The sequence below is a fragment of the Streptomyces erythrochromogenes genome (assembly GCF_036170895.1).
Lineage (GTDB): Bacteria > Actinomycetota > Actinomycetes > Streptomycetales > Streptomycetaceae > Streptomyces > Streptomyces erythrochromogenes.
This window is the reverse complement of record NZ_CP108036.1, coordinates 7,879,956-7,935,776: the sequence shown is the minus strand read 5'-3', so window position 1 is coordinate 7,935,776 and position 55,821 is coordinate 7,879,956. Positions and strand designations below refer to the sequence as shown.

The window sequence follows — 55,821 nt, the reverse complement described above, 5'->3', positions numbered from 1 at the left end:
CGCGGCGGCACGCTCCGGGAGGTCACGGCACGCTGCGGGCTGGTGGCGCGCGGGGTGCTGTACGGGCTGATCGGGATCCTGGCCGTCCGCGTCGCCTTCGGTGGCGGCGGCCGGGAGGCCGACCGGCAGGGCGCCCTCCAGGAGCTCGCGGACAAGCCCTTCGGCTCCGTCCTCATCTGGGCCGTCGGCATCGGTCTCGTGTGCATGATGCTGTGGCGGCTGTCGGAGGCGGTGTTCGGCGCGGCCGGGCCGGACGGCGACAAGGCCACCAAACGGCTGGCCTCGGCGGGCCGGTGCGTGTTCTACGCGGTGGCGGCCTTCTCCGTCCTCGTGTTCGCATCGGGCGGCGGCGGGCGCTCCGGGGACGAGCAGTCGCGTGACATGACCGCCAAGACGCTCGGCCTGCCCGCCGGCCAGTGGCTGGTGGGTGCCGCAGGGCTCGGGATCGCCATCGCGGGCGTGGTCATCGCGGTACAGGCGGCGCGACGCCGCTTCCGCAAGCACCTCGCCATGGGCGGGGCCTCTGAGGGCTCGCGCAAGGCGGTCGACTTCCTCGGGGTGAGCGGCGGGCTGGCCCGCGGGGCCGTGTTCGCGGCGGCCGGCGGCTTCGTCGTGTACGCGGCGCTGCGCTACGACCCGGGGCAGGCGAAGGGGCTCGACGACACCCTGAGGTCGTTCGCCGAGACTCCGGTGGGACCGTGGCTGCTCGTCGCGGTGGCCGTCGGACTGGTGCTCTTCGGGGCCTTCTCCTGGGCCATGGCGCGGTGGCGCGAGGTATGAGGGAACAACGTGTGAGTTCAAGGGGGTAACCCGCCGAAGCGAAGCCGGATCCCCCGGCATCTCGGCCAAGTTGTCCGTACACCCCTGCACGCCCCCCGCAGTGACGTTCCATCTCCCCTGTCCGGGGGCAGCCGCGTGGTGCTGTTGGTTCGTTCACCGAGGAGAGCTCACGATGACGAAGGTCCTGGTCCTGCACAGCGTCAGCCTGGTCCGGTCGGCACTGGCCGCCCTGCTGAGATCGGAAGGGCCTTTCGAGGTCACGTCCGCGGGCTGGCCGAGCGCGGCCCGCCGCGCGGAGTCCTTATGCCCGGACGTGACGGTCGTCGACCTCGACTGTCCGGGGACGACGGCCGTGCTGGCCGACCACGGGCGCGGAGCGGACCGCCAGGTCCTCGCGTCCCCCTCCCCCGTACTGGTGCTCGCCTCGACCGGCGCGCCCGGTTCGCTGCACCGGGCCTTCCGCGCCGAGGCCCGCGGCTACGTCGACAAGGACGGCTCGCCGGGACGCCTGGTACGGGCGGTACGGCGGGTCGCCGCGGGAGAACGGTTCATAGACGCCTCCCTGGCCTCCGCCTTCATGGAGGCGGACCCCGTACCGCTGAGCCCGCGCGAGCTCAGCGTGCTGGCCCGGGCCGCCGAGGGCGATTCCATCGCCGAGATCGCCCGCACACTGCACCTGGCGAGCGGGACGGTACGCAACTACATGGCCGCGGCGACCCGCAAGACCGGCGCGCGCAACCTCATCGACGCGATCCGGATATCCCGGCGGGAGGGCTGGGTCTGATCCACGGCCGTCGCGGGCGGGGGCGGGACGGCCGGGTCAGCCGTCCGCGGTGCCGTTCCACTTCCCCACCAGATCGCGGTACAGGGTCGATCTGGCCGGGAGTTCTGCATGGGTGCCGCATACGGCTCGGGTCCCGTCCAGGACGAGGACCCGGTCGGCGCGGGCCGCGGACGAAACGCGGTGGGCCACGACGACGAGGGTGCCGGGCCGGGCCGCGAGGGCCCGTTCGGCACGCTCCTCCGTACGCGGGTCCAGGTGGCAGGTGGCTTCGTCGAGGAGCAGGAGCGGCGCCGGCGAGAGGTAGGCGGCGGCGAGCGCGAGGTGCTGGCTCTCGCCGCGGGACAGCAGCCGGGGCCGCACCTCGGCGTCGAGCCCGCCCAGCCGCTCCACCAGGCCGTCCAGCCCCAGGGCGGCGACGGCGCACCACACCCGGGCGTCCCCGGACCGGGGGTCGCCCGGGTCCGCGGAGAGGGGGGAGAGATGGGAGAGGTGGGTGAGGTTCTCCCGTACGGTGCCGGTGAACACGTAGGCCTGCTGCGGCAGGAGGGTCCGCCGCGGGTCCGGCCCCCTCGCGTCCGGTGTCCGGCGGGCGGCCGAGCCGGCGACGAGCACGGTGCCCGCGTCGGGTGGGAGCATGCCCGCGAGCAGGGCGGTGAGCGTGGACTTGCCGATGCCGCTCGGACCGACGACGGCGAGGTGTTCCCCCGGCCGCACGACCAGGTCGAGGGCGTCGAGGACGGGCGCCGCGCCGCGGCCGTAGGCGAAGGTGACACCGCGGAGCTCCGCCGCCGCGGCGGCGGCCGGGGGGACGGCGCGGCCGGCCGGCTGCGGCTTCGCCTCCCCGGCGGCCGTGTCCGAAACGCCCGGGGTCGGCGGCGGCGCGGGGTCGCAGAAGCGCTCCAGGACCACCAGCAGGCGGGTGCCGGCCGAACCGAGCGCCGTCATGGCTGAGTTGAGGGCCGGCAGCAGGGCCTGCACCAGGTACGTGAGGCCGCCGGCCAGCGCTCCGGCGGTGATGCCGTGCGCGAGCAGCCAGGGCGCCGCGACGAGCAGTGCGATCACCGGCAGCCGGCCCGCCGTACCCAGCGCCAGGGTCCGCAGGGCCGCCCAGCGCGCGAGCCTGCGGGCCAGGCGTTCCTGGGCCGCGATCAGCGGCTCGACCCGTGCCCGCGCCGCCGTCTGACCGCCGCAGGCGACGACGTCGCGGAGTCCCTCCCCCAGCTCCCCCAACCGGTCCGCGAGCGCCTCGTCGGTGTCGAGGGACCGGCGTTGCACGGCCGCCATGGGGCGCAGCGTGGCCAGGAAGGCCGCGACGCCGAGCAGCAGGGGCGGCAGCACGACCAGCAGCAGCACCGGGGCCAGGGCCGCCATGCCCGCGAAGGCGCCCACGGCGGTGAACACGAACGAACGCACGGTCAGGACCAGCCCGGCGAAGGAGTCCCGGGCCATTTCCGTCTGCTGGGTCAGGCGGGACACGGCGCCCGCGTCGGGCGCCCGTACCGGGTCGGCGACGGCGCGGTCCAGCGCCTGCCGCACCGCCCGCCGGACCAGGCCGTCCCGCAGTGGCTCGACGAGGTCGGCGAGGCCGGCGAACACGCCCCGCAGCGCGAAGCCGCCGACGAGCGCCCCGGCCGCCGCAGCGGCCAGCCACGCCAGACCGGTTCCGGTGCGGCCGGCGAGGAAGCCGTCGTCCAGGGCGCGAGCCACTCCGTAGCCGCCGAGGAAGGTGTGGGCGGATTCCACGAGCGACCATGCCGCCAGGCGCGCCAGGGCGCTCTTGTGGCCCCGCAGGAACCGCCGGCCTTCGGGGGCCACCCGTCGCCAGGCCTCCGTCTCGGTGCCGGTCCCCGTTCCGGTCATCGTCCCGCCCCCTGCTTCCGCAGGGGCACCGGGCGCTCGTCCGTCCCGGCCTCCGCATCCGCATCCGCATCCTTCGTCGCGTCGGCGGCGGCGAACACCGCCCGGTAGGCGGGGTCGCGCCGCCACAGCTCGGCATGGGTGCCGGCGGCCCGCATCCGCCCGCCCTCCAGCCATACGACGAGGTCGGCGCGGACCGCGGACGAGAGGCGGTGCGCGACGACGATCCGGGTCCCGGGCCGGATCTCGCGGGCCAGCGCCCGCTCGACCTCGCGGGCGGTGACGGTGTCGAGGCTGGAGGTGGCGTCGTCCAGTACGAGGAGCCGACCCGCGCGGCAGAACGCCCGTGCCAGCCCCAGGCGTTGAACCTCCCCGCCGGACAGCGGCGCGTCGGCGAGGCGCGTTCCGTACCCGTCGGGCAGGCGCCGTACGAACGGGTCGGCGCCCGCGGCGCGGGCCGCGGCCCGGACCTCCTGCGGCCCGGGGGCGGGCCCCGCGCCGAACCCGATCGCGCCGCCGACCGTGTCGCCCAGCAGTACGGGCCTGTCGAAGGCGTAGCCGACCTCGCGGCGCAGGGCCTCGCCGGTCAGCTCCCGCAGCGGCACGCCGTCGAGCAGCACCTCGCCGGCGTCCGGGTCGGCGAGCCGGCCGGCCACGGCGGCGAACAGCGTCTTGCCGGCGCCGGAGCGGCCCACCACCGCCACGGTGCTGCCGCCGGGGACCACCAGTCTGATGTCGTGCAGGACGGCCGATCCGCCGCGCACGACCCGGACGTCGCGCAGCTCCAGCGTGCCCGGGCCGCCTTCCGGGAGTTCGGCCCGGCCGTGGCCGAGCGGGGGCAGGGCCACGAGGGCCGCGGTCCGCCGGGCGGCGGCCCGGCCGCGGGCCACGGCCGCCAGGGCGCCGGTCACCGCGCCGACCCCCGCCGCGAGGCCCGCGTACCGCAGGGCGGCGAGGAGTTCGCCGACGCCGATGGCCCCGGCCGCCAGTCGGATGCCGCCGACGGCGAGGACCGCGTACAGGAGCATCGGCATGAGGGCCGTGGACCGGGCCGTCGTGCCGCCGTATACCTGCCACATGCGCCTGCCCTCGGTGCCGAGTTCGGGCAACCGCGCGAGGATCCGGGCGCGTTCGCGGTCGGCGGTCCCGGCAGCGGCGATCGTGCGAGCCCCCGCCAGGGCCTCGACGAGGCGTCCGGCGGTGGCGAGCTGCACCTGCTGGTAGCGGGCGACGCTGGTGAGGGTGTCGCGGGTGAAGGCCCGCAGCAGGAGCACCAGCACCGGCAGGCCCAGCAGGAAGGTGAGCGCCGTCCACAGGTCGATGAGGAAGAGCGCCGCCACCGCACCGAGCGGCGGCAGCAGTGCGGCGAGGGCGTGCGCGACGGCCGCCGGGACCTTCCCCGCCTCGGTGGCGTGTGCGGTCAGCCGGGCGGCGGTCTCGCCGGGCGCGTGGCGGGCCGCGTGGTGGGGGGCGGTGCCCAGCAGCCCGGCGAGGCCGAGCCTGCGCAGCCGGGCGGTGGAGCGGCCGTCGACCTCGCCGGTCAGCCGTGCCGCGGCGGCGTCCAGGGCCACTTCGGCCGCGATGACGGCGGCGCACAGGAGGGTCCAGGCGGGGCCGGACGGGTCCCGGCGCAGCAGCAGGTCCAGGGTGTGCCCGAGGACGGCGGGTTCGGCGAGGGCCGCCGCGGCTGCCGCCACGGCGCATCCGAGGACCGCGGCGGTGCGCCCGCCGCTGTGCCGGGCCGCCGCGACGAGCGCCCGGTCCGCGCCGCGCGCCAGGTCGGGCTCCGGCTCCTGCGCCGTGCCGGCGGCCGCGTCGGGGGGGCTCATCGGCGGATGCCTCCAGTGATGGGGTGCGGGCCCGGGCGGTGAACCGCCCGGGCCCGAGGTGACCTGGGTCAGTTACAGGTCGTGATGCTCAGGCTGCTGTCGCCGCAGAGGAGCAGGCTGGCGCGGCTGCCGCCGCCGGTCATCGCGACCTCGGCGGTCTCTTCCTTCGGGGTCTCCATCGACTGCAGGTCAAGAAGCGTCATGTCAGGTTCCTCTTCTCTCGGGTGGTGCGATGGGTCACGGCCCCGGGCGGGACCGGCTGGTGGGCCGCGGCGCCTCGGCGCAGCGGCGGGAGGAACGGCAGGTGCGCGCGCCCGCCGGGCGCCGCGCTGCCGAGGGCGAGGAGAGCGCCGGCCGTACCCGTGGTGAGGTCCATGGACAGCCGCATCATCTGCTCGCCGGGGAAGGCCAGATGCCCCTGGTACGGCACGGCGTGCCGGGCCAGTGCGTCGATCTGGCGGGCGATGGCTCCGGGCCCGGTGCCGGGTCCTGGCGTGGTGGTCCGGGCCAGGTGCAGGATCATTCCTGCGGCGCCGCGCATCAGCCCGGGCTGGGCGTAGAAGGTGGCCTGCGCCGCCCGTACGATCTCGGTCCGGGCCTGTTCGAAGCGCTCGTCGGGACCGTGCTCCAGCCAGTCGTCGAGGACCATTCCGATGCCGACGCTGCCCTCGCCGAGGTACGGCATGGTGCGCCAGCCCTCGTTCACCTGGAGGGTGCCGTAGGCGCTGGTGACGCAGCGGTCGAGGTCGCGGTGGAGCGCGTGGGCGGCCTGGATCAGCAGTTCCTTGTCGCCGGTGCGCTCGTAGAGGCGTACGAGGAGCAGGGCGGGTCCGGAGTTGCCGTACAGGAGGCCCGCGCGGCCGGGCCGTCGGTCCGGGTGGGCGACCAGCTCGGCGCAGCGCAGGGCCGCGGTGTGCAGTTCGCTCTCGCCGCTCGCGGTCCCGAGTGCGTCCAGGGCGAGGCCGATGCCGGCGAGGCCGCCGTACAGGTCGGGTCCCGCGCTCTGCCAGGGCTGGTGCAGCAGCCGGTCGGCGAGGGCGAGGGCGCGTTCGCGGTGTCCGAGCCGGTCCAGCGTCCAGGCCGTGCCGGCGAGGCCGTCGTAGAAGCCGAGCGGGGTGCCGGAGGCCGGTTCCGCCGTGCGGTCGACCAGCCACTCCTCGGCCTCCGGCCAGGGTCCGGCGCCGGTTTCGGCGAGGGCGTGGAGCACCCCGGCGATCCCGTGGCCGAAGCCGATGCCTCCGTGGGCGGTCGCGAACTGGGCGATGTCCCCGGGGACGAAGCGGTCCTCGCGGTGCGGGGTGGCGCTCGCCCGCAGCGCTGCGGCCATCGACGTACGGGCGGCCGGCCATTCGCCGGGCTCGACGGGCAGGTACGGTCCGGCCGGTGCGGGCAGGCGGTCGCCCGGCAAGCCCTCCGGTACGCCGGACAGGATCTCCTCGACGGCTTCGTCGAGGAACCGGCGCGGTACGGGGAACTGCTCGGCGGCGACGGCGGCCAGGTGTGCGGCCTTGGTGCGGTCCAGGACGAGCAGGCTGGTCAGCGGGAGGAACAGGGCGAGCCGCAGGCAGGCGAGGGCGTAGCGGTCGACGGCGAATCCGCGCCGCTCGGCCGGGGCGACGAAGGCCGGGTTGGCCACGGTCTGCCGCAGGCCCTCGTCGATGTGCGCGGCGGCCTCGAAGTCCAGGAGTGCGACGGAGGGTTCGCCGGTGTCGTCCTCGGCGACCATGATGTTGAAGAGGTGGAGGTCGTTGAAGACGACCCCGCGGGCGTGGACGGCGTCGACGGCTTCGGTCACCTGCTGGTGGATCTTCAGCGCCCATGCGGTGTAGGAGGCGAGCTCCGCCGGGGCGGGGTCCGCCTCGATCAGGGGGTGGCGGCGGGCGAAGTAGGTGTTGAGCGGTTTGCCGTCGAGGTGCTGCAGTACCAGGAAGTGGTGGTCGCCGACCGTGAAGGTGCCGCGGACGGCCGGTACGCAGTCCAGGCCCGCCAGCCGTTCCAGCGCGGTCCGTTCGCGGTGCAGCCGGGTGACGGCGTCGGCGCCGTCGGCGGCGAGTCCGGCGTACGGCCGGGCCTCCTTGAGGACCACGGTCTCGCCGCTGCGGCTGTCCTTGCCGAGGTAGACGCCGCCGCCGTTGGAGAAGTGCAGCGCCCGTTCCACCGTGAAGGGGACACCGGCGAGGGTGACGGCGGAGCGCGCCTGGAGGTGGGGGTCGAGGAAGGCGGGCAGTTCGAGCCACTCGGGCGGCTGGAACGCGGGTCCGCGCCGGTCCGGTACGAGCCGGCCGTCGGGGGTCTCGACGGCCGGGACCAGTTCGCCGTGTTCGCCGTAGCAGTGCCGCAGGGTGAAGCTGCCGTAGCGCAGGTGGACCGGTCCGGCGCCCCAGCGCAGATCGCTGAGGATGTACGGGCCGGCCGCGCCGCCGAGCGCCGCGTCGAGGTCCTCCGCGATCCGTCGGCACTGCCCCTCGTCGGCGGGGTACACGGTGATGAACTTCCCGCTCGCCGCGCGGTCGGCGTACTTGGCGTTGCGCAGGTGGAGCAGGTAGCGGCTCGGGACGAACTTGAAGGCGATGTTCCGCTCGGTGCAGTAGGCGTACACCGTGGTGAGTACCGACTCGGCGTTGTCGAGCGTGGCCGAGACGTGGATCTTCCAGCCCTGCGCAGGCAGTTCGGCGCCGGCGGGCCGCAGTGCGAGCCAGTCGCCGCTGCGGTGCGAGCGCCAGCCCGACGGGACGGGGGCGAGGGCGGGCGGGTAGCTCTCGCCGACCCGCCGGTACGGCGCGTCGTAGAACCAGCGGTCGGCGTCGCAGTAGGCGGCGTACCCCTTGTTCACACCTGCTCCCTCGGTCGGTGGCAGACCCGACCGTGTCACGCCGGGCCGAGGGGCCGACAGTCACCGCTGTCACCGATGGGGTGTGCAGTACTCACGAGTCACGAAGGACGGCGGTGCCACCAGTGCCTGCGGCGCGGGTGCACGGCGCGGCCCAGCCGCAGGCCGATGAAGAGGTAACCGAGGAGCGCGCCGGCCGTGTTGAGGATGACGTCGTCGATGTCGAAGACGCGTCCGGTGACGAGGGCGCCCTGGATCAGCTCCACCAGCGTCATCAGGCAGATGGTCACCGCGGCGACGCGCAGCAGTCCGCGGGCGGGCGGCAGCAGGACGGGCAGGAGCACGCCGAACGGCACACCGAGCAGCAGGTTGCCGCCCAGTTGGCGGGCCGCTTCGAGCGTCGACGCGTTTTCCAGGTAGGCCTCGATCGAGCGGCCCGGCTGAAGATTGCTGTGCACGAGGGCCGCCGAGGCGGCGGAGGGCTCCAGCGTCAGCCGGGCCAGGACCACGCTGAACAGGACGGTCCCGGCGAAGGCCGCCAGCATGGCCAGCGCCCGCACGGCCGGGTGGGTCGGGCGGGTCTGGTGGGTCGGGGACGTCGGGTGGTTCTTCGTCGCGGACACTGTGACGGGCCGCACCGCTTCCTGCGGCTCTGCGTCGCGCCTTCGCGCGTGGCTCCATGTCATGGCGCCCGTGTACCCGGCGGACGGGCCTGTACGCAGATGCCCCGCGGGCGCATGGGCGCGGGCTCGGGAGGGCACGCGCACGGGGTGACCGACATCCCCCGCACCACTTCGCGCCGAGGCGGTCCGCCCGCCATCGCCGGCACCGCGACCGCCGACACCGGCACCGCCGTCAGCGCCCTCGCGGCGCGCACCCGCGCCGAGTTGCGGCGTACGGCCGTCCGCGTCTGGACGGACAACCTGGCCGACCACGCGGCCGCCCTCACCTACTACGCCCTGCTCGCGCTGCTGCCCGCGCTCGTCATCGCCGTGTCCGTCGTGGGGCTGCTGGGCGGGGCGCGGCGCGAAGGACTCATCGCCGACCTGACCGCGTACGCACCCCCGCAGTCGGCGCAGGTGCTCCGTGAGGCGCTGGGCAGCGTTCCGGAGGGGCATTCGTCGATGTGGGCCCTGCTGCTCGGCGGGGTGGTGAGCGCGCTGTGGTCGGCGTGCAGCTACCTGGCGGTGTTCCGCCGCGCCCTGCACACCATGCACCGGGTGCCGGACACGCGGCGTCCGCTGCGTGCCGCGCACATGCTGGTCGTCCACGCGGGGCTGCTGCTGGTGCTGCTCGTCGTCGGCGCGGTGGGGCTGGTCGTGTCCGGACCGCCGGCCCGATGGGCCGCCCGGGCCGTCGGATGGAGCGGCCCGGAAGCCGTCGCGCTGCTGCGCTGGCCCGTGCTCCTGGTCGTCGTGACCCTCCTGGTGCTGGTCCTGTTCCGGACCGGCCCGGTCCAGAGCCGGGGCACCCGGCGGGGCCTGCCGGGCGGGGTACTGGCGGCCCTGCTCTGGCTGGCCGCCTCGGGGCTCTTCACGCTGTACACGCAACTGGACACGTACGGCCGCCTGTACGGGTCGCTGGCCGGGATCGTGGTCTTCGTGATCTGGCTCTGGTTCGCCAACCTGGCCCTGCTCACGGGCGCGCAGTTCAATGCCGAGCGGGCGCGGAAGCCCGCGGCCGGGCCGCGGGGCTGAACGCCGGCGTCCCGGCGGAGCCGCCGCGCCCGGCACGGCCCGACCGGGCCGTGCCGGGCCGGGCCGGGCCGGGCCGGGCCGGGCCGTGCCGGGCCGGGCCGTGCCGGGCCGGGCCGTGCCGGGCCGGGCCGTGCCGGGCCGTGCCGGGCCGGGCCGTGCCGGGCCGGGCCGGGCCGTGCCGGGCCGTGCCGGCCTCGGACGCCCTACTTCACTTCGCGCGCCGTGCCCGTCGGGCGCGCCGCGCGATCACGGCGGCGGTCAGTACACCGGCGGCCGTGGCCAGCGCGGTGCGGTTGGCCCGTGCCAGGGTCGCGGCCCGGCCGGCCTTCGCCCGCACGGAGTCGAGGTTCCCGTGCCCGGTGAGCCGCCCGGCGCGGGCGGCCGTGTCCCGGACGCGCGTCGCCGTCCGGAACGCCCCCGCGAGAACGGGATCCGGCGTCTTGTCCTCGACGAGCCGCCCGACGTGCACGGCAGTGTCCCGCAGCCGGCCGGTCGCACGTGCGACCTGCCGCCGCAGCTCCGTCGGGATGGGGACGGACTTGTCGTTCGCGTGCGGTATCAGGGTCATGGGGCTTCCTTCTCCTGGGAGTTGTCCGCGTTCGGGTCTCTGCTGCGCGGGTACCCGGCAACGGCCCGATCACGCGCGCGGGCCCGGGGAGCCGGTGCCGTACGACAGCGCTCCCCATCGGAACGCGGCACGGCCGTGGGCCCGAACTCGGGGAGTTCGGGCCCACGGCCTCGAAGCGGTCGGACTCGGGCCGGTCAGAGCGGCGGGAGACCGAACCGGGTGGCGGCGTAATAGGCGCCCAGTTCCTGGTGGTACTCCCGGTCCCCGAGGTGCTTGTCCCGATGGAACTCGGGGGCGTCCTTGATCTGGCCCTTGGTGCGGTCGACGTAGAGCGTCCGCGCCTCCGGGTCGATGCTGACGACGGTGCTCGCCGGCAGCAGGACCTCCTTGCCGAAGATCCAGACCCCGGTGTCCACGACCAGGTAGGCGTCACCGACCTCGTCGGAGTGCTTGTCCACCTTGCCGATGCCGCCGTCGGTCGCCTCGACCTTGTAGCCGGTCAGATCGGTACCGGCCAGGTGGCCCGAGGTCGACTTGTAACTCCACACATGTTCAGTCACGCGGAAACAACTCCTCCGATGGACGGGGGACGGCGGGGATGCCCCGGCCGTCCGTCCTTCTTCGTCTGTCGTGCGGGGGCGTTCGTTCTCCCCGTGAACTCCGCCTGCCCCGCGTCCGGCACCTCATGCGTGCGGACGGAACCCGTCGGTCCGCCGCGGGGAGGACCCGGCGGGACCTTCCCGACATTCCCGACAATCTCGACAGATCAGGCGCTCCGGGAGGCGGCGTCCTGCACGCCGAGATCGGCATCGGGCGGTCGGCCCTGAAGGTGGGCGAGGACGTCTGCGAGGAGCAGCTCCGACCCGCCCGGCCGCCCAGGACTCTATGCTGCGGGAATGATCAAGCCGATTGAACTCGTCATATTCGACTGCGACGGAGTGCTCGTCGACACCGAACGCATCGCGATGCGCGTCCAGGTCGCCCTGGGGGCGGAGCTGGGGTGGCCCCTCACCGAGGGCGACGTGATCGAGCTGTTCATCGGGCGGTCCGACGCCTCCGTGCGGGAGCAGGTCGCGGCCCGGCTCGGCGAGGGCACGGCCGACGTCTGGGCGAAGCGGTTCGAGCAGCTGCACCGCGAGGCGGTGGACGCCGGCCTGGCCCCCGTCGACGGGCTGCCCGAGGCGCTCGACGCGATCACCCTGCCGACCTGCGTCGCCTCCAGCGGCTCGCACGAGAAGATGCGCCACACCCTGGGCCGCACCGGGCTCTACGACCGCTTCGCGGGCCGCATCCACAGCGCCACGGAGGTCGCCCGCGGCAAGCCGGCCCCGGACCTGTTCCTGTACGCGGCGCAGCGCATGGGCGTCGATCCGGCGGCCTGCGTGGTCGTCGAGGACAGCCGGCCGGGTGTCGAGGCGGCCCGCGCCGCCGGGATGCGGTCGTTCGGTTACGCGGGCGGGATGACCCCGGGCGAGCGGCTCGAAGGCCCGGGGACGCGCGTGTTCCACGACATGCGCGACCTGCCCGGGCTCATCGCGGCGGGATGACGCGGAACCAGCCGGCCGAGGGCACCCCGTCCGCACCGCAGGCACGGCCCTTGAGCAGGGCTCCGCGGCCTTTCCTCTAGAGTGCTTTCCGGCCCCCTCTTCGCACCCGCGGCCCGCCCCGCGGCACGAACCGACCTGTCCACGGGGCCCGACCGAGGAGCAATCGTGACCGACCAGGCGTCCATAACACTGCAGCAGGAGATCGCCCGGGACCTCCAGGTGGGCGCGTCCTTCGACGCCCGGCAGGAGATCGAGCGCCGCGTAGCCTTCCTCGCCGACCGGCTGAGCTCCACGGGCCTGCGCTCGCTGGTGCTGGGCATCAGCGGCGGTGTGGACTCCACGACGGCGGGCCGGCTGTGCCAGCTCGCGGTCGAGCGGGTGCGCGCCGCGGGTCAGGAGGCGACGTTCTTCGCGATGCGGCTGCCGTACGGCGTGCAGGCGGACGAGTCGGACGCGCAGCTGGCGCTGGAGTTCATCCGGCCCGACCAGGTCCTGACCGTCGACGTGAAGGCGTCGAGCGACGCCGCGCTGGAGGCGGTGCTGGCCGGCGGCACGGTCTTCCGTGACGCGCACCACCAGGACTTCGTGCACGGCAACATCAAGGCCCGCCAGCGCATGATCGCCCAGTACGCGGTCGCGGGCGCGCACGCGGGTCTCGTGGTGGGCACGGACCACGCCGCCGAGGCGGTGTCGGGCTTCTTCACCAAGTTCGGCGACGGCGCGGCCGATGTGGTTCCGCTCACGGGCCTGACGAAGCGGCGGGTCCGCGCCACGGCGGAGGCTCTGGGCGCGCCGTCCTCGCTGATCTGGAAGACCCCGACCGCGGACCTGGAGACGCTGAAGCCGGGTCTGGCCGACGAGGACGCGCTCGGCGTCACCTACGACGACATCGACGACGTCCTGGAGGGCAAGCCGGTGGACGCGGCCGCCCTCGACGTCATCGTCAACCGCTACCGGGCCACCGAGCACAAGCGACAGCTGCCGATCGCCCCCTGACCCGACCCGGTCCCCGCGCTCCCGGTCCCGCCGTCACGCCGTACCGCTGACGGGGACCGGGGCCACGTCCCGGCCGCCTCGTGACCGGGAACGTACGATGCCGCGCATGCGGCCTTCGCCCTCTCTACTCGGGCCGAGTCCGGCCCTGCTCGGCCAGCGAAAGCGCCAGGCCGTCGGTCAGCCACCGGTGAGCCACCGTCATGTTCAGTACACGGCCCCCGGTGGCGGTGGCGACCAGAGCCCAATACCGTTCCAGGCGGGGGTCGAAGCCGGATGACTTCGACACCAGGCCGTGCAGGTATTCACGGAAGGCGGGCGTGTCCGACTCCCGTCGGGCCCGTGCGTGGGCGGATACGAAAGCGTTGACCGCCTCGCCGGCGCCGGGCGCCAGCCCCTGGGCCAGGGCGGTGACCGTCAGAGCCGCTGCCTGGTCGATCTCGCCGTAGAAGGCGGGGCCGTCCTTCATCTCCTCGCCGTGGTCCTGGGTCCACCGGGTGAAGCTGGGCGTGGAGATGAGCAGATGCATCTCGGCGTAGGCCAGGACCGTGGCGGGCTCCGGGTCCTGCGGAGGATCGGGGGACAGCATGGCGATCATGATGTCGAGTCGGTTCTTGGGCATGGCCGTGCACAGCTCGCGGTACCAGTGGTCGGTGAGAGTACGACGCGCCTGCGGAAGCTGCTGCACACGGGCGAGGATCCCCAGACGCCGGAGCCGCTCCTCACTCCCGCAGTCGTCCAAGGACGCGAGCGTGGCCTGACGCCAGCGCAGTTCGGTCAATCGTTCCTGCACCGCTTCGAGTTCGGTCGCCACCAGTTCGCCGAGGGAGCACTCACCGGTGACCACCTGCGTGATGGTCGCGATCGGCATGTCCAGCGCCCGTAGGTGCCTGATCACACGGATGCGCTCCCAGGCCTCGGGACCGTAGCGCCGATGGCCACCCGTGCTACGACGGGCCACGGGCAGCAGACCGCTGTCCGAGTAATAGCGCAGCGTCTTCACCGGCACCCCCGTGCCGGTGGCGAGTTCACCGATGCTCCAGGTGTCTTGCGTCACAGTCTCTTGAACCTCCAGTGCACGGGAGGTCCTAGCGTATGGAGCACTTGGCGCGCCGGTTCGCACCGCTCCCACGTCCCAGGCTTCGTCAGGGCCTGAGCGGTGTCACGCGGCTCCGCGCCATCCCGCCCCCGATCCGCAACGGTGATGACCCATGTCCCCTGTCAAGACGGCACCGCTTCCCTCCCGACGGGCCGGCCTGCGTGCGCTGCTCCTCCCCTTGCTCTGCACGGTCGCCCTGCTCGCCGCCACCGCCGCGCCGGCGACCGGCGCACCCCGTCCACCACGGTCCGACGGGCCGAGCGATACCGTCGTGCGAACCGATCTCGGCCGGGTCCGTGGCGTGTCCCACGGCTCGTACGCCACCTTCGACGGTCTGCCCTACGCCGCGCCGCCGACCGGAACGCTGCGCTGGCGCGCCCCCGCCCCCAGCACCCGATGGCAAGGCGTCAGGGATGCGACGAAGCCGGCCCAGCGCTGCGTGCAGATGCCTGCACCGGGCGTGAGCGGTGTCGTGGGGTCGGAGGACTGCCTGTACCTCAACGTCACCGTGCCGACGCCGACGCCGAAGCCGTCGGCGAAGCAGCGGCTGCCCGTGCTGGTATGGATGCACGGTGGTGCGTTCCTGGGCGGTTCAGGCGGTGACTACAGTGCCGAACAACTGGCGGTCCGGGGTGAAGCGGTCCTCGTCACGGTCAACTACCGTCTGGGGATCTTTGGCTACTTCGGCCACTCCGGGTTGGGGTCCGCCCCGGCATTCGGCCTGGCCGACCAGCAGGCCGCCCTGCGCTGGGTGCGGGCGAACGCGGAGCATTTCGGCGGTGATCCGCGCAATGTCACGCTGTTCGGTGAGTCCGCAGGCGCCCTCAGCATCTGTGCCCACCTCACCTCGCCCACGGCCGTCGGACTCTTCCAGCGGGCCGTTCTCCAGAGCGGTTCCTGCCGCACGTCCTTCCCGCGCGGCGCTCTCGGGCCCGGGACACCTGCGTACGAGCCCTTCGTCCCACAGGCCGAGGTCCAGACCGCCGGTACGGAAGCAGCCCGGCAACTGGGCTGCACCACGGGCAGTGGAGACGACGTGCTGGCCTGCCTGCGCGGGCAGAGCACGGATCGCCTCGCGACCGCGCAACTGATGCAGTCCTTCAACCGGCCCGCCTTCGGCAATGCGCTGCTTCCCATGGCCCCCGACCAGGCCTTGGCATCCGGACGTTTCCACCGTGTACCGGTCATCCTGGGCACCAACCACGACGAGATGCGGATGTTCGTCGGCCTGTCGCTCGCCGCGTTCCCGATCCGCACCGAGGACGACTACCGCGCCCGCCTGGTGGAGGCCTTCGGGGCCGCCGCACCGGGCGTCGAGGCACAATATCCGGCGGCGCACCACCTCACGCCCGCTCTGGCATGGGCCGCGGTGCTGACCGATCGGTCCTTCACCTGCACCACACTGGCCGTCGGCCGGGACATCGCCGTGCACGCCCCCGGCCTTCCCCTCTACGGCTACGAATTCAGCGACCGGGACGCTCCGGTCCTCACCGGCCTGCCGCCGAACCCTGGCTTCCCGTACGGTGCGGCGCACGGCTTCGAGATGCCCTTCCTCTTCTCCTCGCTCCCCACCGAACGAGGGATGACCGACGCCCAGCGCGCCCTGTCGGACCGGATGGTCGGCTATTGGACGAGCTTCGCGCGGACCGGAAATCCGAACACCCCCGACGCACCACCCTGGCCCCTCCTCCACCCTTCTTCGTCGCCGCACCCGCGGTCGGTGCAGTCGCTGACTCCCCGACCGGGCGCGATCCACGCCGTCGACGCGTACTCCGCGCACCACTGCTCGTTCTGGGACGGCCTACCTCGGTGAGCCCCGGCAGGTGGCGCCGGGGCTCACGCGGAGGAGCGTGTCAGCGGTCCATCAGGACGAACACGCCCCACCCGAGGTATTCGCGCTGGTACCTGGCGTGGCCGGCAGGTCCCGCGGCGAGTTCCGCACGCATGTCGTCGGCGAGCTCGTCGTCGGGGTTGGCATCGAGCCAGCGCCGCATGTTGAGACTGTGCCGCGACGTACCCCGGTCCCAGCTGTCCTGGTCGGCAAGGACCATCTCGACGACATCCCAGCCCAGGTACCTGAACTGTTCAAGCAGTTCGGGCAGCGTGAGCAGGTCGTCCTTGCCGGCCATGTGACAGCCCTCGACGACGGTCCGGTCCTCAGGCTCGCGGCGCCGGTACGGTTCACCGATCAGCATCATGCCGCCGGGAGCGAGACTGCGCCGCAGGAGTTCGAACGGTACCCGCCACGCCGGAGCCGATCCAGGTGGCGCCTACGCAGGCGGCGATGCCGACGGGGATCGTCGGCGACATGGCCCGAGGCGTCCGCGTGCACGAAGCCGACCCGGTCGGCAACGCCCAGCTCCACGGCGCGGCCCCCGGGCGGCGTCGAGGAAGACGGTGCTGATGTCGACCCCGGTGCCGGCGACACCGTGGTCCCGCGCCCAGGTGCACAGCATCTCGCCCTTGTCGCAGGCGAGGTCGAGCATGCGTACCTGGACCGTCATCGAAAGCACCTCTTTGGACGTATGAAGGCTGGGACCGGTCGAAGGAACGGCTGCCGCGATCACCCTGTCCACCCCGTTTCGCGTCCCGCCGGCACGGACGAGGGCGACGGGACGGGGCGTTCACCCTCCGCGCCGGGCCCTGACCACGTGTGTCCCAGGTCCATTTGCGAATACGTGATCTTCGTTTCGTGGCTTTCCGCGCACGCGGTGCACCTCGTACGGTCAGTCGGGTCAGATCCGCTCGTGTTCCAGGAGACAGCGTGCAGGCGCCCCGGGTGACAGTCAGGGCCGAGGCCGACGGCGTGCGGGTGGTCGTCTGTTCCGGCGAGTTCGACCTGGACACCGCGGGACTGCTCGTGGACGCCTGCGACATCGGGCCGGTGCCGGCCGGCCTCCTGGTCGTCGATGTGAGGCAGGTGGCCTTCGGCGACTCCAGCTTCCTCAACGCCCTGATCCGGCTGCGCAACACCCGCCCCCTGGCGCTCCAGGGCCCGCTCCCGAAACAGCTGCACAGAATGATGGAGATGACGGGCGCGCTGCCCCTGTTCGACATCCGAGACACCACCGAACAGGTCGGATGACCGCTGTGTGGCGCGGGGCCGGCATCTCTTGCTGCACGTGGGGAAGCCGAGGAGTATGAGGCCCCGATCCGTCGCACCCAATCCGCCGCCCGGGACGAGTTGTGCGCGGGCGCGGGATTACGCCCGCCGCGTCCTGGCCGAGCAGTACGCGCCCCCGTCCCTGGTCGCCGACGTGCTGACGGTGGTGAGCGAGCTCGTCTCCAACGCCGTGCGGCACGCGGGAGGGGTCACGGGCTTCCGGGTCACCGTTCGGGCCGGCCAGGTCGTCGTCGAGGTGTCGGACCGCTCGGCCCTCCTGCCCCACCTCGGACCGCCCTGCCCGCACACGCCCGGCGGCTTCGGATGGCGGGTCGTCAAGACTCTCGCGCCCAGCACCTTCGTCCGGTCCCACCGCACCGGCAAAACCGTCGTCGCGGCCCTCCCCACCCACACCGGCCGCCCTCCCGCCCCGTAGGCCGGTGTGTTGTCGGTGCCGGCACCGGCCCGGGTCCTGGGCCTCTCCGCACGACCGCCGGGCGCCGAGGACGCCGCAGGCGCGCGTACCTCCGCCTCCGCTGCCGCGGCCCGGTCTCGAACCACGCGGGGCCAGGACCCGGCCGGAGTCCTGGCCCGCGTCGGGCGGTGGATCCTTCCTAGGCTGAGGTGGACAGGATGGTGTCCTCCGGCCTGCGGGCCGTGGGGCGGGTGCTGCCGGCGACGATCAGCGCGAGTAAGACCGCGGCCGCCTCGCTCTGCAGGATCCGGGCGGCCTGCTTCAGCCGGCCCGGATCGGGGACCGGGATGGACAGGGCCACGCATTCCGGGTTGGGGCCGGCGGTGATCGGCACCGCCGCGCACACCGTGCCGAGGGCGTACTCCTGGAGGTCGAGGAGGGGCGTGTTGGGCGGGCGGTCGTCGAGTTGCCGGAAGAGGACCTGCCGGCTGGTGAGGGTGTGGGTGGTGAAGGGGGTGAGCCGGTGGCGCGACAGGTGGTCCCGCCGGTGGTCGTGGTCGAGTTGGGCCAGCAGCGCCTTGCCCACCGCGGAGGCGTGGGCGGCGGCGCGGAAGTCGACCCACTCCTCGACGGCGGGTGCGGCCGGACCGTCCGCGTACTGGGTGATGGCCACCTCGCCGTCGGTGTAGCGGGCGACGTAGACGGCGGCTCCGACGGCGTCCCGCACCCAGGCCAGCGTCTCGCGCAGGTGCCCGCGGCCCTCCGCGCCGTCCGTCTCGCTCAGCAGGAGGGCGTGGCCGGCGACGTAGGCGTCCGGTCCGATCGGCGCGAGGAGATTGGCGCGGATCAGCTGCTCCACGGCCCGGGCGAGGACCAGTTGCGGCAGCTTCGTCTCACGGGCGATCTGTGTCAGGTTCACCCCGCCCGAGTGGCGGTTGACGACTTCCAGGACGCGCAGCGCCTGGTGGACGGATTCGAGCGCTGCCGGGGCCGTCCGTCCCTCGGGGGACGTCCGGGCCGCATGGGTCAACTGCGGCTGCTTCAGCGCTTCGAGTGCCCACCCGTTCGCCTGCTCCGTGAGGTGAAGGGGGTTGAGCCGGGCGTTCTGCGCGACGGCCACGGCGACCTGCGGCCCGGGCGTGAAGACCTCCCCCAGGTCGGGGTGCTCCTTGCGGGGGCGTGCCATGAGCGCCTGCCGCAGTCGTGCCGGGAGCCGTAGCGGCGGCCTGGCGGACCCGCCCGGTCCGCCGGTCAGGGAGGTGAGGTCCTGGGTGGTGATGGGCGGGGACGTCCAGATGACGGAGGCCCCGAGGGCCTCTTCGAGGTCGTGCGGGATCTGCGGCAGGGGCGGCAGGTGTTCGTCGGGCGGCAGGACGTGGGCCTGGCGTTTCCAGTACCGGGCGGTCGCGACCTCGGCGCGCGACAGGTGGTGGAGGTAGAGGCAGCGGGCCGCGGTCTGCGAGCCCGCTCCGGCCGCGTACTGGAACCAGAACTGCGCTCCCTCCGTCCGGTCGGCGAGGTGGAGCAGGCAGCCGAAGAGCAGCGCCGAGTCCATGCCGTGGGGCCAGGAGTCGACGGCCAGGGCGAGTTCGGCGAAGTCCCGGCTCTCCACGAGGCACCAGGTGAGGTCGTCCAGGCCGCGGGCTGCCCGCACGTGGCAGGCGGCGTCGAGGACCAGCTCGTCGGTCTCGGCCGGGGCGGCCCGTCCGCGCGCGGCCGCGGCCGCGCCGGCCGTGGCGGTTCCGGTCGCCGCGCGGGCCCGGTCCGCGGCGATCCGGCGGGCGATGCGGCGCCGGGCCGCGCCCTCGTCGTATCCGGCGTACTCCTCCGCGAGGACCGTCGCGTCCGCCAGGGACGCGTCCAGTTCACACAGCGGCATGTCGCGGTGGCGTGGCATGTCGCTCACTGGTCCTTCTCCTCTCCGGGGATCCAGTCCACCCCGAGTTTGCGGGACAGGGTTCGGCGTGCGCCGCGGATGTGCGATCGGACGGTGGCGGGGGAGATCCCCATCATCCGGGCGACCGTGTCGCAGTCGTTGCCCAGCAGGAAGGCGAGCAGCACCACGTCGTACTGCCGCTCGGACAGGCCCGCGATCGCCGCGTACAGCCCGAGTTTCGACTCCAGCAGCTCCAGCCGTTCCCGGGAGGAGCGGCGCAGTGCGGCGAACCAGGCCGTCTCGACCATGGCCACCTGCCGGCCCAGAACGGCCAGCCGCCGCTCGACGTGTTCGCGCAGTACGGCCCAGGCGAAGCCGTGCAGGCTCGCCTCCTTCAGCGCCTGGCGCCACACCTTCAGCAGGAAGGTGAACACGTCGTCGACGACTTCTTCGGCGTCCTTGGGGTTTCCCAGCTGCAGGTGGGCGTAGCGCAGATAGGCGCGGTGCTGCTGGGAGTGGAAAGCCGTGAACTCCACCGGCAGCACGCCGGCCAGTTCACTGGAGACCGCACGATCTCCTGATGGGTCGAATTCTCCTTCGTTCATACGCTCCCCCACAACTGTTCATCGCCGCCCGTCGGGGTGGCGGAGACTTGACGGTGGCGGGCCGCGGGGACGGTTGGTGGGCGGCCGTCGGATGGCTCGCCGTTTCCTCTCTCCGCCCCGGGGCCCGGCAGGCGCATGCGCGCCCGGAACACATCGATCACGACAACGCTGACCACGGTGGTGACTAACAGCGCGAGGGCGAGCGTCTCGGCGACATTCACGTCGGAGCGAACCTTCCGGTGGGTTGTGCGTAACCGGCCGCCTGCCCCCGCACCAGCGGCCGTGGAGCGCCGGGCGCTCCCAATCACCACCCCATCGGAAAACGAGCCCGATCGTGCAAGCCGGTCCCCGGAAATCCCGGAAACGAAGCGCATTCGCTTCTGCGCGCGCCCCCGGCCCCCCGCGCACGCCCCCGATCGGATGGCTCCCTGACCCGATCCGGTGGGACACGTGCGGACTCTGCCCGCCCCGGGGCCGGTTGCCTGCATGGTGGGTCCGGCATTCGGCGCCGGGCACCCTCCGCCCGCGCGCCCGTCGAGGAGGAAGGGCCGTATCCGCATGGCGTTCGCGAGGACCGTACTGCCCGCCCTGCTCTCCCTGGCCCTGACCGGTGTTCCGGCCGTGCTGCCCGGTGTTCCGGCCGTGCTGCCCGACGCCGCGGCCGCGGCCGCCGTGCCGTACGACGGGCAGGTGCGCCACGAGAGCGCGCTCTTCGATGTGAAGGCCACGGGCCACGCGGCCGCCCAGGAGTTCACGGTGGACGCTGCCCGGCTGTCCCGGGTGAGCGTCTGGCTGGGCAGCGGGGCCGCGACGGGGACGGTGACCGCCCAGGTCCGCCGGGTGCGCTCGGACGCGGGTTCGGCGATCGCCTCGGCCACCCTGGACCTCGCCGCCCTCGGCGGCGCCGGGGCCGGCTGGGTGGAGTTCCCGCTCGGGGACGCCGACGTCACCGCGGGCAGTACCTACTACCTCTTCGTCCAGGCCACGACCGCGGAGAACAAGCCGGTCGCCTGGTACGGCACGCAGCAGGACGTACCCGGCTCGCTCACCAGCTGGAACTACGACCGTGCGTACTGGGGCGGCTGGCACGCCTACGACTCCGGCCGGCTGGCCTTCCACGTCAACCCCACCGGCGGCGAGCGGTGCGGGGAGACCGAGCCGTGCTACGTACCCGCCTGGGCACTCGCGGCCCGTACCGCGGGCCTGCTGAGCAACGCGGTGGCCACCGAGGCGGTCCTGCCGTCCTTCGCGGTCGGAGCCTCGTACGTCGACGGGAGCAACGTGCTCCGACTGCCCTCCGGCCGCTGGCGGTACCTGCCCGACGGGGCCGCGGAGTCGGCCGTGGTCGAGGCGGACGACCCGGGCGCGCTGGCGCAGATCGAGGAGAGCCGCGCCTGGCTGGCCGGGGGCAGTGTGCCGGGGGCCGGCACGGAGCAGCGGGCCGCCGTGGAGCGCTCCCTGCTGTCGATGCGGGCGCTGCTGAAGCCCAACGGGGCCTTCGCCGCGGGGTGGTCGCCGCCCTGGAAGTACTCGTGGCCCCGGGACGGTGCGTTCGCCGCGGCCGCGTTCGCGGTGACCGGGCACGACGAGGAGGCGTACCGGATCCTGGAGTACGACGCGCGCACCCAGCGGGCCGACGGGACCTGGGAGGCCCGCACCACGCTGGACGGCAGCGGACCGCCGGATGCGCGGAAGTGGCAGTTGGACGGCAACGGCTGGGTGCCGTGGGCGACGTGGCAGTGGTACCGGGCCGCGCCGGCCGCCGGACGCGACGAACGGCTGCGCGAGCTCTACCCGATGGTCCGGGCCGCGGCCGACTTCGCCGCGCGCTCGCTCGGCCCGGACGGGCTGCCTCCGGCCTCCCCGGACTACTGGGAGCTGGACACGGCGACCGCGAACATCGGCACCGCCGCTCCCCTGCTGGCCGGGCTGAACGCCTCGGCGGATCTGGCCGCCCGGCTGGGCTCGGGCGGGGACGCGGAGCGCTGGGCGGCCGCGTCGCGGCGGCTCTCCGCCGGGATCGCCGCCTCCTTCGCCCCGTTGGGCTACCAGCGCACCGTCGACGGCAAGCACGGCCGCGACAGCGCGGTGGCGTTCATGGCGCCCCCGTTCAACACCGCCCCGCCCGGCCTCGGGGAGGCGCTGGACTCCACCCACCGGGCGCTGCTGCTGCCCAACGGCGGCGTCTCGCCCGGCAACGACCCGGATTTCAGCTGGGGATCGTACGCCTGGACGGCCAGCACCTCCTTCTTCGCCCTGGCCTGGGCGGGCACGGGTGAGCAGGCGAAGGCGGACCGGGTGCTCGACTGGGTGCTGTCCAAGCGCAACGGGCTCGGCGAGCTCCCCGAAACGGTGAACGGGGCCGGGCTGCCGTCCTCCGTCGCGCCCCTGGGCTGGACGGACGCGCTGGTGGTGCTGACCGCGCAGGCCCTCCAGGGGTCGCCGCAGCCCACTCCCCCGGCGCCCGCGCCGGCACCTGCGGGCCGGTGAACGCATCGGGTACGGCATGGCGGGGGATGCAACAACGTGGTCGGCCTGCGGACGGCCCGACGCGGGGCACGGGCGGTGTCGTTCGGCGGCAGCGACAAGCAGCAGGAAACCGGCAGCAGGCGTTCAGGAGGCGGTTGTGCGGGGCGGAACGGTTGCGGTGATCGGCGGGAGCATCGCGGGCTGCGCGGTCGCCACGGCGGTGGCACGGGCGGGTGCCGGGCAGGTGACGGTCCTGGAGCGTACGCGCGGCCGGCTGGAGGACCGGGGCGTGGGGCTGTGCGTGCACGACGAGCGGGCCGTCGAACTCCGCGCGAGCGGCGCCCTGCCGGCGGGGATCACCGCGCATCCGCTCCAGCGGCGCCGCTGGGTGGTCCGGGACGACGCCGAGGGGGCCGGCGGGCGGCTGATCTGGCAGCAGCCCTTCCCCTTCCACTCCTACCACTGGGGGCTGCTCTGGCGCGGCCTGCGGGAGTCCGTGCCCGACACCGTCGTCTACCGGCAGGGCGAGACGGTGACGGCCGTCGAGGCCGCCGCAACCGGAACCGGGGCCGGAGCCGGTGAAGCTGAGGGTGAGGGTGAGGGTGACCGCGCCCGGGTGCGGCTCGCGAGCGGTTCCGTGGAGCGCTACGACCTGGTCGTCGGCGCGGACGGCTACCGGTCGGTGGTGCGCGCGGCGCTCTGCGCGGACGCGCGACCGCACTACGCGGGGTACGTGTGCTGGCGCGGGAACGTCGACGCGGCGCGCCTCGACGAGCTCGGCGGCCCCGGGGACCCGGTGCCCGAGGCGGTGACCACGGTGTGCTTCCCGGGCGGCAGCTGCGTCGTCTACCGCATCCCCGGTCCCGGCGGCCCCCGGGTGAACTGGGTGCTCTACGCCGCTCCCCCGCGGGACGGACAGCTGCGGCTCGACGATCCCACCAGCTTCCCGCCGGGCGCGCTGACCCCCGGACTGGCGGAGCACCTCGACGCGTTGCTGGAGCGTGAGTTCCCCCCGTACTGGCGGCGGGCGCTCGCGCTGACGGACCCGGCGGACACCTTCGTCCAGCCGATCTACGACCTGGAGGCGGCCCGCACCGCCGGCGGGCGCCTGCTGCTCGCCGGGGACGCCGCCAGCGTCGTACGCCCGCACAACACGAGCGGGGCGGCCAAGGCGCTCCAGGACGCGACCGCCCTCGCGGACGGCTGGCGCCGCTCGGAGTCCTTCGGGGAACTGCTGGACGGCTACCACCGGGCGCGCGGGGCCGCCGGCCGGGAACTGGTCGCGCTGGCCCGCCGACTGGGCCGGGCCCAGGTGGAGCGGACTCCGGCCTGGGCGGCCATGGACGGCGCCGGGATGGCCGCCTGGTGGCAGGGCCAGCTCGACGGGGCCCCCGGGATCGGGGGCCGCGCGATGGCCCCGTAGGCCGTGCGGCTTCCCCATCACCCGGGCACCCCGCTGCCCGACCAACCGACTACCCGCCGAGGGTGGTGTTCCCGGTGATCGTGCCGTCCGTGCCGGACACCGTGACCGCGTGCCGGACGCCGTCGGGGCCGAGGACCACGGCCAGCCAGGCGCCGCCCCCGCCCTCCTGGGCGACCGCGCGCAGGCTCTCCACCTTCCCGTCCGGCACGGCCGCGGCGGCCTTGCCGGCCGCGTCGCCGATGGACAGGGAGGGGAGCGGCGCGGGCGCCTGGCCACCCTTGCCGGAACCCTCGCGCCGCTCGGACCGGCCGGGCGCTCCGGGCAGCCCCGGGGCGTCGGGGTGGCGGAACCGCTCGGGCACCCCGGGACCGTCCTCGCCACGGGGTGCCTTCCGCGCACGCTCGTCGTCGGGCGCCCCGCCCTGCGGCCCCCGCTTGAACCCACCCCCGTGGCCGGGTTCGAAGCGGATCGTGTGCGGACCGCGGTCGGCTCGGTCGTGGTGGTGGTGCTCGGCCACGGCTGCGGCCGCGAGCCCACCGCCCACGACCACCACGACCGCGCCCGCCGCCGCCCAGCGGGTGCGCTTGCTGCGGGGCACCAGCCGGGACAGCGCCACGCGCTTGCGGGCGCCGGTCGCCGGCGCGTTCTCGGGCAGCTGCTCGGGCGGCGGCGGAACGGATTCAGACATACGGCTACTCCTCCGGACAGCCGGACGCGCTGCCCGGCTCGCCCCAGAGCATGCTGAGGGGATGCTGAAGCCCAGCTGAAGCCACCTGAAGACCTCTTCAGCCGGGCACCGCGCGGGCCTGCGATCCTGTTCGGCATGCGCGTACTGGTGGTGGAGGACGAACGGCGGCTCGCCGTGGCCCTGCAGCGGGGCCTGCAGTCCGAGGGGTTCTCGGTGGACGTGGCCCACGACGGGTCCCAGGGCCTGTGGATGGCGACCGAGCACGACTACGACCTGATCGTCCTCGACATCATGCTCCCCGGGCTGAACGGCTACCGGATCTGCGCGAAGCTGCGCGCGGCCGGCAACGAGTCGGGGATCCTGATGCTCACCGCCAAGGACGGCGAGTACGACGAGGCGGAAGCCCTGGACACCGGCGCCGACGACTTCCTGTCCAAGCCGTTCTCCTATCTCGTGCTGGTCGCCCGACTGCGCGCGCTCGGCCGGCGTACGGGTGGCCGGCGGCCGCAGGTGATGCGGTTCGGCGACCTGCTGATCGATCCGGCGCGGCGCACGTGCTCCCGTGGCGGTACGGAGGTCCGGCTGACCGCCAGGGAGTTCGCGATACTCGAGTACCTGGGCCGCCGGTCCGGCGAGGTGGTCTCCAAGCGGGACATCCTGGAACAGGTGTGGGACACCGCCTTCGACGGCGACCCCAACGTCGTGGAGGTCCACGTCAGCGCGGTCCGCCGCAAGGTCGACGCCCCGTTCGGCCGGGCAGCGCTGGAGACCGTACGGGGAGCCGGATACCGGCTGGCGGCCGACGGTGGCTGAACCGGCCGGCCCCTCCCGCGGGCGCGTGGGCGAGGGACTGCGCTCGCTCCGGGGCGCCGTCCTCGGCCGGTGGCCGGCCCTGCGCCGGCTGTGGCCCACCACGGTCCGGGCCCGGGCCACCGTGGGCGCGGGCCTGGTGGTGGCCGCGGCCCTGGCGCTGGCCTCGTTCGCCCTGCTCGGGCTGCTGGAGGCCAATCTGCTGCGCAACGCGGAGAACGACGCGCGGCGGCAGGCCGAGACCGTGGCGCAGCTCGCCGCCACGGGCAAGCTCGGCCGGGCCCGCCCGCCGGGCCGGGCGGTCGAGTTCGTCCAGGTGGTGAGCGCGGACGGGCGGGTGCTGTTCTCCAGTCCGAACCTCATCGGGGTGCCCGCGTTCCCGCCGGCGCCGCTCGGGACGCCGGGGACCCGGATGCACACCTGGCGGGTCCGTCCGGTCGACGGCGACCACCGGCAGCGGGTCGTGCAGGTCGTCACGCAGACCCCGGACGGCCCGGCCACCGTCTACGCCGGTGCCTCGCTGCGGGACGCGGACGCGGCGGACGACACCACCACCGCCGCGCTCGTGATCGGCATGCCGCTGCTCCTGGCCACCGTCGTCCTCGTGACCTGGCGGGTCACCGGGCACGCGCTCCGGCCGGTGGAGGCGATCCGCGCCGAGGTCGCCGGGATCTCCGACCGGGACCTGCACCGCCGGGTGCCGGTCCCCGCCACCCGTGACGAGGTCGCCCGGCTGGCCGAGACCATGAACGCCACGCTGGACCGGCTGGAGGCGTCCGGCATCCGCCAGCGTCAGTTCATCGCCGACGCCTCCCACGAACTGCGCAGCCCCATCACCGTCCTGCGCACGCAGCTGGAGGTGGCGCTGGCCGTCCGGGACCCCGAGCTGTGGCCCGAGCTGATCGGTGGCGCCCTGGAGGACATCGAGCGGCTCCAGCGCCTGGCGGCGGATCTGCTGCTGCTCGCCCGTATCGACGCGGCCCAGCCCGTGACGGCGGTCCCGCTGGACCTGGGCGCCCTGGTCCGCGAGGTGCTGGAGGAACGCCTCGGCGACCGGGTGCCCGTACGGGTGGACCTCGCGGCGGACGTCGAGGTCACCGCCGGGGCGCTGTGGCTCGGCCGTATCGTCACCAACCTCGTCGACAACGCGCAGCGGTACGCCGTGCGCGGCGTGGACGTCACGCTGCGCACCACGGGCGGCGGCGGGGTGCGCACCGCCGTGCTGGAGGTCGTCGACGACGGGCCGGGGATCCCCGGGGCCGAGCGGGAGCGGGTCTTCGAACGGTTCACACGGCTCGACGACTCCCGCAGCCGCGACCACGGCGGAGCCGGCCTGGGCCTCGCCATCGCGCGTGACCTGAGTACGCACCACGGCGGAACGCTGACGGCCGAGGACTGCGCGGGCGGCGCCCGACTGGTCCTCAGACTGCCGCTGACACAGCGGTCCTGACGGGGCATGCCGTTCGGTGTCAGCGGGTGTTGCGGTGGCGGCCGTGCTGGTGCGGGTGGCCGGTCGTCAGCAGGACGAGAGCGAGTCCGAGGGGCAGCAGGACGAGCAGAAGAAGGGTCATGCGGCGCTTGTGCCCACCGTGCTGCCGTCGACACGGCTACCCGGCTGCCACCACCTGGCCGGCCGTGACCTGGGGAGGGTTGGGGAGCAGCGAGGCGAGGTTATCCCGGACGAAGTCCGCAGCCCTCCTGACCGACTCGTCGGCGCCTGCCCGGTCCTCGAAGACGCTGGTGGACACCATCACCGCGTCCCCGGCGTCGACCCAGTAGTAGGCCACGAATCCCGGGACTCGGCGGAGGAGGGTCACGAAGCCCTCGTCCACCAGGCGTCCCGCCTCTGCGGGGTCGGTCACCCCTTCGTAGCGCCGGATCACCGCGTACATGGCCGGTCTCCTCACTTGTCCAGGAACAGGAGCTCGTCGGAGGAACGGGTCATCCGCAGCGTCTTGCCGTCCTCGCTGATCTCGATCAGCCGGTGCAGCCCGGTCTTGGTCCTGCCGTCCGGCAGGTGGCGGTACTCGTCGGCGGCTCCGGCCAGGTAGGCGGCGAAGCCGGCGAGCGAGGTGACGCCCGAACCGGAGTCCAGGTAGTCCTTCAGCCGGCGGAACAGCTTGGGCAGGATCACCACGCCCGTGTCGTCGTCCGTGATCGACCCGATGCCGTCGATCAACGCCCCGCCGGTGGTCTTGTCCTCGGCCCACACCCCCTTGGGCGGTGCGGAATTGCGTGCTTCCCGGGCGGCGTCCCTGAGGAGGTCGCGCAGATAGCCGGGCAGGCCCGGATAGAACATCGGGTAGGCCAGACCGTCCTCGACCAGGCGGTAGTTGGCGCTCCTCTTCATCAGGTCTTCGTCGACCGCGACCTCGTAGCCGCTGTACACGGGCGGTCGGACGCTGCCGTCGAAGGCCAGCGCGATGCAGCGGCCGTAGGCGTCGGCACCACTGGTGAGGATGAAGCCGGGCACCTGGACGGGGACGGTGGTCACGGTCTCGTTCTCGTGCCGGTCGATGCTGGTGAATCCGAGGTGCTTCAGCAGTGCGTCGGCGGCCAGGTGCCCGAGCTTCCTCGGCTGGTGGCGTTCCGGACCGTAGCCCGTCTTCCTGTAGTGCGTCTCCAACGCGTCGACGCCCTCCAGGCGGACGGCGGCGCGGCCGTCCGCCTTGGGCACGACCCTGGCGCGGCCGCCCACGAGCTTCCAGTCCGCCACGTCGTCCGGGACGAACGGGAGGGTGTCGCCGTCCGGTTCGGCACCGCCGTCCACCCGGAACGACCCTTTGATCAGCAGCATGGACATGACGACTCCCGAGAATGAGGACGGACTGTCACTTTCCGTGGTGGATCGTCACGCACAGTACATGCAGTTCTCGGAAAAAATGCGGTGCCCCGCCCCGGTCCGCTCCCTAGACTCTCCGTACGCGCTGCCGAAACGGCACTGCGCGCCTCATGCCGAGTCAGAAGAGAAGGGGAGCAGCAGCCATGCGCACGTACCGCACCGCCGCCTTCGCTCCCCCGTCCCGGTACGACGTGATCCCGGTGTCTCGTGACGCCCGGTGCCGGCTGCGCGGCCGTCACCGTATGCCCGTGACGCACCTTTAGGTCCCGTCCCCCTCCCCCGCCTTCCGTACGCCACCGCCTGCCCGGACCCGTTCCGGGCCACGGGCGGGACGGCCGTCCACGGCTGCCGGGCACGGGTGACGAGAGCCGTCGTCAGGGAATTCGCGCCGCCCTCTTCATCTCTTCACTCGAAAGGCCCCGGGCCATGCGCGCCAACGAACGCCCCCTCACCACCACTTCCCTCACCGCTGTCCGCAATCTGGGCATCCTCGCCCACGTCGACGCCGGCAAGACCACCATCACCGAACGGATCCTGTTCGCGACCGGTGCCATCCACAAGCGCGGCGAGGTGCACCACGGTACGACCGTCACCGACTACGACCCGCAGGAACGCGACCGAGGCATCACCATCTTCGCCGCGGCCGTGAGCTGCACCTGGGGCGGGCACCACGTCAACCTGATCGACACCCCCGGGCACGTCGACTTCTCCGACGAGGTGGAACGTTCCCTGCGGGTGCTCGACGGCGCCGTCGCCGTGTTCGACGCCGTCGCCGGGGTCGAGCCGCAGAGCGAGACCGTGTGGCGGCAGGCGGACCGGCACGGTGTGCCCCGGATCGCGTTCGTCAACAAGCTGGACCGGGCGGGCGCCGACCTCGACACCGCCGTCGCGTCGATCCGCCGGCGCCTGGGCGTCACACCCCTGGTGGTACAGCTGCCCATCGGCCGGGAGGACGACTTCACCGGGGTCGTCGACCTGGTGGCCATGCGTGCGCTGCGCTGGCAGGCCGGCTCCGCCGACTTCGAGTCGGAGCCGGTCCCCGAACCACTGCGGGAGGAAGCCGGCCGGCGGCGCAGGCTGCTGGAGGAGACCGTGGCGGAGCTCCACGCCGAGGCCCTGGAGGAGTTCTGCTCGGACTCCGCGCTGAGCGACGGGACGCTGGCCCGGGCCCTGCGGGAGCTGACGCTGCGGGGCGACGGCGTCGTGGTGCTGTGCGGCTCGGCGTACCGCAACCGCGGGATCGAACCGCTGCTGGACGCCGTCGTCGCGTACCTGCCGGCGCCCGCCGACATGCCGCCGGTACGCGGTACGGCGGACGGCGCGGAGCAGGAGCGCGCACCCGACCCGGCGGAGCCGTTCGCGGCCCTGGCCTTCAAGGTGACGGCCACGGCGACGGGGCGGCTCACCTACCTGCGGGTCTACGCGGGCACCCTGCGCAAGGGCGCGACGGTACTGGACGCGGCCACGGGCCGTACGGAGCGGGTGGGCCGGATCCTGCGGGTACAGGCCGACCGGCACGAGGACAGGGAGGAGGCGGTCGCGGGTGACATCGTCGCCGTGATCGGGCTCAAGTCCGCCCGGGCGGGCACGACCCTGTGCGCGCCCGGGGCGCCTCTGGTGCTCGAACCGCCCACGGTGGCCGAGCCGGTGGTGTCGGTGGCGGTCGAAGCCCGTCGCAACGTCGACACCGGTCGGCTGGCGTCGGCGCTGGCACGGCTGGCGGAGGAGGATCCTTCGCTGGTGGTGCGCTCCGACCCGGAGACCGGGCAGACCGTGCTGTCGGGGCTGGGCGAGCTGCACCTGGAGGTGGCGGTGGAGAAGATCCGCCGCGGCCACGGGGTGGAGGTCGTCGTGGGCCGGCCGCAGGTCTCCTACCGGGAGACCGTCGTGCGCGGCGTGGCCGGCCTGGTCCACCGGCACGTCAAACAGGACGGTGGCGCCGGCCAGTTCGCGCACGTCGTGCTGGACGTCGAGCCGCTGGACGAGCCGGTCTTCGAGTTCCGCTCGACGGTCGTCGGCGGCCGGGTGCCGCACGAGTACGCACGCGCCGTGGAGGTCGGCTGCCGCGACGCCCTCGCCGAGGGCCCGCTGGGCGGGTACCCGGTGACGGGGCTGCGGGTCACGCTCACCGACGGGGCGACCCACTCCAAGGACTCCTCGGAGATGGCGTTCCGGGCGGCGGGCCGGTTCGGGCTGCGCGAAGCGCTGCGGCTCAGCACGGTGGAACTGCTGGAGCCGGTCGTGGAGGTCACGGTGAGCGTCCCGGAGGACGGCGTCGGGGGCGTTCTGGGTGACCTCGCGTCCCGCCGCGGCCGGGTCTCGGGCCAGACCGCCGAAGCCGGCACCGCGGTGATCACGGCGGCCGTGCCGCTGGCCGAGCTGTTCGGGTACGCGTCCCGGCTGCGGGGCCGGACCCAGGGCCGGGGCGTGTTCACCACCCGGCCGGCGGGTCTGGCGCCCGTACCGGCGTCGGTGGCGGCCCCGGTGACGGGCGGCCTGCCGGCCCGGTGACCTGCGGCCGCTCCCGGCCTCGCCCCGCCCCCTGCTTCGGGGGCGGGGCGAGGCCGGGCGAGGGCCGGGTTGCGTGAACGCCCCTGCGCACCGCCTATGCTGCGGATTCGGTCGGTTCGGTCCGGTTGCGGCGGGGCCACACGCAGACAGGCAGGGTGAACATGTTCGAGTCGGTGCAGGAGAATCCGTACCCCGACAGCCACGTCCTCGGCGAGGGTCCGGACCCGCATCCGCTGCTGGCACCCGTGCTACCGCTGCTGGGCCGCTGGCACGGCAGCGGCCGCGGCGAGTATCCGACGCTGGAGAAGGACTTCCGCTACGGGCAGGAGGTCACCTTCAGCCATGACGGCCGCCCCTTCCTGCGCTACGAGGCGCGGGCGTGGCTGGTCGACGACGCCGGTGCACCGCTGCGGCCGGCGGGGCGCGAGGCCGGGTGGTGGCGGGTGACGCCCGACGCCTCCCTGGAGGTCGTGCTCGCCCACCCCACCGGCATCGTCGAGACGTACGTGGGGCGGGCGTCCGGTGCGGAGTTCGACATCGAGACCAAGGACGTGTCGCTGACGCCGCTGGCCAAGGAGGTCACCGGCACGCGCCGCCGGTACACCGTCCGGGACGGGGAGATGACGGTCGTCCACGACATGGCCGCGGTGGGCCAGCCCCTCCAGCACCACCTGACGACGCACCTGCTCCGGCGGCCCTGAGACGGTTCACCCGGCTGCGCGGCACGGGCTGCGGCCGCCACGGTGCGCGCCGTCGCATAGTCGTGGCAGGCCGGTACCGACGCACCGTGCCGTGGCGTGGCGTGCAGTGCAGTGCCGGAGGGAGCGACCGTGGTGGACATCGGACGACGCGCCGCGCTGGCGGCGCTGCTCGCCGCAGGCCTCGTACCGTGCCCGGGCGCCCGGGCCGCGAACGGCGCGACCGTCCCCTCCGGTCCGCGCCCGCCGGCCTCGCTGCTCGGCAGTGAGATCCGCAGGCTGCCCACGTCCCGCAAGGTCGTGGCGCTCACCTTCAACGCCGCGTGGGACGAGGCCGGGATCGACACCGTCCTTGCGGAACTGCGGCGGCGGGGGCTGCCCGCCACCTTCTTCCCGACGGGCGCCTTCGCCGACGCGCACCCGGGGGCGGTGCGCACGATCGGCGCGGCACACGGCCTGGGCAACCACTCGTACAGCCATCCCTACTTCAGGGACCTCAGCACGGCGCAGCGCGTACAGGAGGTACGCCGCGCCGACGCGGCGATCCGGACGGCCTCAGGCACGGAGCCGCTGCCGTTCTTCCGCTTCCCCTACAGCGCCACGACGCGGGCCTCCGTCGCCGACGTCAACGACCTGGGCTACGCGGCGATCGAGTTCACCGCCGACACCAACGGCTACCTCGGCCCGCAGGGCGGCATGAGCGCGGAGGCGGCCGCCGAACGCGCCATCGACGCCCTGACCCCGGGAGCGATCATCCAGATGCACGTCGGCAGCAACGGCGACGGCATCGTCCTCGACGCCGAGGCCCTCCCCCTGATCATCGACGCCGCCGAGTCCGAGGGCTACACGATCGTCGACCTGCGCGATTTCCTGGTGGCGTAGCCCGGGCGGGCGAGCGCACAAACCCGTTCGGCACATCGCCCACCGCCATGGCACGATGCACCGCATGACAACGACCCGAAAGGCCCGTGCCGCGTAGACGGCCGGGACAGGTCCGGGCCGGCACCCCCGGCCGGCGGACTCCAGGAACAAGGCCGCGGCCGAACATCGACGGATTGTCCTCGGCTGCGGCGTCCGAGATCTTCCGCCTCGAGCAGACCCGGAACCATCTGCGTCCGGGCGACGTCGGCGCGGCCGTACGGCTGTGGAAGGACTACGTCCACCGGCCCGGGCGCCTGCTGTGGCAGGACCACGAGCGGAGCGACGTGCACTGGCACTGCTGCGGCGACCCCTTCGAGGCCCGCGCCCTCCTCGACACCGTGATGCGGGCCCTGTCACAGCGCAGTGCCCGCCGGCTCCGGGCGGTCGTCGGCCGGTTCGACGCCGTCTGGGACAGGCCTTGACCTCAAGTGAGGTTCAGGTCGGAGGCTTCTCGTATGCCGCGGCCGAACCGCAGCCCGGCACTTCACACGTTGGGGGAACTCTCATGTCGAGCACCGCAGTTCACAGCCCGGTCCGCCGTTCCGGCTTCGGCTGGTGGAAGGTGCTGGTCGTCGGCGCGGTCGGTGCGGCCGTGGTCAATCTGATCGTTTTCGCCGTCGCCGAGCTGGCCGGCGCCTCGCTCGTCGTCGACGACGGCGGTGAAGAACACCCGATCACGGTCGGGGGCGTCATCGGGTCGTCCGTCGTGCCGCTGGTCGTCGGGGTGGGCGCCGCCCTCCTGTTGGCCCTGTGGAAGCCGGTCTTCCTGCGGATCGCGCAGTACGTGGGCAGCGGGCTGGCCCTGTTGTCGGTCGCCGGCCCGCTGTCGTCCGGCGCCGACGGCGGCACCGTCGCGGCCCTGTCCCTCATGCACATCACCCTCGGCGTGGCGGTCTTCACCACCCTGCAGCTCCACCGCCGCCACCGCTGAGTTGCGTGCGCCGTCCCGGCGGCCGGCGGTCCAGGAGCCCCGGCCGGGGAGGTCTCAGTCGGCGAGATCCGCGGCAAGGTCGGCGCGCCGGCGTACGGACAGGCGCCGGTTCAGAACCGTCTCGGCAGCGGCCGGCAGCGGCAGCAGCAGGAACGCGCGCAGGGCCCCGGCCGCCGAGTCCCGTACGCCAGGCTGCGTGGTCGGCCGCGGTGACCGGCGCCGCATCCGCTCGGCGCCGGGCCGCGTCCAGCAGGCCCCGTGCCGCCCGGGCCTCCGCCGAGAGGATCCTCATCCGCAGGTCCAGGGCCCCGTCGACCGAAAGATCCACCGGCTCGTCCCGGCGGATCCGCTCCCAATACGCGCGAGCCTTCCTCGTCCAGAACCCGCACGCGCGCCTCGGCCTAGTCTCGGCACCGCGCGGAGCAGATGCTCTCACCGCATGCGGTGGGGACGGCCCCCTCAACTACAACGGTGACACGGCCAGGTTCTCCGCGGTCGCACGCGACTGGGAAGAGCGCTTCGGCGCGCGTGTCGTCGGCCTCGGCTCCAGCACCCTCCACCTCAGCGTCGCCGCACCCCCGAAACGGACTCGACGACGCCCTGCCCATTGCCGCCGAACACTTCGCCTTCTGCCCCGACAACGTCTGGCAAGGCGCCCATCCCCCCTTGGCCGCCTACGCCGAGCACCTCATCGATCTGAACTGCTGGGAGTTCTGGTGGGACTGACCCTGGACAACGACCGTTTCCGGCGCCTCATCGACGAAGCCGGGCACTTCGGTCGCGGCACTTCCGCTAGAAGGAGCCGGCGTGGATGTGCTGCGTGAAGTTGTCGAGGATCTCACGCAGCCACGGGCGGCGGACGTCCGGCAGCCGGACCAGGGTGCGCCGGAAGGTGTGCGGGTCGGCTCGGAACAGGTGGCGGGGGCGTGGCGCGGGTGGGTCGAAGTCGTCGCGGAGGACGCCGTCGGGGAGGACGCCCGAGGTGGGGACGGGCAGGTCCGGTTCGGGGAAGGCCAGCCACAGCCACACCCCGAACGGCAGCGGCACCGGGTAGGCCGCCGGATAGGCCGGGGCCCACACCTCCCCGGTCTGTGGATGGACCGGTACAAGGAGGATGTCGGCTTCCCCGTCCGGAGCCGGTCGTCCCGGTCCGGCCAGGACGGCGCGCCGCGCCGGCGGACCCGCCGGCAGCATGGCGTCGAGCGTGCGCCGGAACACCTCTGCGGCCAAACCGTCCGGGACCGTCACGGGCCGGCCCCCCGAGGCGGCCAGCAGATGGGCCAGTGCCCGGCTGGCCGCCGCCTCCCACTGCGGGCTCCACGACCACCAGTAATTCGACCAGTGACCCGCTCCCAGCCGCGACCCCCAGGCGGCGAGCGGCTCGAACGGGGGCGTGCCTTTGCCCTCCGCCATCAGCTCCGCCCAGGAACGCGGGACGGCGTCGGTGCCGTCGACGGGGAGGCGGCGTACGGCACTCGGGGCGAGCCACATCGCCTGCCAGAGCGAGCAGTCGTCGATCCGGCACGCCACGGGCAGGGCACACGCCGCGCAAGCCACGTTGGGCCCGGCGGAGCCGTCGAGTCCGCAGCAGTACCCGCCGCCGCGGTTTTCCGGGATCAGTACGGTGCCGAGGGCGTCGCCGGGTGCGATGACGGTCGCGCCGGGAGCACCGTCGGACAGGGCGTGGACCGGCGCGTAGACACCGCGGGCAGCGGCCTCGTCCGGATGGATCTCCTCCCACTTCCGCCACGGCGGCCCCCAGGGCTCCGATTCCACGGCGAAGGTGCCCGACTCCATGAGCACCGGGAGCTGGGTCCCGTTCCCGTACTTCTGATGGGCGTGGACGGGCAGGACGACCTGGGACAGCGGGACGGTCAGCTCGGCCCCGCACCCCGCACACACAAAAAAGAACAAATACACTCCATCTGAGAAACCGTCGGCCGGCACCGCCACCGCCCCTACGGGAGCTGCCCCCGGGTGTCCAAGGGTGGGATGGGCGCGACCTCGCCGTATCAGGACACCACAGCACTCCTCCACGCCGCACCCGGATATGGCGGGCAGAATCGGCCCGGCACGGCCGGGACCCGCCCCCACGTACCGGGGGCCGGCTCCCCTGCCACGGTGCGCAACGTCGGCCAGCGGACCGGGCCGTGGTCATCGGCCAATGGTCCCGGGGGCGGCCGCAGCCGTCGCGTGGGAATTCTCGCGGCCGCCGCACGTTGCGTGACGCCGGCCCTATGCGCCCGGAGCCCGGTACCCGACCTGCCCCGCCTTGTTCAGGGCCTCCAGGGTTTCCTCGACTGTCAGCAGGACGGTCGTCTCGAACGAGCGGAGCGCGCCACCGCGGCTGATCGCCAGCGCCACTGCGGCCATCGACACGTTGTCCGGGGCCTCCCACAGGTTGTAGCCGTCGTGGGTGCCGAAGGCGTACCAGAAGCCGTGGAGCCGCCCACCGACGGACTCGATGTACGACCGGGCCGCCTCGGCGCGGTCCTCGGGGTGGCTGGTCAGTCGCGCCCAGGTCTCCGGCGTATAGCTGAACCTCGACAGATACAGTGGCATCGCTGTTCCCTTTCGTCCCACCGAAGGGTGCCCGCACCGGGGGCCGAAACCGTCACGGCGCACCGCACATCCCCCTGACGGGCGAGGCGGACGAGCCGAGCTGCGCCGGGCAGCACGCCCCTGTGATCCAATGACCGCGGAGCCAGGAACTCGCGAACGGAGCACGAGGGCATGGCGACGGCCATGCCCATGCCCATGCCCGACAACTGGATTGCTCTGTTCGGCAGTTGGAAAGAGCCCCGGCACGGCCACCACGCCGGGGACGAGGACGAGGTCACCGCCGTACTGCGCCGGCTCGCCCACGGCGACGACGGCAGGGCGTGCCCGCACAGGTGGCGTCCCTACGACGTCCACGTGGACGATGTGCTCGAGCACCTTCCCGTCGGCCTGGAGGTGCTGAACTCCGCCGAACCCGCGAACCTCTCCGGGCCCGAGGTCCTCGACCGCTGGCAATGCCCGCGCACCCGCAGCGGGATTCGCCCGCGCGGACCTCGACTACCTGGGCGCCGGCGCCACCGTCCACTGACGGCGCCGACTCCTCCGGTGCGCGTGGTTGGGCGGTACGTCCGAGTCTCGCCGGGTGGGCAAGGGCCGGGGAATGGTCCGGCGTCGGGACGGTGTTCTCGGGGAGTACGCCTTTCCGCCCTGCCAGTAGGAGGATGTCGTGGCCCTGTCCCGGACCGAGCGTGAGCAGTTCCTCGCCGAACCCCACATTGCCGCCCTCGCCGTGAGCGCAGGCGATGGCCGCGCCCCGCTGACGGTACCGATCTGGTACGACTACTCCCCAGGCGGCGACATCTGGATCATGACCGGCCGCGACTCCCGCAAAGCAGAGCTGATCGCTGCCGCAGGCCGGTTCAGCCTGATGGTCGACCGTGTGGAGCCGACGATCCGGTACGTGTCGGTCGAGGGCCCGGTCGTCTCGGTCGAACCGGCCGCACGCGAGCAACTGGAGTCGATCTCCGCCCGGTACCTGCCGGCCGACAAGGTCGACGGCTACGTCGACGACGCGTGGAAGAACCACGGCGAGCAGGTCGTGATGCACATGCGTCCGGCCCGCTGGGTGAGCTCGGACCTCGGCCGGGTGTGATCCGCCCGGTCCTCGATCCGGTCGGGATCTCGCACCGGCGGACCGACTCCCGCAGCACGGTCAGGGCCGCGCCAGCCACCCAGTGGGCGATTCCGCTGCGCAGGACAGCTCGGCCAACTGCCGTACGACCGAGGTGGGGATCGCCGGGTTCGCGGCCGCGCCCTCGGCGGTGTCCGCGTCGCGGAGCAGTCGGACCAGGGCGGGGACGGGGAGCTGCGGATTCCCGAGGGCTGCTCGGCGCGTCCGCGGGGTGGAGTCGAGCAGGCGCAGGACCGTGGCGGGCGAGAGCCTCGGGTCGGCCGCGGCACGTGCCCGCACGCGCTCGTCCGGGTCGTCGTCCAGACGCTCGGCGAGGCCGGGGGTGGACTCCGGGGATTCGAGGGCCAGTCGGCGCCGCAGCGGGTCCGGATCGTCGGCGAAGCGCAGGAGCGTGTGGCGGGGGAAGTTCGGGTGGTCCAGAGCGAGGAAGCCGCCGTCCCGCCGTAGCGCGACCTCCAGCAGCAGCTCGGCGGGAGCGCCCTCGCAGCAGGAGGCGAGGTTGTACGACACATGGGAGTCCGGGTCGCGGGAGAGGCGGTCCACGACGTCCGGTGGCAGGTGCCGGGCTCGCGCGACGCTGCGCCGGATGCCGATGCTCGCGGACGGTGCCAGGCGGCGCATCGCATCGGGATCGTCGTGGCACTCCTCGACCCAGTCCACAGCCCAGTAGGGGGTGTCCGGGGGCAGTCCCGCGCTGATCGAGGCGCGCAGCTCCTCGGTGACGTCGGCTCGGACGGCCACCGCGGCGCGCACATGGGGGTCTTCGTCGTGGGCCAGCGCGGTGATCAGGTCGGCGTCCAGACGCTCGTTGTCGACCAGGTTCTGCCGCAGTCCGCGCTCCCCGCAACGGACCAGGTGTTCGGCGAAGTCTCGCCCGAGCAGTTGGACGCGTGCCGCGCGCCACTGCTCCGTGGTGGTCAGGGCATCGAACTCCGTCCGTGACATGGGTCGGTCGAAGCCGGTGCGCCGGCGGGCGACTTCCCGGACCCGGGGCGACGGGTCGTCGGCGAGGGCGGACCGTCGGCCCCGGTCCAGATACGGCCAGGCGTATGCGCAGGCTTCCGCGCGCACCTCCGGATCGGGATCGGCGGCCAGGGCCAGTGCCGGCTCCTGCGGAAGGCCACGGAACCACAGGGCCTGCAGACGGGTTTGCGGATCCGGGTCGCGTGCCCAGCGCTCGAACCGGGCCTCTGGCACCTTCGGGCCGCGGCAGGTGGCCAGCCATTGGAAGCGCCCGCGGCGGGTGCCGGTCTCGCTGGCGATCAGTCTCGTCCACTGATCAACGCTCATGCCCCTACGGGTTTCCGCGAGTCGCGAGCGGATCCTTCGGTCGGGGTGGGCGATCACGGCGTCGACCACTTCGGTCGGCAGGTCCAGGATGACGGACGTGTCCAGCAGGCGCACCAGCACGTCCGCCGGCGCGATGTGGCGCAGCCCCATCAGCCATGCCTGCCGCATCGAGGGTTGTGCTGCCAGGGCTTCGATCCCCGCGAAGAGCCCGGCCCAGTCCTTCTCGGTGGCCCCCGCGCCTCGCATCGACATTCGAAGAGGGTAGTCGGGTGGGCGGCCCGGCCACCTCCGGTACGGCGGGCGGATCGAAGAACCGGCGTCCCGAGCCGCCACCGGCCGGATACGCGCAGGACTCCGGCCCCGCAACCGCTGCGGCCTGCGGAGTATGCCGGGAGCCCCGGCCTCCGTCGCTCGTGCGCGATGGCCGGGGCTCTTGGTGTGTTCCGGTCGGACGTCAGTCCTGGGTGAAGTAGCCGAGGAGGTCGGTGATGACGTGGTTGCCGCCGCCCCAGCTGTTCCAGATCGCGATACGGCCGCCCGCGGCGGGCGTGGTGACGTGGTTGGGGACGGTGACACCGGGCCGGGTGTTGAGGCTGCTGGCCTCGGGGCGGGCGGTGCCGTCGGCGTGGGCGGTGAGGAAGCCGGCGCCGGTGGTGTCGGTGGCGGTGATGTTGACGACGGCGCCGAGGGCGTTCGCGGGGATGCCGGCGACCGTGGTGGTGGCGCCGGGGGCGATCTTGCCGGTGGTGCGGGTGTCGGCGAGGCGGGTCGGCACGACCGGGGTGAAGAGGGCCTTGCCGTCCTCGGCGTAGTAGCCGACGGCGTCGAGGATCAGGTCGGTGGCGCCGGTGTTGTTGTAGAGGGTGATGGTCCCGTTCGGGCCGACGGGGACGATGGCCTGGTTGGACTTGTCGACGCCGGGTTCGGGGTTGAGATTCGACGTCGCGGTGCGCTTGGCGGGGTCCGGGTAGGCGATGACGTGGGTGTTCTGGGTGGTGCCGGTGCTGGTGAGGTTGAACGTGACGGCGGTGGCGTCTGCCGGGATGCCGCCCACGCCTGCGACCTTGACCGTACGGGTCTGGCCGCCGCCGAGCTTGCCGCCGTCAGTACGGGTGTCCAGCACACGGGCCGGGTTCTGCGGCGTGAACCGCCGGCCGATGTTCGGCTGGTAGTAGCCGACGAAGTCGACGATGAGAGAGGCCTTGCCCGCGTTGAGCTGGGCGAGGGCCTTCCCGTCGGCGCCGACGGGCACGGTGACGGTGTTGGAGGCGGTGCCGCCGGCCTTGATGTTGACGTTGGACGTGATCGGGCGGGGCTGGCCGGAGGGCCAGACGCTGAGGTGGGTGTCCTGGGTGGCGTCGGTGACGGTCACGTTGAGGACGGCCGCGGCCATGCTGCCCGACAGCGGGTGCTTGGGGACCGCGAGGCCCACGGGCAGGACGATCGACGTCGGGGCACCGGCCTGGAGTGAACCGCCCTCGCGGGTGTCGAGCAGGCGGAACGGCTCGACCGCCGCGTAGCCGGAGGGTGCGTACTCGACGCGGACGTTCCGGGTAACCGTGTTCACGGAGCCGTTCTTGTCCCCGAGGGTGAAGGTCACCTTGTAGTCGCCGGGCCGGTCGTAGGTGTGGGTGTAGGCGCGGTCCATGTGGTCGCTGTGCTCGTACCTGCCGTCGCCGAAGTCCACGGCGACGCGCTGCACCGGCCACGGTGCCGCGGTGGCGGGCCGGGGGTCGAACTCGTAGGTCAGCGGGCGGGTGTAGCCGATCGGGTTGTCGGAGTCCGGCAGGACGGCGCGGGTGGTGAAGCCCGCGGTCAGCGGGCCGGTCGCCGTCACCTTGGTGGTGGTCTCGCCGGTGGCCTTCACACCGACGCCGGTGACCGCGGTCACCTTGACGGTGCACTCGCAGGGCTTCGTGTAGACGTGCGCCGCGGTGCGGTCCTTGGTGATGACCGGGTCCGTTCCGTCACCGAAGTCGTAGGTGTAGGTCAGCCCGCCCCACCTGGTGTCGGTGATGGCCTTGGCCGTGACCGTGGTGCCGACCGGGGCCCAGTTCTCCTCGATCTCGACCGAGGCCCGGGACAGCCAGTCCTGGGTCTCGCGGTTGCCACGGTCGATGTACCCGCCGTCCTTGCCGGTGTTGGGCTGGCGCGGGTCGTCGGCGGTCGGGAAGCCGCGCTCGTCGGTGGGGAGGACGCCAGGAGCCGTCGGGTCCCCGGAGTCGATGATGGGCGAGCCGTCGTTCCCGTCGACCACCATCATCGCGGACGGGACCAGAAGGTCGTGCTCACCCTGGCCGGTCGCCGCCTTGAGCGCGGCGGCGGTCTCGTAGACGGTGCCGGCCCACTTGTAGGCCGTCAGCCAGCTGGTCTCGCCGTCGACCAGCAGGTTGTAGTCGGCGCGGGTTCCGGATGCCGCGGTCGGCGCCACCTCGATGCCGGTGGCCGGGGCTCCGTCCGGGCACGCGGCTGCGGTCCTGTACGCGTAGACCACGTTGTTGAACAGGGCGGATCCTGTGGAGGTCCCGATGACCGAGGCGGATGCGAGGCAGTCGTTGACCAGCCTGTTGTTGGTGATGACGGTGCCGGGCGCGTCCTGCGCGGTGACCGGCGGTCCTTCGTAGCCCACGAGCTCGTTGCGGCCGAGCAGCGTGCGCTGGGAGCCGCCCTCGATCCGGACGTCGCTCGTGTGGCTGCGGGTGAGGCGTACGTCCGTGCTCGCGCCGCCGATGATGACGCCGGGCGCGCGGCTGCTGGAGGTCCGCAGCCGGTCCAGCTCGATGTCGGCGGACCCGGAGACCCTGACGGTGGCGGGCCGGAGACCGCGGACCACCAGGTGCGAGGCACTGGTGATGGTGAGCGACTTGACGGAGGTCGCGGGCATGCGGTCGGCGAGCTCGGCGTCGAAGACGATCGGCTTGCCCGGCGTGCCGGAGCGGTCGAGATTCAGGGCCTCGGGGTAGACGCCCATCCCGATCTTCACCGTCTGCCCCGGCCCGGCGGCCTTGGCGGCCGCCGAGATGGTGCAGTACGGGACCGCCTGCGAACCGGGGCCGGAGTCGGCACAGTTCGACCCCTCCCGGCTGTTCACGTAGAGGGTGGACGGGGTTTCGGCCGCAGTGGCGGCCGGTGTCCCGAGAAGGGTGACGAGACCTGCGGTGAGCAGGACGGTCGCACGAGTGGGGCGCAACAGAAGGCATCCTTGTGAGCAGAAGACGGCATGGGGCGCCACGGGTGGGTGCGGTGCGGTGTGGGTGTGGTGTGGTGCATCACGATCCCGGACGGCGCCAGTTCCCCCCGGCGGCAGTCGGGCGCACGGCCCCGTAGCGCCAGGGATCATCATCCACTTTCGGACAGCCGCTGTCACGTCGATGGCCGAAGTTTTTGAGCGCGTTCAGTACGGCGCAGTCGTCGCCGGACCCGGCCGCACGGGGTTCGCGGAAACCCGGTGCGTGGTGTGGCTTCGGAGCGCGTAAGGTCTCCCTGTCGATCAGGGGGAAGGGACATTGATGCAGGTCAGAACCAGACGCGGATTCCTCGGAACGGCCGCGGCCCTTGTCGTGGCGTCCTCCGTCGGCGCTTGTGAGGCCGGGCGGGGCGGCGGCCCGAAGGGCGAGGGCGACGACCCGCTCGACGTGTCGGCCAGCGCGAACCTGCCCGCGGCGCGGGAGTCCCTGGCCGCGGACGGCACCACGATCGTCATCGGGAACCCTTCCGCTCCCCTCTCGGTACGGGTCTACGAGGACCTGAGCTGCCCGGCCTGCGCCGAGTTCGAGCTGGACGGCAACGGCCCCTACCTGAAGCAGGCGGCCCGGAACGACGCGCTGCAGCTCCAGTTCACCCTGGGGTCCTTCCTCGGCCCGGGGTCGAAGTTCGCCGCGAACGCGCTGCGCGCCGCCGTGGACCACAACAAGTTCACCGAGTACCACGAGCTGCTGTACCGCCACCAGGCGAAGGTGCGCAGGGCCGGCGGATTCACGCGGGACCGGCTGCTGGCCCTGGCCGTCAAGGTGCCGGGCCTGCGCGGCCCGGAGTTCGATGCGGCCGTGCTGGAGACGAAGCACCGGGAGTTCGTGGAGGCCGCGGACGAGGCGATGAGCAATTCGCCGGCCGAGGGGACCCCCACCATGGCGGTCAACGGCGCCCTGGTACCGACCGACAGCCGCGGGCTCTACGACGACCGCGACCGCCTCTACCGCCACCTCCGCAAGGCGGCGGCCCGGGCGTAGGCCGGGCCATGTCGGCCTCCGGGCCCGGAGCGGACGGCGCTGGGCTCGCGGCCCACGGCGGCGGGCAGCGCGAATCGCCGAACGGGCCGGGGCGGCCGCAGACGCGGCCCGGCGGCTCGGCTCGGGCACCGACACCCTGCGGGACCGGCGCGGCGTTCCCCGACCACCCCGGAGGAGCTCGCGGCCGCCCCACTCGTGCAGCGCGAGCACCTGCCCGGCGACCCCCGCCGGTACCGGCCCTCCGGCGGCCTCGGCCTCTGAGCTCCTCGACCGCCGTGCGCCAACTCATATGCGCGCGCGGCCCGTTGGGAGGTCGGTTATCGTCCGATCCCGGACTGGCCTTCTGACACGGGGATGTGACGGGTGAGCGGGAAAGAGTTGCTGGCGCGGAGGTTCGAGGAGCACCGGACCCACCTGCGGGCGGTGGCCTACCGGATGCTGGGCTCGCTCAGCGAGGCGGAGGACGCCGTACAGGAGGCGTGGCTCAAGCTGAACCGCTCCGACGCCGACGCGGTGGAGAACCTGGGCGGCTGGCTGACCACCGTGGTCGGGCGGGTGTGCCTGGACATGCTGCGCTCGCGCACGACCCGGCGCGAGGATCCGCTGCACGACCAAAACGGGCAGGTCCGGCTTCCCGACCCGATCGTCAGCCGGGCGGACGGCCTCGACCCCGAGCAGGAGATCCTCCTGGCCGACTCGGTCGGCATCGCACTGATGGTGGTCTTGGAGACCCTCGCACCCGCCGAGCGCCTGGCCTTCGTACTCCACGACCTGTTCGCGGTGCCCTTCGACGAGATCGCCCCGGTCCTCGGGCGCAGCCCGGCCGCGACACGGCAGCTCGCCAGCCGCGGCCGCCGCCGGGTGCAGGGCGTCGTACCCCCTCCGGATCCGGACCAGGCCCGGCTGCGCGCGGTCGTCGACGCCTTCCTCGCCGCCTCGCGCGGCGGGGACTTCGACGCCCTCGTCGACGTCCTCGACCCCGAGGTCGTGGCCCGCTCGGACGGCGGCACGCTGCGCCCCTCACTGGTACGCCGCGGCGCGGCCGAGGTCGCCTCGCAGGCGATCACCTTCGCCCGCTTCGCCGAGGCCGCGCGTCCGGCCCTGGTCAACGGACTTCCCGGCGTGGTCGCACTGGCGGAGGGCCGGGCGATGTCGGTCATGGCGTTCACCATCCGGGACGGCAGGATCATCGCGCTCGACATCCTCACCGACCCCGAGCGCCTCGCCCGCATCGACCTGGGCGCCGTCGACGACTGATCCCCCGGCCACGTCACGCCACGCCGCCCCGCTCCTGTCTCCTTTCAGGTGCGGGGCGGCTTCGATCCGATCCCGTCGGCCGGCCTCCGGCGGCAACTGGCGGGCTCCGCAAGGGAGCCGACGGGCCGCCGGGTGGTAGCCGGGGCGCCGGCCCTCACCGCTCGTGACGGAGAGAATTCGGCAGGTAGTAATTAGGTGAATTCCTGACTGAATTCCCGTCAATAAGCTTCCGCATCATATCTCGATTTGATAACAACCCGCCTCGAAAGGACTGGACCTTTGGCATGCGACGCGCGTAACTCACCTTTTTTTTCTGCAAGTTGAGTGTTCGTCAAATCATGCCGACAGGTAACGGAATGATTTCCTGGCCCACGCCCCCGTTTGTCCGAATTCTCCGCAGCATTCGTCTGGCAGGCTTCCGCGCACCCACTAGTCCGACAACGATTTGAGGTGCCCATGACAGGACGTCGCAGACGCCGTTCGACCGACCACCGCCGCAAACCCCGGCGGTTGATACTCGCCACCGCCGCCCTGGCAGCCGGAGCGGTGATCGCCGCGGGCGTCGCCTACTCCGGGCTCGGCGACGGTGCCCAGGCCGCCGGATCCGTCGAGGCCGCCGCCTCCGCTCCGGCCGCCGCCCCCGCCCGGGACGAGGAGCCGGAACCCCTCTCCGCGGCGCCCGCCAACGAGAACGCGCGCGGCATGGTCTACGACGGCCTCCAGCCCGCGCCCAAGGGCGACCGCTGCGTCGGTGTCTACCGCACCGGGGACGGACACTGCACCCACGGCCCCGACGCCCCGCCCAAGGGCGTCGACATCACGAAGGACATAGCGCCGGCCGTCAAGGAGAGCGCCCCGGCGGCCGATCCGGCCAAGCCCTCCACCGACGACCCGGCCACCAAGGAAGGCGGCGGGCGTCCTCAGGACGCGCCCGCGGCCGACGCCGCGGCCACCAAGGACAGCGCGCCCCAGCCGGCCGCCGCCGAGGGCGGCCAGGCCGTCGCCGCGGGCCCCGCGGGCCAGACCGTCCAGTGCGACGGCGACGGCAGCACCGGCAACCGCGTGCAGGTCGTGTACGTCCACGCCCCCGGTAAGGACCGCTACTCCGAGTACGTGGCCTCGTTCCGCAAGTGGGCCGCCGACGCCGACCTCATCTACTCGGCGAGCGCCAAGGAGACCGGCGGCGTACGGCACATCCGCTACGTGACCGCCGCCGACTGCACTCCGACCGTGCTCAACATCGAGCTCCCGGCCAACGCCCTCGCCGAGTTCAGCGCGACGAACAACGCGCTCGCCGCCAAGGGCCTCGACCGCCGCGACCGCAAGTACATGATCTTCGCCGACAGCCAGGTCTACTGCGGCATCGGCACCTTCGCGGGCGACGAGCGTCCCGGCCAGGCGAACCAGAGCAACTTCGGCCCGTCCTACGGACGCACGGACTCGGGCTGCTGGGGCGGTCACACCGCCGCGCACGAACTCGGCCACAACCTGGGCGCCGTCAACAACAGCGCCCCGAACACCAGCCGCGGCGCGCACTGCACCGATGAGTACGACGTCATGTGCTACTCGGACACCCCGTACTACCCGCAGATGCGCAACATCTGCACCAACCAGGCGTCCGAGAACATCCTGGACTGCAACCACGACGACTACTTCCACACCAGTCCCAAGCCGGGCAGCTACCTGGCCACGCACTGGAACATCGCCGACAACCAGTTCCTGATGAAGAACAAGGGCGGTGGCGGCGGCACGGACCCCGGTCCCAACCCGACGCCGACGCCCACGAAGAAGCCCAGCCCGACGCCGACCAAGAAGCCCACGGGCGGACCGACCGCGACGGCGGCCCAGATCCAGTCCAACTCCGTCGTGGTGAGCTGGCCCAAGGTCGAGGGCACCGCCTGGTACCAGGTCATGCTGAACGGCAAGCACCTGGCGTGGGTCCAGTCGCAGGTGCTGCGCATCTACAACCTCCAGCCCAACACCGCCTACACCGTGACCGTTTCCGCCCGTGACGGCTCCGGCCGCGACAGCGGTCCCGGCAAGGCCGCGAGCTTCCGTACGACCGGTGCCGGCGGCGGGGCGACCACCCCGGGCAGCCGCTACACGCTCGGCAACGGCAGCACCGGCATGGCGGCCGAGGTGTGGGGCGGCCGCACCGCCGACGGCACCGTGCTCGTCGGCGGCCGCGCCAACGGCTACGCCCAGCAGCAGTGGTACTTCGACGACGCGGGCAGCGGCCAGGTCCGCATCCGGTCCGCGGTCTCCGGCAAGTGCCTCCAGCCGGGCGGCGCACCCGCCCAGGGCATGTGGGTCTCGCAGCAGCCGTGCGACAAGAACAACGGCGCGCAGGCCTGGAAGCTGACGACCCGCGGTGGCGCGGTGACCGTCACGGATCCGAGCGGCGGCTTCGCCCTCACCGTCAGCAACCGCCCCTACTACGGGAACTGGCTGCTCGACCTCCAGCGTGCGGACGGCCGCGCGGCGCAGGCCTGGACCCTCCAGAAGTCCGGCTGAGCACTGCCGCCACGCCCGGACGCCCAGGGGCTCGCACGCCCTGGCCCCGGGACCACCCCGTGACGCCGTGATCCCACCCCCGGCGGACGGCCGCCCCCATGCGGCCGTCCGCCGGTACCCCTCATCTCGACCGGAGCACCCCGACGATGCGCATACGAATCGTTCTCTCGGCCACCCTGACCGCACTCGGTCTCATGTTCCTGATCCCCGCTGCCGCCCATGCCCACGGAGACACCCTGAAGGTGGTGGTGACCGGGCAACGCGCCGGCCACGTCACCACCGACATCACCTGGGAGAACGACGGGGACGCCATCGACGAGAACGTCGCCGCCACCGTGAACGCGGTCAGCGTCGACGGCACCCGCACGATGGGCCCCTGGCGCCTCGTGCGCGACCCGGCGGCAGCGCCCGCCGGCTGGACCACGGCCGAGACGCTGCCGCCCGGTTCGTGGAAGGTCACCGTCGAGGTGGGGTTCCCCGCGCTCGGCAAGGGTGAACTCGAAGTCGGTGTGCCCGTGGTGGATCCGGCCCCGACCACCGGCGCGGGGACCACCGGTGCCACGACCGGCGGCACTCCGGCCGTCTCGGCCCCGACCCCCGACGCCGCTTCTGCGTCTGCTTCCGGTTCCGGTTCCGCCGCAGCGACCTCCGCGGACGCGTCGTCCCCCGCTCCGGCTCCCTCCGGGACGCAGGCGGCGTCCGGCGCCGACGGTGCCGCCGTCTGGTGGACCACGGCGGGTGTGGCGGTGACCGCCCTGGCCGGGGCCGGCGTCGGCCTGCTGCTGCGCCGCCGCCGGATGCGCGGCGCGTGCAGGACGTCGTAGCCGGTCGTAGGCCGGTCGGGCCGGGCGGCACGAGCCCGGCCCCGACCGACAAGGAATCCGCTACGCCTTCGCTTCCCGGGCCGCCACCGCCACGGCCAGGGCGAGCCGGTCCGCTCCCTGCGGGGCGAGTCCGATGAACAGGTTCGGCTCGATGAGCTCCAGTTCCATGACCACCGGCCCCCTCGCCTCGTCCAGTACCAGGTCCACCCGGGCGAACAGCGGCTCGCCCCGGACGGGAGCCGCGGCCAGCGCCGCCCGCGCCGTACGCAGCTCCGCCTCGGTCGGGGTGTGGAGCGCGGCCCCGGGGTGCGCCACGCGGGAGTTGTCCATCTGCCCGGGCTCGGTCAGCAGGGCCTGCTTGCGGATCGCGTGGCTGAAGGTCCCGGCGAAGAAGACCAGGGCTCGTTCGCCCTCCTCCACCAGCGGCAGGTACGGCTGGACCATCGCGGTGCGCCCCTGCTCCAGCAGCATGCGGGCGTGCAGTACGGCGTCAGCCGCGCGGCCCGGCTCGTAGCGCGCGGTGTCCCGCGCGCCCGCGGACACCGAGGGCTTGACCACCACTCCGTGCGGGCCGTCGAAGTCCTCCTCGGCGCACTGTGCGCCCGGGGCGATGCAGCGGGTCGGCACCACGGGAACCCCGCGCCCGGCGAGGTCGAGCAGATAGCGCTTGTCGCTGTTCCAGCGCACCAGCGGTGCCGGATTCCACAGCCGGGTCACGCGGGCCGTGGCTTCGGCCCAGGCCAGGAACTCCCCAAGCCGTCCGACGTAGTCCCAGGTCGAGCGGATGACGGCCAGGTCGAAGCCGCCCCAGCGCCCCGGGTCCGCGTCCCAGGCCACCGGCTCCGCGGACAGACCCTCCGCGCGCAAGGCGTCCAGCAGCAGCGGCAGATCGGTGTCCTGGTCGAGTCCGGTGTCGCTCGTCACGACTGCGACCCTCGCTGACCCCATGCGGCTCTCCCGTCACTCTCGCCCCGGGCCGGCCCCTACGGCCGGGCCCCGCCGGTCACTCTCGCACAGGCAGGTCCGTGCACCTCCGCCACAACATATGCGCCGGTGGCGGGCGGGAACCCCGGCGGCGGATCATGCGTCGTAGCGTGCGACATCGTGCGGCTGCTCACGTCTGCGGGACGGGACGGGGACAGGACGCGGACGGGTACAGGACGCGGGCGGAGGGGCGGGGCTTTGGCCGAGCAGACGGGCAGAGGTGCGGCCGGCGCCGCGGACCGCGGTCTGGCCGGCGGCATGCGCCGCGTCGCCCGGTGGCGGTCGGCCGGGGGCGCGCGCGGACGCGTTCTGGCCGCGCTCGCCCTGCTGACCGCCGCCGTGCTGACCTTCCACTCCGCCGTGCCGAATGCGGTCGGCCGCCTCGGCAGCCTGGTGGAGGCCTTCCTGCCCTGGCTCGGCCTGGTGGTTGCGCTGCTGCTCGTGGCGGCGCTGGTACGCCGGTCGGCCGTGGCCCTGGTGGCCCTGCTGCTGCCCGCCCTCGCGTGGCTGGGCCAGTTCGGCGGGCTGCTCCTCCCATCGGAACGCGGCGCACCCCACCTCACGGTGGTCCAGCACAACGTCAGCGACGAGAACCCGGACCCGGCGGGCACCGCCGCCGCCCTGGCCGCAGCCGCGCCGGAACTCGTCGCTCTGGAGGAAGTGACCCCCTCCGCACTGCCGGCCTACGCGGCGGCCCTGGAGTCGCGGTATCCGCACCACGCGGTCGAGGGCACGGTCGGCCTCTGGTCGAAGTACCCGCTGACGGGCGTACGGCGCCTGGACATCAAACCCGCGGGAATCGGGGAGGGCTGGAGCCGCGGGCTGCGGGCCGGGGTGAGCACCCCGGAGGGGGAGGTCGCCGTGTACGTCGCCCACCTGCCCTCGGTCCGCATCCGGCCGTCCGGCTTCGCCTCGCAGCTGCGGGACGAGAGCGCGCGGCTGCTGGGCGCGGCCGTCGCCGCCGAGCCGGTGGACCGGGTGGTCCTGCTGGGGGACCTGAACGGGACCGTGGACGACCGCGGGCTCGCTCCGTTGACCTCGCGGATGGCGGCGCCCCGGCGGGGCTTCGCCCTCAGCTGGCCCGCGTCCTTCCCGGTGTCGCGGATCGACCAGGTCCTGGCGCGCTCGGCGACCCTCGCCGAGATCCGGACGCTGCCCGCCACCGGCAGTGACCACCTGCCGGTCGTCGCCCGCATCACCTGGGAGCCCGCGGCCGGCTCATAGCCGGATCGCGATCTTGCCGCGTACCTGGCCTCCTCTCAGGTGGCGGATGGCGTCGGGGACCTCGGCCAGCGGGTAGGTGCGGTCGACGACCGGGGTGACGGCTCCGGTCTCGATGAGTTCCGTGAGGGCCTCCAAGTCGCCGTGGTGCTGCTCCATGACGGCGAGCGGGAGCAGCCGCTGGCCGGTGAAGGGCGACAGCAGGAGGGCGCCCAGCTGGCGTTCGTTGCCGCCGATCCACCGGCCGCCGCCCTCCCCGCCGACGATGACGAGGGTTCCGCGGGCGGTGAGGGCGCGGCGGAGCCGGGACAGCGGCCGGTTGCCCGCGATGTCGAGGATGAGGTCGTAGCGGCGGCTGCCGTCGACGGGGTCCTCCCGCGTGTAGTCGACGACCTCGTCGGCGCCGATGGAGCGGACCAGGTCCGTCTTGGCGGTGCTGCAGACCCCGGTGACGTGGGCACCGAAGGCCTTGGCCAGTTGTACGGCGTACGTGCCCACTCCGCCGGAGGCGCCCAGTACGAGGACGCTCTGGCCCGCCTGGACCCGGCCGGACTCGCGCAGTGCCTTGAGGGCGGTGACCGCGGACACGGGCACGGTGGCGGCCTCTTCGAAGCCGAGGCGCGCCGGCTTCGGGGCGAGGGAGTCCTCCTTGGCGCACGCGTACTCGGCGAACGACCCCTTGCAGCTGCCGTACACCTCGTCGCCGGGCCGGACCCGGGTGACGTCGGGCCCGACGGCCTCCACCCGCCCCGCGAGGTCCATGCCGGGTATCCGCACACGGGGCGCCCGCAGGCCGAACACGGGGCGCAGGGCGTACGGCAGGCCCGCCATGAGGTGCCAGACACCCTGGTCGACGGCAGCGGCATGGACCCGTACGAGCACCTCGCCGCGGCCCGGAACGGGCCGGTCCACCTCGTCGACCCGCAGCACCTCCGGGGGGCCGTAGCCGTCCTGGACGATCGCCTTCATGAGTCTTCTCCCTCTGTGGTGGTGACTGTGGCGGAGTACTGGAACACGGAGTCGAGCGGTACGGCGAACACGCGGGCGATCTCGAAGGCCTTCTCCAGGGAGGGCGAGTAGCGGCCCTGTTCGATGGCGATGACGGTCTGCCGGGTGACGCCGATCCGGCGGGCGAGCTCGGCCTGGGTCATCTCGCCGTTGGCGAAGCGCAGGGCCCGGATCCTGTTGGTGACCCTCGTGGGCCTCACCACGGCTGGAAGCCCGTCCGGTAGGCGAAGATCTTCGCCGTGGATCCGAGCAGCGCCGACAGGACGAACGCCAGGTAGATGGCGTTGGCGATCCAGAACCGGTCCGCCTCGGCCATCGCGAGGACGAGCCCGGCCACGCCGCCGACGACGACGAACGACTGGCCGATGTGGTCGCCGAAGTGGTGGATCTCGCGGTCGCGCTGGTCCTTGATCCTGCCTTCCTCGGGCGACAGGAGCGCCACGGTGATGTGCAGCAGGATGGAGGCGGCGATGGCCGAGCCGACCGTCCACAGCAGGGCGGCGGCGTACGGCTCCTCGGCGATCGGGCCGTCCCCGGATCTCCCGAGGACGAGTGCCAGGTACACCGCGTACGACACGACCGTGACCACGATCATGATCCATGCGCGTTTTTCCTCGACTGCCACGACCGCTCCCCATGTAAAGAAAACCTGACACGTGAAGTGTCAAGCAGGGAGGACATCGTGTCAATGTTTCTTTACTTCGCCGCCGCCGGCGGCGCGGGGTCCGCGGGCTCGTCGAGGAGCTCGGGCCCGTTGTTGCGCACGTTGTTGACCGCGGTCGACACGGCGCGGACGTCAAGCCGGCCGCCCCCGGGCGCGGCGAGCAGGGCGCGCAGTTCGTCCGCGTCCTGGTGGGAAGGGTCGAGCCAGGCCTCGTAGTCGGCAGGGGCGAGCGCGAGCGGCATGCGGGGGTGGACGCGGCCCGCCGCGTCGGTCGCTTCGGTGGTGATGATCGTGCAGGTGGCCCACCACGCCGCCGGATCGTCGTCGTCAGTGATGCCGGGGTCGCGCCAGAACTCGTAGAGCCCGGCCATCGCCATCACGTCGCCGCCCTCGGGACGGATGAAGTACGGCTGCTTGTGCGCCTTGACTCCGGCGGAGGCGGGGACGGCCTGCCACTCGTAGAACCCGTCCGCCGGCAGCAGGCAGCGGCGCTTGGCGAAGGCACGCCGGTACGCGGGCTTCTCGTGCACCGTCTCCACCCGCGCGTTGATCATCTTCGCGCCGCCGGACGGGCTCTTCGACCACGACGGCACCAGACCCCACCGCAGGGGCCGCAGTCTGCGCTCCAGCAGCCCGCTCTCCCGGTCGGCGCGCTCCAGCACCGCCCAGACCGCGTCGGTGGGGGCGACGTTCCAGCTGGGTTCCAGCACGTGCCCCGGATCCGGGGGCGCCGCCTGGAAGAGGCCGGAGAGGTCCTCGGGACCACGGGTGGAGACGTAACGGCCACACATGCCGTCCACCCTGCCACCTGCCGGCGCCTTCGGCCGGTTGCGCCGCGAAGCGGGGCCGGGCGTGTGGCGGAACGGGCGTTACGCGGATGGCGTCCTCGGCCCGCCGCACGGCGTCACTGTGCGCCTCGAGGTCCGCGAGGCCTCGTTGAGGTCGACGAATGCGCTGCGGCTCTCGTCGAGCAGGCGGGCGCTGTCGATGGCGATGGCGGCGTGGTGTGCCGGATCGCCGGTAGTCGCGGTGGAGTAGGGGCGGGCCGTCTCCGTGACCAGACCGCCGAGGCCCCTCCCCCATGCCGAGTCCGACCTGCTGGAACGCGGCGGAGACGGAGCCGTCGGTCACCCGCATGTAGGTGTCGCCGGCCTCGTCGTCGATGAGGGACAGGTACGTCACGTCCGTGCCGAGGAGCAGTTTGGCGCGGCGGACGATGGCCTTCAGTACGGCGTCCAGGTCCCTGAGCCGGGGCCAGGTCTCCGGCGGTGTCGAAGAGCGCGGCGAGTTCGGCTTCGCGGCGGCGGTGCTGGCCGAGCGTGCGGCGGATGCGGAGCGCGACCCGGGTGGCCCCCGCGACCACGGCCGCGTCGGGTCCGTCGAGGTGGGGGCCGCGGGCGGATACGGCCGGCGGCGCGAACTGCTCGGCCGCGGCGCCCTGGTCGAGCAGGTCCAGCAGATGGCGCAGGTGCCGCAGCGCGGTCCAGGGCTGCCCGGCGCCGGTACCGGTACCGGTGTCGGCGCCCGTGCCGGGGCTCGCCGTGTTTCCGGTGGTGGGCATCGGGCGCTCTCCGTCGTGGTGGTGGACCGGTCCTGGCCGGGGCACCGGTGACGGAGGTGCCCGACCGGAACCCCTTCCACTTCAGCGGGATCCAGCGAGGAACCCCGGCCTTCAGGCCCAGGAGGACCGAGCCCGTTGCGGCCGTCCGCATGGCCGATTTCCGCGACTGAGAACCCCGGATGGCGGGTCCGCATCAAGGACCAGGGCAGCGCTCCACACCCCCACCTGCACGAGGGGACGGAGTTCATCTGCGAGAACCCTTCTCGTGCAGCTCCTCGCCGTCCAGGCGCAGGACGATCCCACCCCGGGCCCGCAGCTCGGCCTCGGCCGCGGCCACCCAGGGTTCGGCGGTTCCGTCGAAGCGTGCCGATCTCTGGTCACAGGTGTGGGGGCCGTCGTCAACGGTGGCGCGCATGCTGCCCTGACGCGCGCCGGCCCGGCCCCGAGGAACAGGGGCCGGGCCGGTGCGCTCCGAGGGGAGCCGTGGATCTCAGCGCAGGGTGAACGGTGCCACGTGGGTCGTGGTGTCCGCTCCGCTGATGGTGAATTCGAGGTTGTAGTCGCCGTTGGGCAGGTTCTGGGTGCTGACGGGGAGGCTGTATGAGGAGAGGAGGTAGTTGAAGCGGCCTGTGACGGGCCTGGTGACGGGGCCGGTGATGCGGCTGGCGGTGAGCGTGATGTTCGGGTTGGAGAGGTTGTTGCCGTTCGCGTCGCAGATCCGCAGGCTGATCACGACCTGGCCGAGCAGGCGGACCGGGCGGCTCGGGTCGTAGAGCAGGCAGATCCGGTACGCCACGTTGTAGGTGACGCTCCTGGTGGACGGGTTCGTGGCGTTGTCCGTGGCGTTGACCGTGAACGTGCGCTGGCCGAGCGTGGAGGTGTTGATCGGGCTGCCGTTGGGGACCGTGCCCACGCAGCTCGCCACCCCGGAGATGGCGTCCGTGCACGAGTAGGACGCGGTGACCGGCTGGCGGTACAGGTACGTGCCGGCCACCGGACGGACGATGGTGATCGTCGGCCCTGCGGTGTCGAGTCGCACGGTGATCGTCTGCGGTGCGGAGGTGTTGCCCGCGTTGTCGGTGGCGGTGTACGTCACGATGGTCAGGCCGTTCACCGTGATCGGGACTGCGGCACTGGTTCCGGAGACGATGGTGGATGCGATCGGCTGGGCTCCGCTCGCACTGTAGGTGATCTTCTGGACCCCTGAGGCGCAGGCTCCTTCAGAGGCGCTGATGTTGACGGTCGCCGGGCTGGTCGTGTTCCAGCCGGCGCCGTTCGGCGCGGGCGAGACGCTCGCGGAGACGGACGGTGCGGTCGTGTCCGGGTCGTAGGTGAACTGGTCGGCGGCGGTGACCGGGCTGGTGCCGTTGGCGTTGGTCACGGTGACGTCCACCGTGCCCCGTGCCTGCGGGGGTACCTGCGCGGTCAGTTCCTCCGGCCCGATGACGTTCACGTTCGTCGCGGCCACGGAGCCGAAGCTGACGGTGGTGCCGCTCGTGGGGAATTCCGTACCGCGCACGGTCACGGTGTTCACGCACTGGGCCAGTTCGGGTGCGTGGTTCGGGGTGACGCTCGTGACAGTCGGCGGGGACAGCGTGACGCGGTCCATTGCGGTGCCCCAGTCACCGCCGAGGATTCCGGTGTTGGCGATGGCGCCGATCTGCTGGACGGTCCAGACGTCCTTGGGATTGCTGGGGTCGCGCGCGGTGCCGGAGTAGTCGCCCCAGCGCACGTCGGCGCCGCAGTTGCACGAGAAGGCCTGGGTGCCCGCGGCGTAGAAGTCGCCGAAGGTGGTGGCCGGGAAGTTGCCACCCGGCACTGCGATCGCGACGGCAGTGGCGAACATCGTGGCCGAAGACGCGGTGAAGCCCGAGAACAGGTCGTCCTCGTCGTTCAGGGTCAACGAGCCGTAGTAGATGTCTCCGCCCACGAGACCGAGATTGAGGTTGGTCGCCAGGCTCTGGCCACCACCGGTCGCAATCTGGACGTAGCGCTGACAGTTGTGGACCGCTGTGTCGCCGAGAGGGGTGCAGCTGACGTTGAAGACGCCCCACAGGCGGTTGTTCTGCCACGCAACCGAGAGCATCCGGTCGTCGTTCGTCGCGATGGTGGCGTCGCCCCCGGGCGGCTGAGCCGCGCATCCCCTCACGCCGCCACACGTCGGTGGTGCGGGCGCGCTTCCGATGGCGATGGTGTTCTCGGTCTGGCTGACCGCGCTGACGCCGGGCACGCCGGTGAACGTGTGCACCACCACGTTGGCGGGGTCACGCGGGTCGTGCTCCATCGCAAGCTGGTCGTTGATCCCCGACAGCGAGGTGGCCGGGACGACCTGGAACTTGGTGTTGTCCTGGGCGAACGTCGTGAGGTCGACCGTGCCTGCGGCCAGCAGGTCGGCCTTGCTGACGACCACGGTCACCACGCCCAGGAACTCCCGGGGGGTCGTTGTCAGGTCGTAGTTGTTCCAGCTGAGCGTGACCTTGTCGTTGGAGTAGCCGAGTTTCGGCTGGTCCTGCAGGACGTTGGTGGTGTTGCTGCCGGCGATGTAGACGGTCCAGTTCCCGCGGGGGTCGGAGGTGTCGCTGACCGCGACGTCGACTTCGTCGCCGCCGGTGAGGAGTCCCTCGTACGCGGCGAAGAAGCGACCGGAGCCCACGTCGTAGTGCACCCGCGGATCACCGCCGGTGTCCGCGGCGAAGCCGAAGAAGGCACCCAGGTCGAAGGGGGCGCCGACTGCGGTGCCGGCCTTGTCGTAGACCTGGCCGGAGCGGTTCACGAACTGGACGATGTGGGTGGGGCCGACCGCGAGCTGGGTGTCGGACGGACCGGTGGCGTCAACGTTCCCGAGCGTGGGAAACGTTTTCAGCCGCTGGATGACGGCCGTGGACGGCGCTGCCTTCGGGGATGCGCCGGTCTTCGAGGTCAGGGCCGCGGTGGTGACCGGCAGAGTCGGCTGCCTCGTCGGTCCCACCGGCGCCGGCCCCTTCGGAGGGGCGAGGTAGGGCTGCACCTGCGGTTCGGGGACGCGCTTCGGCCGGGGCAGAGTGCGCACGTCCACGCGCCGCTTCACCTTGACCCGCGACAGCTTCCCCTCACCGTCCGCTCGCGACGGGCTGCTGGCCGTGGGGGGAACGCCGGGACGCGGCTCGGCCGCCGCCCCGTCGGCGGGTGCGGTCACCGTGAGCGTCACGGCGAGTGTGAGGAGTAGGGCGCGCGGCCAGCCGCGTACGGTGCGCATCACGCGTCGGTTCACTCGAAGAAGCCGTCTCGACGACACGGGCTCCCCCCTTCAGCCCTGGTCGCAA

Annotated in this window: 50 protein-coding genes and 3 pseudogenes (1 of these 53 cut by a window edge); 25 read left to right on the top strand and 28 right to left on the bottom strand. The window is 73.0% G+C overall.

The window, feature by feature from the left end; all coding sequences use genetic code 11:
- Both OHA91_RS36445 and OHA91_RS36440 read left to right on the top strand, forming a co-directional pair.
- Positions 1-780 carry the 3' portion of a DUF1206 domain-containing protein gene (locus tag OHA91_RS36445; protein ID WP_381704563.1) on the top strand. 42 nt of this gene lie to the left of the window's left edge, so 780 of the gene's 822 nt are visible here — the last part of the coding sequence; its start codon lies beyond the left edge, outside the window; its stop codon occupies positions 778-780.
- Positions 781-952: 172 nt separating this feature from the next.
- On the top strand, positions 953-1,564 hold the full coding sequence (locus tag OHA91_RS36440) for a response regulator transcription factor (RefSeq protein WP_031148098.1): 612 nt from the start codon (positions 953-955) through the stop codon (positions 1,562-1,564).
- 36 nt (positions 1,565-1,600) lie between these two features.
- On the opposite strand, the gene OHA91_RS36435 is transcribed toward OHA91_RS36440, so the two are convergent.
- The 5 genes from OHA91_RS36435 to OHA91_RS36415 all read right to left on the bottom strand — a co-directional run bounded on the left by OHA91_RS36435 (position 1,601) and on the right by OHA91_RS36415 (position 8,766).
- Positions 1,601-3,424 carry an ABC transporter ATP-binding protein gene (locus OHA91_RS36435; protein ID WP_328740808.1) on the bottom strand — a complete coding sequence of 608 codons (1,824 nt, stop codon included), beginning with the start codon at positions 3,422-3,424 and terminating at the stop codon, positions 1,601-1,603.
- Positions 3,421-5,250, bottom strand: coding sequence for an ABC transporter ATP-binding protein (locus OHA91_RS36430; RefSeq protein ID WP_328740807.1), 1,830 nt, complete (start codon positions 5,248-5,250; stop codon positions 3,421-3,423). Before OHA91_RS36430 ends, OHA91_RS36435 begins: the two co-directional genes overlap by 4 nt.
- 68 nt (positions 5,251-5,318) lie before the next feature.
- The gene (locus OHA91_RS36425) at positions 5,319-5,453 is read right to left on the bottom strand and encodes a SapB/AmfS family lanthipeptide (RefSeq protein ID WP_030962357.1); all 135 of its coding nucleotides are present in this window, start codon (positions 5,451-5,453) and stop codon (positions 5,319-5,321) included.
- Positions 5,450-8,083: a class III lanthionine synthetase LanKC gene (gene lanKC, locus OHA91_RS36420; protein ID WP_328740806.1), complete on the bottom strand. Its 2,634-nt coding sequence runs from the start codon at positions 8,081-8,083 to the stop codon at positions 5,450-5,452. Before lanKC ends, OHA91_RS36425 begins: the two co-directional genes overlap by 4 nt.
- A gap of 98 nt (positions 8,084-8,181) precedes the next feature.
- On the bottom strand, positions 8,182-8,766 hold the full coding sequence (locus OHA91_RS36415; protein WP_245240051.1) for a VanZ family protein: 585 nt from the start codon (positions 8,764-8,766) through the stop codon (positions 8,182-8,184).
- Positions 8,767-8,850: 84 nt separating this feature from the next.
- On the opposite strand from OHA91_RS36415, the gene OHA91_RS36410 reads away from it, so the two are divergent.
- Positions 8,851-9,777: a YihY/virulence factor BrkB family protein gene (locus OHA91_RS36410; RefSeq protein ID WP_328740804.1), complete on the top strand. Its 927-nt coding sequence runs from the start codon at positions 8,851-8,853 to the stop codon at positions 9,775-9,777.
- A 208-nt stretch (positions 9,778-9,985) separates the two neighbouring features.
- Here the strand turns inward: OHA91_RS36410 and OHA91_RS36405 are convergent, their stop codons facing one another.
- Complete coding sequence (locus OHA91_RS36405) at positions 9,986-10,345, bottom strand: hypothetical protein (protein ID WP_328740803.1); 360 nt, start codon at positions 10,343-10,345, stop codon at positions 9,986-9,988.
- A gap of 194 nt (positions 10,346-10,539) precedes the next feature.
- The gene (locus OHA91_RS36400) at positions 10,540-10,905 is read right to left on the bottom strand and encodes a PRC-barrel domain-containing protein (RefSeq protein WP_031148081.1); all 366 of its coding nucleotides are present in this window, start codon (positions 10,903-10,905) and stop codon (positions 10,540-10,542) included.
- A 336-nt stretch (positions 10,906-11,241) separates the two neighbouring features.
- Here OHA91_RS36400 and OHA91_RS36395 point away from each other — a divergent pair, with 336 nt between their 5' ends.
- The gene (locus OHA91_RS36395) at positions 11,242-11,892 is read left to right on the top strand and encodes an HAD family hydrolase (RefSeq protein ID WP_031148079.1); all 651 of its coding nucleotides are present in this window, start codon (positions 11,242-11,244) and stop codon (positions 11,890-11,892) included.
- A gap of 165 nt (positions 11,893-12,057) precedes the next feature.
- Positions 12,058-12,888, top strand: a complete 831-nt coding sequence (gene nadE, locus OHA91_RS36390; protein ID WP_308289134.1) for an ammonia-dependent NAD(+) synthetase — start codon at positions 12,058-12,060, stop codon at positions 12,886-12,888.
- A gap of 124 nt (positions 12,889-13,012) precedes the next feature.
- Here nadE and OHA91_RS36385 read toward each other — a convergent pair whose 3' ends face one another.
- Entirely contained in the window at positions 13,013-13,942 is a 930-nt protein-coding gene (locus OHA91_RS36385; protein ID WP_051892947.1) for a MerR family transcriptional regulator, read from the bottom strand.
- Positions 13,943-14,096: 154 nt separating this feature from the next.
- Between OHA91_RS36385 and OHA91_RS36380 the strand changes: the two genes are divergently transcribed.
- Entirely contained in the window at positions 14,097-15,797 is a 1,701-nt protein-coding gene (locus OHA91_RS36380) for a carboxylesterase/lipase family protein (protein ID WP_328740802.1), read from the top strand.
- 40 nt (positions 15,798-15,837) lie between these two features.
- Here OHA91_RS36380 and OHA91_RS36375 read toward each other — a convergent pair.
- Positions 15,838-16,560 (bottom strand): annotated as a pseudogene (locus tag OHA91_RS36375) (SAM-dependent methyltransferase).
- 203 nt (positions 16,561-16,763) lie between these two features.
- Here OHA91_RS36375 and OHA91_RS36370 point away from each other — a divergent pair.
- Together OHA91_RS36370 and OHA91_RS36365 are read left to right on the top strand one after the other, a co-directional pair.
- Positions 16,764-17,069: an STAS domain-containing protein gene (locus OHA91_RS36370; RefSeq protein WP_158714747.1), complete on the top strand. Its 306-nt coding sequence runs from the start codon at positions 16,764-16,766 to the stop codon at positions 17,067-17,069.
- A gap of 55 nt (positions 17,070-17,124) precedes the next feature.
- Positions 17,125-17,523 carry an ATP-binding protein gene (locus tag OHA91_RS36365; RefSeq protein ID WP_266505028.1) on the top strand — a complete coding sequence of 133 codons (399 nt, stop codon included), beginning with the start codon at positions 17,125-17,127 and terminating at the stop codon, positions 17,521-17,523.
- 178 nt (positions 17,524-17,701) lie between these two features.
- Here the strand turns inward: OHA91_RS36365 and OHA91_RS36360 are convergent, their stop codons facing one another.
- The 3 genes from OHA91_RS36360 to OHA91_RS36350 all read right to left on the bottom strand — a co-directional run bounded on the left by OHA91_RS36360 (position 17,702) and on the right by OHA91_RS36350 (position 20,204).
- Complete coding sequence (locus OHA91_RS36360) at positions 17,702-18,532, bottom strand: IclR family transcriptional regulator (protein WP_051892978.1); 831 nt, start codon at positions 18,530-18,532, stop codon at positions 17,702-17,704.
- Positions 18,533-19,404: 872 nt separating this feature from the next.
- Positions 19,405-19,983: an RNA polymerase sigma factor gene (locus OHA91_RS36355; protein ID WP_220818769.1), complete on the bottom strand. Its 579-nt coding sequence runs from the start codon at positions 19,981-19,983 to the stop codon at positions 19,405-19,407.
- Positions 19,980-20,204 carry a hypothetical protein gene (locus tag OHA91_RS36350; RefSeq protein ID WP_158714746.1) on the bottom strand — a complete coding sequence of 75 codons (225 nt, stop codon included), beginning with the start codon at positions 20,202-20,204 and terminating at the stop codon, positions 19,980-19,982. Before OHA91_RS36350 ends, OHA91_RS36355 begins: the two co-directional genes overlap by 4 nt.
- 337 nt (positions 20,205-20,541) lie before the next feature.
- On the opposite strand from OHA91_RS36350, the gene OHA91_RS36345 reads away from it, so the two are divergent.
- Entirely contained in the window at positions 20,542-22,473 is a 1,932-nt protein-coding gene (locus OHA91_RS36345; RefSeq protein WP_328740801.1) for a glycoside hydrolase family 15 protein, read from the top strand.
- Between the two features lie 136 nt (positions 22,474-22,609).
- Positions 22,610-23,875: an FAD-dependent monooxygenase gene (locus OHA91_RS36340; protein WP_328740800.1), complete on the top strand. Its 1,266-nt coding sequence runs from the start codon at positions 22,610-22,612 to the stop codon at positions 23,873-23,875.
- 49 nt (positions 23,876-23,924) lie between these two features.
- Here OHA91_RS36340 and OHA91_RS36335 read toward each other — a convergent pair whose 3' ends face one another.
- On the bottom strand, positions 23,925-24,563 hold the full coding sequence (locus OHA91_RS36335; protein WP_266505045.1) for a hypothetical protein: 639 nt from the start codon (positions 24,561-24,563) through the stop codon (positions 23,925-23,927).
- Positions 24,564-24,698: 135 nt separating this feature from the next.
- On the opposite strand from OHA91_RS36335, the gene OHA91_RS36330 reads away from it, so the two are divergent.
- Together OHA91_RS36330 and OHA91_RS36325 are read left to right on the top strand one after the other, a co-directional pair.
- On the top strand, positions 24,699-25,376 hold the full coding sequence (locus OHA91_RS36330) for a response regulator transcription factor (protein WP_031148060.1): 678 nt from the start codon (positions 24,699-24,701) through the stop codon (positions 25,374-25,376).
- 79 nt (positions 25,377-25,455) lie between these two features.
- Complete coding sequence (locus tag OHA91_RS36325; RefSeq protein ID WP_031148058.1) at positions 25,456-26,823, top strand: ATP-binding protein; 1,368 nt, start codon at positions 25,456-25,458, stop codon at positions 26,821-26,823.
- Positions 26,824-26,980: 157 nt separating this feature from the next.
- On the opposite strand, the gene OHA91_RS36320 is transcribed toward OHA91_RS36325, so the two are convergent.
- Both OHA91_RS36320 and OHA91_RS36315 read right to left on the bottom strand, forming a co-directional pair.
- Positions 26,981-27,265 carry a hypothetical protein gene (locus tag OHA91_RS36320; RefSeq protein ID WP_266505049.1) on the bottom strand — a complete coding sequence of 95 codons (285 nt, stop codon included), beginning with the start codon at positions 27,263-27,265 and terminating at the stop codon, positions 26,981-26,983.
- An 11-nt stretch (positions 27,266-27,276) separates the two neighbouring features.
- Entirely contained in the window at positions 27,277-28,176 is a 900-nt protein-coding gene (locus OHA91_RS36315) for a thermonuclease family protein (protein ID WP_031148053.1), read from the bottom strand.
- Between the two features lie 465 nt (positions 28,177-28,641).
- Between OHA91_RS36315 and fusA the strand changes: the two genes are divergently transcribed.
- The 5 genes from fusA (at position 28,642) to OHA91_RS36290 (ending at position 33,276) form a co-directional block, all read left to right on the top strand.
- Positions 28,642-30,726: an elongation factor G gene (gene fusA / locus OHA91_RS36310; protein WP_266505053.1), complete on the top strand. Its 2,085-nt coding sequence runs from the start codon at positions 28,642-28,644 to the stop codon at positions 30,724-30,726.
- A 161-nt stretch (positions 30,727-30,887) separates the two neighbouring features.
- Positions 30,888-31,427, top strand: a complete 540-nt coding sequence (locus OHA91_RS36305; RefSeq protein ID WP_031148049.1) for an FABP family protein — start codon at positions 30,888-30,890, stop codon at positions 31,425-31,427.
- Between the two features lie 129 nt (positions 31,428-31,556).
- Complete coding sequence (locus OHA91_RS36300; RefSeq protein ID WP_328740799.1) at positions 31,557-32,306, top strand: polysaccharide deacetylase family protein; 750 nt, start codon at positions 31,557-31,559, stop codon at positions 32,304-32,306.
- A 173-nt stretch (positions 32,307-32,479) separates the two neighbouring features.
- Positions 32,480-32,767 carry a hypothetical protein gene (locus tag OHA91_RS36295; RefSeq protein WP_266505058.1) on the top strand — a complete coding sequence of 96 codons (288 nt, stop codon included), beginning with the start codon at positions 32,480-32,482 and terminating at the stop codon, positions 32,765-32,767.
- A gap of 83 nt (positions 32,768-32,850) precedes the next feature.
- On the top strand, positions 32,851-33,276 hold the full coding sequence (locus tag OHA91_RS36290) for a DUF6069 family protein (protein WP_266505060.1): 426 nt from the start codon (positions 32,851-32,853) through the stop codon (positions 33,274-33,276).
- A gap of 54 nt (positions 33,277-33,330) precedes the next feature.
- Here OHA91_RS36290 and OHA91_RS36285 read toward each other — a convergent pair whose 3' ends face one another.
- Positions 33,331-33,501, bottom strand: a complete 171-nt coding sequence (locus OHA91_RS36285; protein ID WP_328740798.1) for a hypothetical protein — start codon at positions 33,499-33,501, stop codon at positions 33,331-33,333.
- Between OHA91_RS36285 and OHA91_RS36280 the strand changes: the two are divergent.
- Positions 33,486-33,812: pseudogene (locus tag OHA91_RS36280) on the top strand (DUF4253 domain-containing protein); the annotation flags it as partial. The gene OHA91_RS36285 and the pseudogene OHA91_RS36280 sit on opposite strands and share 16 nt — an antisense overlap.
- Positions 33,703-34,002: a DUF4253 domain-containing protein gene (locus OHA91_RS36275; protein ID WP_328740797.1), complete on the top strand. Its 300-nt coding sequence runs from the start codon at positions 33,703-33,705 to the stop codon at positions 34,000-34,002. The pseudogene OHA91_RS36280 and the gene OHA91_RS36275, both read left to right, overlap by 110 nt.
- Before the next feature lie 66 nt (positions 34,003-34,068).
- On the opposite strand, the gene OHA91_RS36270 is transcribed toward OHA91_RS36275, so the two are convergent.
- Together OHA91_RS36270 and OHA91_RS36265 are read right to left on the bottom strand one after the other, a co-directional pair.
- Positions 34,069-35,190 (bottom strand): hypothetical protein, encoded by a 1,122-nt coding sequence (locus tag OHA91_RS36270; RefSeq protein WP_037631781.1) that lies wholly within the window; start codon positions 35,188-35,190, stop codon positions 34,069-34,071.
- Positions 35,191-35,511: 321 nt separating this feature from the next.
- On the bottom strand, positions 35,512-35,838 hold the full coding sequence (locus OHA91_RS36265; protein WP_031148033.1) for a GYD domain-containing protein: 327 nt from the start codon (positions 35,836-35,838) through the stop codon (positions 35,512-35,514).
- 664 nt (positions 35,839-36,502) lie between these two features.
- Here OHA91_RS36265 and OHA91_RS36260 point away from each other — a divergent pair.
- Positions 36,503-36,928 carry a pyridoxamine 5'-phosphate oxidase family protein gene (locus OHA91_RS36260; RefSeq protein ID WP_328740796.1) on the top strand — a complete coding sequence of 142 codons (426 nt, stop codon included), beginning with the start codon at positions 36,503-36,505 and terminating at the stop codon, positions 36,926-36,928.
- A gap of 60 nt (positions 36,929-36,988) precedes the next feature.
- Here the strand turns inward: OHA91_RS36260 and OHA91_RS36255 are convergent, their stop codons facing one another.
- Both OHA91_RS36255 and OHA91_RS36250 read right to left on the bottom strand, forming a co-directional pair.
- A complete protein-coding gene (locus OHA91_RS36255) occupies positions 36,989-38,509 on the bottom strand; it encodes a PE-PGRS family protein (protein ID WP_328740794.1) in 1,521 nt (506 codons plus the stop codon).
- Positions 38,510-38,711: 202 nt separating this feature from the next.
- Complete coding sequence (locus OHA91_RS36250; protein ID WP_031148027.1) at positions 38,712-41,447, bottom strand: PKD domain-containing protein; 2,736 nt, start codon at positions 41,445-41,447, stop codon at positions 38,712-38,714.
- 319 nt (positions 41,448-41,766) lie between these two features.
- On the opposite strand from OHA91_RS36250, the gene OHA91_RS36245 reads away from it, so the two are divergent.
- From OHA91_RS36245 to OHA91_RS36230, 4 genes are all read left to right on the top strand, one after another.
- A complete protein-coding gene (locus OHA91_RS36245; RefSeq protein ID WP_266505077.1) occupies positions 41,767-42,486 on the top strand; it encodes a DsbA family protein in 720 nt (239 codons plus the stop codon).
- 363 nt (positions 42,487-42,849) lie between these two features.
- Positions 42,850-43,743, top strand: coding sequence for a sigma-70 family RNA polymerase sigma factor (locus OHA91_RS36240; RefSeq protein WP_328740793.1), 894 nt, complete (start codon positions 42,850-42,852; stop codon positions 43,741-43,743).
- Between the two features lie 456 nt (positions 43,744-44,199).
- Complete coding sequence (locus tag OHA91_RS36235; RefSeq protein ID WP_245240046.1) at positions 44,200-46,257, top strand: RICIN domain-containing protein; 2,058 nt, start codon at positions 44,200-44,202, stop codon at positions 46,255-46,257.
- A 146-nt stretch (positions 46,258-46,403) separates the two neighbouring features.
- On the top strand, positions 46,404-47,081 hold the full coding sequence (locus OHA91_RS36230; protein ID WP_031148018.1) for a hypothetical protein: 678 nt from the start codon (positions 46,404-46,406) through the stop codon (positions 47,079-47,081).
- Between the two features lie 60 nt (positions 47,082-47,141).
- Here OHA91_RS36230 and OHA91_RS36225 read toward each other — a convergent pair whose 3' ends face one another.
- Positions 47,142-48,005, bottom strand: coding sequence for an ATP-grasp domain-containing protein (locus tag OHA91_RS36225; protein WP_328740791.1), 864 nt, complete (start codon positions 48,003-48,005; stop codon positions 47,142-47,144).
- A gap of 318 nt (positions 48,006-48,323) precedes the next feature.
- Between OHA91_RS36225 and OHA91_RS36220 the strand changes: the two genes are divergently transcribed.
- Complete coding sequence (locus tag OHA91_RS36220; RefSeq protein ID WP_031148014.1) at positions 48,324-49,289, top strand: endonuclease/exonuclease/phosphatase family protein; 966 nt, start codon at positions 48,324-48,326, stop codon at positions 49,287-49,289.
- Here the strand turns inward: OHA91_RS36220 and OHA91_RS36215 are convergent.
- The 7 genes and pseudogenes from OHA91_RS36215 to OHA91_RS36185 all read right to left on the bottom strand — a co-directional run bounded on the left by OHA91_RS36215 (position 49,284) and on the right by OHA91_RS36185 (position 55,574).
- Positions 49,284-50,255 (bottom strand): NAD(P)-dependent alcohol dehydrogenase, encoded by a 972-nt coding sequence (locus tag OHA91_RS36215; protein WP_328740790.1) that lies wholly within the window; start codon positions 50,253-50,255, stop codon positions 49,284-49,286. The two genes, OHA91_RS36220 and OHA91_RS36215, sit on opposite strands and share 6 nt — an antisense overlap.
- Positions 50,252-50,494: a helix-turn-helix transcriptional regulator gene (locus tag OHA91_RS36210; protein ID WP_266505091.1), complete on the bottom strand. Its 243-nt coding sequence runs from the start codon at positions 50,492-50,494 to the stop codon at positions 50,252-50,254. The genes OHA91_RS36215 and OHA91_RS36210 overlap by 4 nt, the downstream gene beginning before the upstream one ends.
- Positions 50,491-50,919 carry a hypothetical protein gene (locus tag OHA91_RS36205; RefSeq protein WP_031148008.1) on the bottom strand — a complete coding sequence of 143 codons (429 nt, stop codon included), beginning with the start codon at positions 50,917-50,919 and terminating at the stop codon, positions 50,491-50,493. Before OHA91_RS36205 ends, OHA91_RS36210 begins: the two co-directional genes overlap by 4 nt.
- A gap of 71 nt (positions 50,920-50,990) precedes the next feature.
- Positions 50,991-51,749, bottom strand: a complete 759-nt coding sequence (locus OHA91_RS36200; RefSeq protein ID WP_031148006.1) for an SOS response-associated peptidase — start codon at positions 51,747-51,749, stop codon at positions 50,991-50,993.
- A gap of 88 nt (positions 51,750-51,837) precedes the next feature.
- A pseudogene (locus OHA91_RS36195) lies at positions 51,838-52,519 on the bottom strand (hypothetical protein); the annotation flags it as partial.
- A gap of 244 nt (positions 52,520-52,763) precedes the next feature.
- Positions 52,764-52,934: a hypothetical protein gene (locus OHA91_RS36190; protein ID WP_328740789.1), complete on the bottom strand. Its 171-nt coding sequence runs from the start codon at positions 52,932-52,934 to the stop codon at positions 52,764-52,766.
- A gap of 75 nt (positions 52,935-53,009) precedes the next feature.
- Positions 53,010-55,574 carry an OmpL47-type beta-barrel domain-containing protein gene (locus OHA91_RS36185; protein WP_328740788.1) on the bottom strand — a complete coding sequence of 855 codons (2,565 nt, stop codon included), beginning with the start codon at positions 55,572-55,574 and terminating at the stop codon, positions 53,010-53,012.
- Between the last annotated feature and the right edge of the window lie 247 nt (positions 55,575-55,821).

What these genes read in the sequence shown, in the direction of transcription:
- OHA91_RS36440 (WP_031148098.1), top strand. Translation starts at nt 953, where the DNA reads ATGACGAAGGTCCTGGTCCTGCACAGCGTCAGCCTGGTCCGGTCGGCA.
- OHA91_RS36435 (WP_328740808.1), bottom strand. Translation starts at nt 3,424, where the DNA reads ATGACCGGAACGGGGACCGGCACCGAGACGGAGGCCTGGCGACGGGTG.
- OHA91_RS36430 (WP_328740807.1), bottom strand. Translation starts at nt 5,250, where the DNA reads ATGAGCCCCCCCGACGCGGCCGCCGGCACGGCGCAGGAGCCGGAGCCC.
- OHA91_RS36425 (WP_030962357.1), bottom strand. Translation starts at nt 5,453, where the DNA reads ATGACGCTTCTTGACCTGCAGTCGATGGAGACCCCGAAGGAAGAGACC.
- OHA91_RS36415 (WP_245240051.1), bottom strand. Translation starts at nt 8,766, where the DNA reads ATGACATGGAGCCACGCGCGAAGGCGCGACGCAGAGCCGCAGGAAGCG.
- OHA91_RS36405 (WP_328740803.1), bottom strand. Translation starts at nt 10,345, where the DNA reads ATGACCCTGATACCGCACGCGAACGACAAGTCCGTCCCCATCCCGACG.
- OHA91_RS36395 (WP_031148079.1), top strand. Translation starts at nt 11,242, where the DNA reads ATGATCAAGCCGATTGAACTCGTCATATTCGACTGCGACGGAGTGCTC.
- OHA91_RS36380 (WP_328740802.1), top strand. Translation starts at nt 14,097, where the DNA reads ATGTCCCCTGTCAAGACGGCACCGCTTCCCTCCCGACGGGCCGGCCTG.
- OHA91_RS36365 (WP_266505028.1), top strand. Translation starts at nt 17,125, where the DNA reads ATGAGGCCCCGATCCGTCGCACCCAATCCGCCGCCCGGGACGAGTTGT.
- OHA91_RS36355 (WP_220818769.1), bottom strand. Translation starts at nt 19,983, where the DNA reads ATGAACGAAGGAGAATTCGACCCATCAGGAGATCGTGCGGTCTCCAGT.
- OHA91_RS36345 (WP_328740801.1), top strand. Translation starts at nt 20,542, where the DNA reads ATGGCGTTCGCGAGGACCGTACTGCCCGCCCTGCTCTCCCTGGCCCTG.
- OHA91_RS36335 (WP_266505045.1), bottom strand. Translation starts at nt 24,563, where the DNA reads ATGTCTGAATCCGTTCCGCCGCCGCCCGAGCAGCTGCCCGAGAACGCG.
- OHA91_RS36330 (WP_031148060.1), top strand. Translation starts at nt 24,699, where the DNA reads ATGCGCGTACTGGTGGTGGAGGACGAACGGCGGCTCGCCGTGGCCCTG.
- OHA91_RS36320 (WP_266505049.1), bottom strand. Translation starts at nt 27,265, where the DNA reads ATGTACGCGGTGATCCGGCGCTACGAAGGGGTGACCGACCCCGCAGAG.
- OHA91_RS36315 (WP_031148053.1), bottom strand. Translation starts at nt 28,176, where the DNA reads ATGTCCATGCTGCTGATCAAAGGGTCGTTCCGGGTGGACGGCGGTGCC.
- fusA (WP_266505053.1), top strand. Translation starts at nt 28,642, where the DNA reads ATGCGCGCCAACGAACGCCCCCTCACCACCACTTCCCTCACCGCTGTC.
- OHA91_RS36305 (WP_031148049.1), top strand. Translation starts at nt 30,888, where the DNA reads ATGTTCGAGTCGGTGCAGGAGAATCCGTACCCCGACAGCCACGTCCTC.
- OHA91_RS36290 (WP_266505060.1), top strand. Translation starts at nt 32,851, where the DNA reads ATGTCGAGCACCGCAGTTCACAGCCCGGTCCGCCGTTCCGGCTTCGGC.
- OHA91_RS36285 (WP_328740798.1), bottom strand. Translation starts at nt 33,501, where the DNA reads ATGCGGCGCCGGTCACCGCGGCCGACCACGCAGCCTGGCGTACGGGAC.
- OHA91_RS36275 (WP_328740797.1), top strand. Translation starts at nt 33,703, where the DNA reads ATGCTCTCACCGCATGCGGTGGGGACGGCCCCCTCAACTACAACGGTG.
- OHA91_RS36265 (WP_031148033.1), bottom strand. Translation starts at nt 35,838, where the DNA reads ATGCCACTGTATCTGTCGAGGTTCAGCTATACGCCGGAGACCTGGGCG.
- OHA91_RS36255 (WP_328740794.1), bottom strand. Translation starts at nt 38,509, where the DNA reads ATGTCGATGCGAGGCGCGGGGGCCACCGAGAAGGACTGGGCCGGGCTC.
- OHA91_RS36245 (WP_266505077.1), top strand. Translation starts at nt 41,767, where the DNA reads ATGCAGGTCAGAACCAGACGCGGATTCCTCGGAACGGCCGCGGCCCTT.
- OHA91_RS36235 (WP_245240046.1), top strand. Translation starts at nt 44,200, where the DNA reads ATGACAGGACGTCGCAGACGCCGTTCGACCGACCACCGCCGCAAACCC.
- OHA91_RS36230 (WP_031148018.1), top strand. Translation starts at nt 46,404, where the DNA reads ATGCGCATACGAATCGTTCTCTCGGCCACCCTGACCGCACTCGGTCTC.
- OHA91_RS36220 (WP_031148014.1), top strand. Translation starts at nt 48,324, where the DNA reads ATGCGCCGCGTCGCCCGGTGGCGGTCGGCCGGGGGCGCGCGCGGACGC.
- OHA91_RS36215 (WP_328740790.1), bottom strand. Translation starts at nt 50,255, where the DNA reads ATGAAGGCGATCGTCCAGGACGGCTACGGCCCCCCGGAGGTGCTGCGG.
- OHA91_RS36200 (WP_031148006.1), bottom strand. Translation starts at nt 51,749, where the DNA reads ATGTGTGGCCGTTACGTCTCCACCCGTGGTCCCGAGGACCTCTCCGGC.
- OHA91_RS36190 (WP_328740789.1), bottom strand. Translation starts at nt 52,934, where the DNA reads ATGCGCGCCACCGTTGACGACGGCCCCCACACCTGTGACCAGAGATCG.